Origin of the sequence: Chitinolyticbacter meiyuanensis, assembly GCF_008033135.1 — a bacterium.
Taxonomy (GTDB): Bacteria; Pseudomonadota; Gammaproteobacteria; order Burkholderiales; family Chitinibacteraceae; genus Chitinolyticbacter; species Chitinolyticbacter meiyuanensis.
In genome coordinates, this window is sequence record NZ_CP041335.1 from 1,856,839 (window position 1) to 1,913,674 (window position 56,836).

The following is a 56,836-nucleotide window of genomic DNA, read 5'->3' on the forward strand; positions in this document are numbered from 1 at the left end:
TAATGATTTGGTTTTATATTTCCTTTGTTGGTGTGTGGCGGTATGCTGCGACTTGCCGGTAAACAGCCGGCAACGTTCTCAGGGCGGGGTGCAATTCCCCACCGGCGGTATCCGCGCAAGCGGGAGCCCGCGAGCGCCTGCCACAGGCAGGGTCAGCAGATCTGGTGCGATGCCAGGGCCGACGGTGACAGTCCGGATGAAAGAGATCGTGAATGCCGGCGCGCGCATCGCCGCGTAATGGTATTTCGCGTGCCCTGATTCTGGCTCATCCACCTCCAGGAAAATCCATGAATCAGCCCCTCAACGCGGTACAGACCCTCGCTTTTTCCCACCCGCCGCATCGCATTGCCTTCATCAGCGCCTCGTGGCACCACGACATCGTCTCCCAGGCCAGCCAAGCCGCACAGGCTGCGCTGATCGAACAGGCGCCCGGCAGTGCCATCGCCCAATTCGACGTGCCCGGTGCCTTCGAGATTCCGCTGCATGCCAAGCGGCTGGCGGCATCCGGGCAGTTCGATGCCATCATTGCTTTTGGCCTGGTCGTCAACGGCGGTATCTATCGCCATGAATTCGTCACTGCTGCGGTGATCGACGGCCTGATGCGGGTGCAGCTCGACAGCGACGTGCCGGTGTTCTCGGCAGTGCTCACGCCGCGTGATTTTCACGAGCACGACGAACATCAGGCCTTCTTCCGTAGCCATTTCGTGACGAAGGGGCGGGAAGTGGCGCAGGCCTGCCTTGCCACGCTGCACAGCCTGTCGCACCTTCCCGTCGCGGTCGCGGCCTGACGGTTACTGGTCGAAGCGCACCACCACCTTGCCGAACGGCCCGGCACGCAAGGCCGCCAGCGCACGCGACAGTTCGCGGTAGCCGAACTCGGCCGCGATCACCGGCTGCAGCCGGTGCTGGTCGACGAAGGCAGCCAGCCGTTCCAGCGCGCTGCGCGGACCGACGCCGATGCCCTGGATGGTGGGGCGCCGCAGCAGCAACTGCACGGCGGAGAATGCCAGATCCGGACCATCGAGCACGCCGATCACCGAGAGCCGCCCGCCCTGGCGTAGCGCGGCCAGCGATTGCTGGATGTTGCTGCCGCCGACCAATTCGAGCACATGATCCGCGCCGCGGCCCACGGTGAGCTCGCGCACCTGTTGCGACCACTCCGGGTGGGCGTGGCGATCGATGCCATGCTGCACGCCCAATGCGGCCAGCCGCGCGAGTTTCTCGGTACTGCCCGAAGTGGCGATGACGGTGGCACCGTGCGCCAGCGCGATCTGCGCAGCCCAGAGCGCCACGCCACCCGTGCCCTGGACCACCACGGTGTCGCCGCCCTTGATCCCGCCGTGGTCGACCAGCGCGAACCAGGCGGTGAGGCCGGCGCAGGTCAGCGTGCTCGCTGCTGGATCGTCCAGCGTATCCGGCGCGGCGACCAGATGGTCCGCCTTGATCACCACGTGTTGCGACAGCGTGCCGGTCAGCGGCCCGCCCAACGAGGTGCCCCAGGTATCGCGTGGCGGCACCAGGCCGTCGTGCCAGTCGCCCCAGAAAGTGCTGATCACGCGTTGGCCTACGCGTACCCGATTCACGCCAGGGCCGATGGCGAGCACGGTGCCGGCCATATCCGATCCCGGCACCTGCGGGAAAGCCAACGGCAGGCCCATGCCGTGTTCGATCATCAAGAGATCGCGGTAATTGAGCGCGGCGGCCGCCACCTTCACCAACACCTCACCGGGGCCGGGTTCGGGCAGCGTGGTGGTGACCAGCTCCAGTTGCTGTTCGCCATAGCCGTGCATTTGCCATTGCTGCGTCGTCGTCATCGTTCGCTCCAGGTTGCAGCCCTGAGAGTCAGGGCGATAAGGCCATGGTATTGGCGAATAAGTGGCGCTAGTTGCGGTGTATATTCGATACTGTGGCGATACTATGGAGCCAATTGAATGGCCGTGATCGACAACCTCGGCGGCATTGCCGCCTTCGTCACCGCCGTGGAAAGCGGTGGCTTCAGCGCAGCGGCCGAGCGGCTGCACCTGTCGCGTTCCACGGTTGGCAAGACGGTGGCGCGGCTGGAGGCCCGGCTTGGCGTGAGGCTGTTTCACCGCACCACGCGCAGCCTCAACCTCACCGATGAAGGCCAGGCCTACTACGAGCGCTGCGTGCGGGTGATGCGCGAGCTGGAGCTGGCGGAAGATGAATTGCAGCAGGGCCGCCGCGCGCCGGTGGGGCGGCTGCGCATCAGCGTGCCGGTGCTGTTCGGCCGGCTCTGCGTGGCGCCGGTGTTGCTGGACGTGGCTGCGGCCCATCCGCAGCTGCAACTGGAGATCGGCTTCTCCGACCGGCGGGTGGAGCTGATCGAGGAGGGCATCGACCTCGCGATTCGCGTCGGCCCGTTGGCCGACACCGCCGGCCTCAAGATGCGACCGCTGGGGGAGATGCACATGCTGGTCTGCGCCACGCCCAGCTATCTGGCTGAGCACGGCACCCCGCAGACTGCCGAAGCGCTGGCCGAGCACAATGCCATCCTCTACGGCCGGCTGGGCCGCAACGTGAGCTGGCAGTTCATCGACGAAGCGGGGCAGCAGGTGATGGTACGCCCATGCGCCCGACTGGCGCTGGATGATCTGGAGGCGATGGCCGCTGCGGTGCGCGCCGGGCTCGGCATCAGCCGGCTGCCGCGCTGGCTGGTGGCCGAGCAACTGGCATCGGGTGAACTGGTCGCGGTACTGCCCGGCCTGCATACCGTCGGCTTCCCGGTCCACGCGGTCTGGCCATACACCCGGCAATACTCGGCGCGGCTGCGCGTGGTGCTCGACGCGCTGGCGCAGGCCTTGCCGCCGTTATTGGCCTGAGTGGTACCGGGCGCGTGGGCGGAACCGTTACTGGCGTCTTGCCCGTTCGCCAGCACATAGCGTCGCCTGCGATGCTAGGCCGGTTCCACCTCCGTCTCGGCAGGGATAGCCAGATCATTCAGCGCCAGCTCGCCTTCGCCTTCGATCAGCACCAGACCGGATACTTCGAGCTGCATGCCCGCACTCAGCACGTGATCGAGCGTATCGCCATCGTGGGTCAGCCACAGCGTGCCGGCGTGGCACCGCAGCCGGGTGGGGGCTTCGAGTTCCAGTCGCAGCAGGTTCCGGCCGGTGACCGGGAACAGTTTGCATGTCATCATCGCTCACACTCCTTGTGTAATGACATTGTGGTGGCAAGGATCAGCAAGGTGTTAACGATGAATTTTCCTCTGATGTGTGAAGGAAACTAACAATGGCGCGCCTTCCCCCATTGCCTGCGCTGCGTGCTTTCGAGGCGGTGGCGCGCCTGGGCAGCATGACGCGAGCCGCGGCCGAGCTGCACCTGACCCATAGCGCCATCAGCCACCAGATCCGCGCGATGGAGGACGAACTCGACGTGCTGCTATTCCTGCGCCAGGGCAAGCGGCTGCAGCTGACCGACGCTGGCCGGCTCTATGCCATGCAGGTACGGCATGCACTGGGTGCTATCGCCTCGGCCACCGAGGAGCTGGTCACCCGGCCCAAGCCGCATCAGCTGGCGGTGGGCACGCTGGCGTCGTTCACCAGCCACTGGCTGTTGGCGCGCCTGCCGGGGCTGCACCAGCGGCATGCCACGCTGCAGGTGCAATTGCATACGGCGCCCGGGTTTTCCGATCTCAACCTGGAGCGGCTCGATTGCGCGGTGCGGATGGGGCAGGGGGGCTGGGATGGCGTACATCAGGAGCTGCTGTTTCGCGATCAGCAACTGGTGGTGGCGAGCCCCGGTTTCGCCGGCGGAGCCTTGCCGAGGACGGTGGCCGAGGTCCACGCCGCGCGCCGCATCGCCGGCGGTGGCGTGAGCTGGCGCGTGTGGTTCGACCAGGCCGGCGTATCCGGCCCGGAGCTGCCGTGCAGCCTGTGGATCAACGATGCCAATTCGGTGGTCGAGGCGGTGCTGCAAGGCCAGGGTATCGGGCTGATCCGCCGCTCATTGGCGAATGATCTGCTGCTATCGGGGCGGCTGGTGCCGCTGCCGGGCCCGATGATCGACTACCCGGACCCGTACTGGCTGATCTGGCCACAGCGCAGCGAGGGTGCGGAGAAATTCCTGCTGTGGCGCGACTGGCTACGCGAGGTGGTGGCGGGGTACCTCGCGGGCCTGTCGCCGTACCCGACGGCAGGCTAGGACGCGTGCGCATCCACCCGTGCCATGGCAGGCGGTACACTGCCGCCTTCAAGCCATTGCCCATGCCGTGTTGATCCCGTCGCGCTTCGCTTCCCTGTTGTCCCGATTGCGCCGCTGGCGCGTGCCGCTGCTCGCGTTGCTGGCTGCCGCGCTGCTGCTGTGGGTACTCGATGCGTTGTTTCCGCCGCCGTTGCCGCGTGAGGAGGCCGGGCTCGTCATCGTCGATCGCCATGGCACGCCGCTGCGCAACTATCCGGCGGCGAGCGGCGTGTGGCGCTATCCGGTGCGGCTGTCCGAGGTGTCGCCGCTGTATGTCGAAGCGCTGCTCAATTACGAGGACCGCTGGTTTTACCAGCACGCCGGGGTGAACCCGGTGGCGGTGCTGCGTGCGGCCTGGCAGTGGGGCCGCAGCGGCCACATCGTTTCCGGCGGCTCCACGCTGACCATGCAGGTGGCGCGCATCCTGGAACCGCCCCCGCGTACCGTGTGGGGCAAGGCGCGGCAGATGCTGCGCGCGCTGCAGCTGGAATGGCATCTCTCCAAGGACGAGATCCTCACGCTCTACCTCAACCACGCGCCGATGGGCGGCATCGTCGAAGGCGTGGAGATGGCGAGCCGCGCCTATCTGGGCAAGCCTGCCAAGGCGCTCAGCCATGGTGAGGCGGCCATGCTGGCAGCGCTGCCACAGGCGCCGTCGCGCTTGCGGCCGGATCGCTGGCCCGATCGCGCAACCGCCGCGCGCAACAAGGTACTCGACCGGCTGGCTGGCTTTGGCGTGTGGTCACGGGAGATCGCCGAGGATGCCCGCATCGAGCGGGTGATTGCCCAGCCGCCGCGTGGCGAATGGCTGGCGCCGCTGGCCGCCGAGCGTCTGCGCGCCGCGGCTCGCAGGCAGGTGGCTGGCCAGCCCAAGCAGCCGGTAGCGCAGGGCCGGCGCCGGGTGATCGCCAGCATGCTGGATGCCGACATCCAGGCCAACGTCGAGCGCATGCTGCTCGATCGCCTGCCGCTGCTGCCGCCCAAGGTCTCGATGGCGGTGCTGGTGATGGAGAACGACAGCCTCGCGGTGCGCGGCTACGCCGGCTCCGCCGATTTCGCCGACAACCAGCGCTTTGCCCACGTCGACATGGTGCGCGGCATCCGCTCGCCTGGCTCCACGCTCAAGCCCTTTCTCTATGCGATGGCGCTGGACGAAGGGCTGATCCATGGCGAAAGCTTGCTCACCGACGCGCCGCAATCGTTCGGTGGCTACCAGCCCGGCAATTTCCAGGCTGCGTTCAGCGGGCCGGTCAGCATGTCGGAGGCCTTGCAGCGCTCGCTGAACGTACCGGCGGTCGACGTGCTCGATCGCCTCGGGCCCGAGCACTTCGCCGCCCAGCTCGGCAAGGCCGGCCTCAAGCTGCGCATGCAGCGCGGCGCTGCGCCCAATCTCAGTCTGATCCTCGGCGGCGGCGGCACCACGCTGGAGGAGCTGGTTGGCGCCTACCGCGCGCTGGCGCATGGCGGCGTGGCCGGTAGCCCGCGGCTGAGCGTTGAGGTGCCACGGCGCGAGGCGCGCATCATGAGCGCCGGGGCTGCTTGGATCGTGCGCGACATCCTCGAAACCGGCGGCCGGCCGGACCGGCCATTCGCCGGTGGGCCAGCGCGGCTGGCCTGGAAGACCGGCACCAGCTTCGGCTTTCGCGATGCCTGGGCCGTTGGTGTGACCGATGGCTACACGGTCGGTGTGTGGGTGGGCCGGCCCGACGGCACGCCCAATCCCGGCTTTTTCGGCGCCAACGTGGCAGCGCCGCTGCTGAAGGACATCGTGGCGGCGCTGCCCGGGGTGACTGGCGCCCGCCGCGGCGTGCGCCCCGCCAGCGTGACCGCAGCACAGATCTGCTGGCCGCTGGGCCTGACTCGCGCCGCGACTGAGTCGGCGCAATGCCATGAGCTGCGTACCGCGTGGCTGCTGAATGGCGCGGCACCGCCTACGCTGCCGGACCGCTCGCGCGCCGGTGGCCTGATCGACACCATCTGGCTGGATGCCGCCGGTCGACGGGTCACGCCGGAATGCGATCCGGCCGCGCACGCCGAGCAGGTGGCACGCTGGCCGTTGTGGCTGGAGCCGTGGCTGAGCCCGGCCATCCGCGCCCGCTATGCGCCGGCCTGGTCGCCCGACTGCCCGCAGCATGTCAGCGCCGCCGCGCTGCGTATCGTCGGCATCGAGTCCGGCAGCGTGGTGCGCCCGGCGGCGGGCGCCAGCGAAGCGACCGTTTCCGCTGCGCTGCTGGGCAGCGGCGGCGCGGCGTGGTGGCTGCAGAACGGCGAGCTCGTTGCCAGCAGCGAAGGCGGCGCGGCGGTAAAGCTTACCTTCCGCCACAACGGCCCGGTGCGCCTCACCGCACTGGATGGCAACGGCCGCCACGACAGCGTGGTCTTCACCGTGGCGGGCTTCGGCGCTACGCGCTGATCCGGTCACAGCTCGGCAATGGTAGCCAAGCGGTGGCTGCAACGCAGATCGCGTGGTGTGGTCTATCGGCTTTGTCCGCACAGGAGGCATCGTGTTGCTCAGGCACTTTGCCGCAAGCGATTTTCCGGAATACTGCCGCTGGTTTGGCGATGCGGAGCTCAATGCTCAGCTCGGTCCCATGGATGAGGAATGGCTGGCCTACGTGCTGGCCGATCGCGACGGCACGCAGTACAGCGTGGTGCACGACGGCGCATTGGTCGCTGTATCGGTGTGGTGTGGCTGGATGAGGCCCGTAGCGAGCCATTCATCACCGATCTGGCCGTCCGTCCCGACTTGAAACGCAAGGGGCTTGCCCGCGCCAGCTTGGCGTTGCTGATGGCAAGTGCGCCGTATCACCATGCCATGCTGTGGCGGGCCAGCGTGGCAGGGGACAACTCGGCTGCGCTGGCCTTGTTCGCGCATCTGGGTTGGCAGCGCGCCGATCGCGGCGGCGCGGCGGACGGCATGGTCGACCACCAGTACCTGCGCCCGACGCTATCGCAGGAGGGATCGGACACCTGAGGCCAGTGCCTGCCATGGTGCCGACGAAAACGCCTGAGAGCAGTGCGTCTCAGTCCCGATCAGGCGCACCCAGCGGAAACAGCGGCCGATAAGGACGGGCCTCCTCGACGGCGCGGGCAAACGATGGACGCGCGAGCAGTCGGGCGCGGTAGGCGTGCAACGTCGGATAGTGATCGGCGATGCGATGCGTCCAGTCGGCGTAGAACAGCGAGGGCGCCGCCGCGCAGTCCGCCAGTGTGAACTCGGTACCGGCTGCCCAGGGGCGACCGGCCAGGTGGCCTTCGAGCCAAGCGTAGGCGCGTTCGAGTTGCTCCACCGTGGTGGCGAACGCATCGCTGCGCTTCGTTGCATCACCGGTCAGTGCACCGCTGACCGCATGTTGCACCGGGCTCATCACGTGTAGATCGAAGAAGCGATCGAGAAAACGCACGTCGAGCGCGGCCATCGGATCTGCGGGTAGCAGGCGTACCGGGCCGGAGTGGGCGAGCTGCAGGTATTCGATGATGATGCTGGTCTCGACGATGCTGCGCTCGCCATCGACCAGCAGTGGAAACTTGCGCAGCGGCCAGTGCTGCAGCCAGTCGGCGGCGTGTTGTGGCGTATCCGGGCCCAGGCAGCGAAATTCGAACGGCGTGGCGTTTTCATACAGCGCGATCAGCGCTTTCTGCGTGTACGACGAGAACGGATGACCGTAGAGCACCAGCGGCATGGCGTATCACCTGGGAAGGCATCGAGGCTTGCCAGCGTGCTGATCCTGCCGATGAAAAGCAAGCGCGCGCGGCATGGCTGGAGCGACGATCAATAAATGCACGGGTTCGTGCTTGCCGCAGCGCGGCAATGCGGTGAAAGTGGGCATCTCAATGCATCCATTCCATGCTCAGGAGCTGCCATGCCCAATGCGTCATCGAAGGACAAATCTGCCGCTGAGCTGATCGACCAACGCATCGTCGAGCTCGGCGACTGGCGTGGCGAGACGCTGGCACGGATGCGCCAGCTGATCCATGAGGCGGCGCCGGACGTGGTCGAGACCTGGAAATGGCTGGATACGCCGGTGTGGGAGCACAACGGCATTCTCTGCACGGGCGAATCGTACAAGGCCAAGGTGAAGCTTACCTTCGCCAAGGGCGCTTCGCTGCCGGATCCGGTGGGCCTGTTCAACGCCAGCCTGGAAGGCAATGTGCGCCGCGCCATCGATATCGGTGCGAACGAGACGGTGGACGCCGATGCCTTCAAGGCGCTGGTTCGTGCAGCCGTCGCGCTGAATGCTGCCGCTGGCAAGGCCAAGCGGACCAAGTAGCCGGGGCTGCCACGAGCGGGACGTGGTCCGTAGTGTGCGCCTGCCGGTGTTGCGGCGTACGTTCCAGGCGTGGCGTGTCGTTACCGGTCTGATTGAGCCATCCGTATCCGTGCTGCGCCGCTGTGCGCGGTGTCACGGCGCTTGGGTGGAATGATAACGGCATGCCTGCCATCATCAACCTTCGGGCATGGATGCTCGCGTTTGTCGAAGAGCGCTTTCCTGATCAGGTTCTTTGCGAACATGCGCGGGCGAAGGCTGGCTGTATTCCCACCTTAAACACGAGGAGCGTGAAGATGGTTGAATCGAGAATCGGGCTTTGGTGCCGCATGGGTGGCGTGCTGCTGACTGCCGGGTTGCTGGCACTCTCCGGTACTGCCCTGGCGACCAAGCAATCGCAGCAGCGCCAGCAGGGCAGGCAAGTGAACCAGAATGCCAAGCAGGAGGCTCGGCAGGGAAAGATCGACTGCCGTGCAGCAGACAACCAGAGCAATGCCGAGTGCCGCCAGGACAAGCGCCAAACCAAGCAGGACGGCCGCCAGGAAAAGCGGGATATCAAGTACTGAATCTGAGTGCAGATGCCGGTACCCGCTGACCGTTGTGCCGGAGCCCTACAGTCTGAATTCAGCGACATGGCCCTCGCCGAGTCAGCAGGCGCGCCGGTAGTGCATCGCGACTGCGCCGTTGCGGAGCGGCGTCGCCGAGACCAGCTCAAGTTGTCTTGTGCTGGGCAACCCGCTCTCGTACAGGGTCGGGCCGTGGCCGGCGATCCTGGGATGGACCAGTAACTGGTACTCGTCGATCAGATTCAGCCGGTCTAGTTCGGTTGCGAGCTTGCCGCTACCAAGCAACACGCCGTCTGGCGTCGCGTCTTTGAGCTGCTGTACACCGATGCGCAGATCGCCGGCGATGTGATGGCTATTGGTCCATGGGAAGTCCGTTCGCGTCGAGGACACCACATACTTCGGCTTCGCCTCCAGCTTGGCCGCCCACTCGCGTATCGCCGGCGGCGCCCCCACGTCGCCGCACGCGACCGACGGCCAGTAGCTCTCCATCATCTCGTAGGTAACGCGGCCCCACAGCATCGCGCCGCGCTCGTCCATGAGGCGCGTGAAGAAGGCGTGTGTTTCGTCGTCGGCGATCCCCTCCTGGTGGTCGACGCAGCCGTCGAGGGTAATGTTGATACTAAAGGTCAAGAGTCCCATGGTGTCTTTCGTCCGAGATGCGCTATGAGGCGGCCGTCATCCCGCTCCGAGGGGACAGGTCCAATTTGCGAGGGGCTTACCGCAGACCTCTTCATTCCCGTGCGATGAGGCTGCTAAGCTGAAACGGCGATTTACGAATGGTGGCGAAAATGGCGAGATCCGAATGGCACACCGTGTTTGCATTGGGCTTGACGGTTGTATTGTCCCTGGTTCGGGCCGAAGGAAGTCATGCCGCAGAAGTAGTCGATGACCGCACAATCGCCTATTTAGCCCAGGATATCGTGCCCTGCATCACCAGCTCCTCGCCGCCGCGCGGGGCCTGCATCGACGCCGCCGCACTCTTGGCTGAGCAAACCGGATTACCGATTCGAGTAAAGATCCTGCCTCAGATAAGAGTGGTACGAGAAATACGACTTGCGCAGCGTCAGATCACCATTGCAGTTCCGGAGACCATGATTTCAACCGGCAGCACTTCGGTGCGTGTCATTGCCAAGATTGGTCACCTGAGTACCTATCTGTTACCTGGCCGCCACCTCGATCCCGCTCATATCGCCGAGTCAGCCGCCTGGAAAGGGAAAACGATTGCCGTGATCCGGGGAGGTTGCCCGGCATTGTCAGGACCACTGAAAAACGCCCTCGCGATGCATGTTGCCGAAGCCAGCCAAGCGCTCAAAATGATCCAGCGGAAACGTGTAGATGGGCTGTGTATTAACGGCCAGGCACTTGCCAACGTGATACGTCGCCCCGGTTTTAGTTGGCAGGATTTCGGCCCCCCGGTTGTCGTTGAACAAAGGGAGCTTTGGTTGCTCGCCTCTTCCGGGATCACTCAGAATGTAGAAACACAATTGCATGACGCTTCGGCCAAACTGGTTGCGGATGGTGCGTTTCGTCGGTTACTCGCAAGCTATATGCAGTCTATGCCGACACCGCTCCAGCTACGCTAGTGGATTCATCGCCAAAACAAATTGACTGTCAGCGCCGCGAGCCCCAAGACAGCCAAGAATACCAGCGCGGCCACGGCTGCAAGCCGCAGTGGGCGCAGGATTGGTTGGGCGCGGGCAAGCCGCTGGATGGCCTGCGCATCCAACGTACACGGTCTGAAAAAAAGCCCCGCGATGTGCGGGGCTTTTATTTGTGCAGCACCGTTCAATACGGCGCATGGCAAGACATTAACGTATGAATAGCCCGGCCAGCGGCACATCGCCATTCGTTCCCCATTGCACGACCAAATCTTCTTGGCCAGAGGAGTGGCGGATACGCCAAGTACCGTTGTTCGGATTCCAGATGGCGAGATCGGCCTTGCCATCCACATCGTATTGGCCCGGCACCGGAGCGCCACCGTATTGGCCTCCGAAGTACTCCTGCTTGATCGCGCCCGTGGTACTGAGTCGGATCAACCACAAGCCGGTGCTTGGTTGCCATACCGCCACATCGGTCTTGCCGTCGCCATCGTAATCGGCTGGCGCGAGGATGTCGGAACTGCTGCCCAGCATAAAGGTACTGCTGATGGACGGGGTTCCGCTGCTGTTGCGGATCAGCCATTCGCCGGTACTGGGCCGCCATACCGCGTAGTCCGCCTTGCCGTCGCCATCGAAGTCGCCCATCACCGGCTTGTCGCCAGCGACACCCCAGTAAGGACCGGTCGTGCCACCGTCGCTGCTGCGAATATGGAACCACTGCCCGGTCGTAGAGCGCCATACCGCGTAATCCGCCTTGCCGTCGCCGTCGTAGTCGGCAGGAACCGGCAGGTCGCCTACTGCTTGAGATCCCCAGTTCCGACTCGCCGTCGTGCCGTTGCCGCTGTAGGTCACGTACCAGTTGCCGTTGCTGGGGCGCCAGTAGGCAAGGTCGGCAATGCCATCGCCATCGAAATCAGCCGGTGCAGCAACGTCCCCTGCCTGCGTGGTCCACGCCTGGGCGGTGTAGGGGCCGTAGCGCAGCAGTTGTCCGGTGGAAGGCCGCCAGACCGCGACGTCGGTCATGCGATCCCCGGTGGTATCGAACAGCGCGCCGCCGGGTTGCCGCGGCGTTCGGCTGACCCACATATTGGTTGCTTCCTGCCAGTAACCGGAATAGGCGCCTTGGGTCACCGTATAGAGATGATCGCGCCCGTTGTAGTAGCGGTATAACGGCGCCGTACCTGGCTTCGCGTAGTTGTAGGCATAGGCGACGATGCCTTCGTACCAATAGCTGCCCCGCCCGCCACCCAACTCACTCCAGTCCGTAGTGTAGAAATGGTCGGTGCCGTTGTAGTAGCGGTGGATTGGCACCGTGCCCTGTTGGCTGGAGGTCCAGACATAGGCCTCCAGACCTTCCAGTGAGTATGCGCCGGCACCGGCGCCCAAGTCGTCGAAACTGGCGGTATAGAAATGGTCACCGGAGCCGTAGTAGCGCAGCCACGGTTGCACATTGGTGCCCAGCAGCGGCGAATTGAAGCGGATATCGCCAATCCGCAGGACCGTCGCACCATTATTGGCCGTGATCTTGAACCGGTATTTCACCGCGTACTTGGGAAATGGCACCTTGAATGAAATGGGCTGATTCAACGCCCAGGTGCTCTGGTTGCTGCGCTGGTCGAGCGTGATCCACTTGGTGCCGTCGAAGCCTTCAAGAGTCCAGTCCTTCGGCGACGCGGACAACGTGGGGGATGGGGTGATCTGGTATTCATCCACCAGCTCATAGGTGCTGAAGGAGAGGCCGAGGTAGCCGTTCTTGTCCCAAGTATCGACGTCTTGGCAATAGCTATTGTTATCGCACCATTTAAAGCGTTCTCCCGAGGCCTGCCAGTAGGTATTGCTGTTCTGATCGAATGCCTTGCTGGCATCGGCGGTGGCAGGCGGTGCGAGGTTATGGGTGCAATTGCCTGGCCTGGGTGGGTTGCATGTATTGTTCGCTTGCGGCGAGAACCGCGCGGAAGAGGGGGTGCCGCCGGTGACCGCATAGCCGCCAAACGCTGATCCGGCGGCAAGTAAAGCCAGCGCGGCAAACACTTGCCGCGCCCCGATTGGGTTCCACATTCTGATTCAGCCTCCATCCTTGTTTTGATTGCATACCGCTGCTCATGCCGGGCAGTGTCAGCGGCACTGTGCGCAACATTTAACTTACGTGATCAATGACGATGTCATTGACGTCGGCGATGGTAACCCTGCCGGTCGCTGACGACAATCTGAGATAAGCAACTTGGGAGTGGTGGTGTGGCGGGCCGCACTCGGGTCGCGTGATGTCCGTAGAGGCGTGGGTGATGAAGAGATTGAAATGGCGCTTCGCTGCTGCTTATGGGCGGCTAATTGGCTGATCGGATCTTCGATTATTTGGCAGCTGTTCGGGCCACGGTGGCCATTGCAATGCGTTTCCCCGGGCACGACATCCAACAGCGCGATACCAGTTTCTGCCAAATGCTGCTGAAGCTAGGCCCACGTCCGTTTTCGTGGGTTTTTAGCTACCCGCTTTCTTTAAGCCGTCCGCCCTGGATTTGACCCACGCATCTTTTGCACCGGTCGCTGCAGTTTGCAGTCGGCCCAGGTCACCTTGACGCTGTGTAATGTAGTGTTCGTGCTGCTTGTACGCCAAAGTACCTGGTGTGTGGCTTTTTTGATCAGCGCGCTTGGTTGCTAATTCTTTGGTTGTTGATGCAACGGCTTGTCGCAATGCCTGGGTCTGGCCCACCACATCGCCGCGCTTGGCGAAACCCGCCGCTGCCGCTTCGTGCCGTTTTGCAGAAGATGCTCGTTCGTGTGCGTAATTGCTTGTCGACTGCCTTGGCGCACGCGCTGCTACCGGTGGCATGGGACTCATCTGCGCTTCAAACTCTCGGCGAGCTTGATCGTGGTACTGGCGATAGCTCTTGGGTTTGGGATCGCTAGGGGGCATCCATCTTCTCGCTATACAAGATCGAATCATCACTCTGGTCTGCAGCTCGCGCACAAAGTCCAGCCAAGCGCTGCCTGCCGGGCAACGGTAGCACGGCTTATCTATTGTTGCCGTCCAGCACGCCTTACATGCAAAGCGAAAAACGAACGGCGATTCAGGTGATGCCTGACAGCTTGGTGTTCTAGATTATTTCCGGCTGTTTTATCTGGTTTTTTAGCAATGGCTCGTATTTGCCACGAGAAGTGATGTGTTTTCCGCACACCATTCCGGGCATTGCAAAAACACTGAATATTTCTTCTGTCGAAAGCTAAAAATTAAGTTTGTGTTATGCATTTGTTGTGCAGCTTTCAGTGATGCTATATCGAACTCAGCCATTTTCTGGGTGCGTTCTTCTCACCTTAGCGGAGCGGCCAGCCCAGACCATGGAGATGCTCATGAAGTTCGCCCTCAAAACGACCGCCGCACTGTGCTTGCTGGCATTCACCCTGTCGCCACTGCAGGCCGCCCCGCCCGCGCCGGACAAAGCACTCACCCAGCCCGCAGACGGCATCACGATGCACGCCGGCTACGCCAAGGCAGTGGGCCGCATGGCATATCTGTGGGGCTGGCCGATGGTGAACATGATCAATCGGTACGAGCGCATCACCAAGGCACCACGACCAGGATTGCTGGGGGGCATCCTGCCCGCCGCGCCACGCGGGCAGCTCGGCATGCTGCACGACTACATCACACCGTCCGAGACCTTCGTCACCTGCCCGAATCAGGATGTGGTCTACGGCCTGGGCTTCTTCTCGCTGGACGAGGAGCCGGTGATCATCCAGGTGCCGGACTTTGGCGAGCGTTTCTGGGTATACGCGCTCTACGACCAGCGCACCGACCAGTTCGGCCATCTGGGCAAGCCCTACGGCACCAAGCCCGGCTTCTATCTATTGGTCGGGCCCAACTGGAAAGGCGAGAAACCGGCCGGGGTCGAGGCCATCGTGCGTAGCCCCACCGCGCTTGCCAACGCCATTCCACGCATCTTCATGGACGATTCGATGGAGGATCGCGCCGCCATCCAGGGCAAGATCAACCAGGTCGTCGCTTATCCGCTCAAGGATTTCGACGGCAAGATGAAGACCATCGATTGGAAAAACACGCCCGACATCCCGGTCCCGGATGCCGACAGCGCCAGCGGCGGCGAGACCAAATGGGTGATCCCGGAGAAGTTCTTCGATCAATTCCCGCAGGTGCTGGCCACGGTAGCGCCACAACCCGGCGAAGAGGCGCTGTATGCCCAGTTCCGTCAGCTGATGGACCTTGCAGCCAAAGACCCTGCCATCAAGCAGGCGCTGGTGGAGGTGGCCAAGGAGACCGAAGAGGAAGTGATCAAGCCGTTTTTCCAGTGGCAGCACAACGGCCGGCCCGCCGGCAATGGCTGGAATCGTTCCACCAACAACGCGCAGTTCGGCATCGACTACTTCAACCGGGCAGGCACGTCGAAATCGAACATGTTCGACAACCGACCGAACGAAACCCAGTACTTCTATACCGACTTCGATGAGACGGGCGCACCGCTCAATGGCAGCAACAGCTACACCGTCACCTTCGCCGCCGGCCAGGAGCCGCCAGTACGCGGCTTCTGGTCGCTGACGCTGTACAACAAGCTGCATCTGTTCAGCGCCAACGACCTCAAGCGCTACTCGCTCGGCACCAAGAACAAGAATCTGGTTCGCAACACCGATGGCTCGCTGACGCTCTACGTCGGCCCTGCCTCGCCCGGCAAAGACCAGGAAACCAATTGGCTTCCATCCCCTAAGGAGCCGATCTCCCTCTACTTGCGTGCCTATTGGGGCAAGGAAGGGATTCTTGATGGCAGCTGGAAACCGCCGGTCATCAAGAAGGTGAATTGACCGACGTTCTCCGTTTTGTTCGATGCAAACCATCGTAACGCGGCGGCCAACTGGATTGGCCGCCTCAACCTTGGGAGTAGCAACATGCTGTCGATACGCAATCTGAGCCTGACCGCAACGGTGCTAAGCCTTGCCTTGAGCTTCCCTGCAGCCACCTGGGCGGAAGCCCCAGCCTCGCCGCTGGTCAAGCAGCTGAACAACGGCAACTGGCTCGATGCCAAGGAAGCCGAGAACCTGCGCGACGAGCTGTACTACCAGCGCGCCATCCACGCCTACATCACCATGCTGCCGTTGCTCAACACCATCGGCATGCGCGATGGCTCCGAAAAGGCCTTCGGAGCCGGCTACAACATCCTGCCGATCTGGAAACAGCGCATGGATGCGCGCACCCAGGTGCCCACGCCCAACGCTGACGTCATCTACTCAATGAACTACCTGGACCTCAAGGAGACCGGCCCGTTGGTGGTGAAGGCGCCACCCGATGTGATCGGCATGTTCACCGACTTCTTCCAGCGCACCTTGACCGACGTCGGCGCCATCGGCCCCGACCGTGCACGGGGTGGGCTCTACTTGCTGTTGCCGCCGGACTACAACGGCCCCGTGCCGGGTGGCTACTTCCCGGTCAAATCCTCCACCTACAACGTGTTCCTGTTCTTCCGCACCATCATGGGCAAGGGCGAGGGCAAGCCTGATCCGGCACCTGCCGTGAAGAACGCCGAGACCACACGCATCTATCCGCTGTACGCCGTGGAGAAGGAAGCCAAGCCGATGCAGTTCCCCGATGCCAGCGGCAAGCGCGTGGAGATGATGTACCCCACCGACAAGGCCTACTGGACCAAGCTAAAGGAATTCGTCGACTACGAGCCGGTATCGGCCATCGACATGGAGCTGCGCGGTGTGCTGGCCTCCATCGGCATCATCAAGGGCAAGCCCTTTACGCCGACGGCGCGTCAGCAGGAGCTGCTGCAAAAGGCGGTGACCACCGCGCCGCGCATGATCATGGCAACGCGCCAGCTGGGCCGCGCCGATGGCCGCAATTTCTACTACAAGGATCGCCAGTACGAGAACGTCTGGGGCGGTGCCACTTCGGACTGGATGCAGGAAAGCTACCTGGATGTGGACCAGCGCGCCGGCTTCTTCCAGGTGGCCTACTCGTCGGCGCCGGCCATGGTCATGCACACCACGGGTGCCGGTTCGAAGTACCCCAACACCCTGCGGGACAAGGACGGCAACTTCCTCAATGGCTCGAACACCTACAAGCTGCGGTTGCCCCCGGACATCCCCGCCGGCCTGTTCTGGGCCGTGACGGCCTACAACGTGACCGATGGCACCATGCCGGAAACCAGCCAGCTGCTGCCCTCCACCAACGGCTACTACAACACGCCCAAACAGCCTGACGGCGCCATCGAAATCTGGTTCGGTCCACAAAAGCCCGATGGCATCGCGGACAGTGCCTTCATCCAGACCATTCCTGGCCGCAACTTCCTTGCCACCGTACGGCTGTATGGCACCGGAGATGCATTCTACGACCAGACCTGGAAGCCGGACGACCTGGTGAGGGTGAAGTAATCGCGCTATCAAGCGGCCCTCACGGACACATTGGGGCGCCTTCACATCGCTCCAATGTGCACAGCGGGCCAGCCCCACTTGATCGACCGAACAGCAACGTTGCTGCTGGAGTACGGGCGGCCGTTTGTGGTCGAAAGCAGTGAGTTGCGATTGATTTCGATACTGCTGCTGAACATCTTGGCCCCATTGCCAGCCGGTGCGCCCCACGGACACTACTAGCCACGACGTGCAGCGCGTCTTGTGCCGCTTTTTTTAGCGCCCGTGGCTGGCGACGGGCAGGAAGGAGTCAGCCCGTCGCCAGACCACTACGGCGCTCAAGCGAAGCGCAGCACATTTCAGCACGGAGGTGGCGGCGGGGCCTCTCAGCCCACCGCCACGACCGCCATCAAGCCAGATCGAACAGCAACACTTCCGCTTGCTCGCCGCGCTCCAGCACCAGTTCTGCTTCCTCTTCGATCAACAGCGCATCGCCGGCTGCGAGCTCGAAGCCATTGGCGCGGATACTGCCGCGTGCCACATGCAGGTAAAGGCCGCGACCCGGTGCCGGCACATACTGTGCGCGCTCCTCGCCATCGAACAGGCCGGCGTAAAGCCGCACATCCTGATGTACCGTGACCGCGCCGTTGGCGCCGTCGGGGCTTGCCACCAACCGCAGCCGGCCACGCTTGTCGGCGTCGCTGAACTCGGCCTCCTGGTACGACGGCGCCAAGCCGCGCTCGGCCGGAATGATCCAGATCTGCAGGAAGTGCGCCGGTTCTTCGGGCGAGGGGTTGAACTCCGAGTGCGCCACGCCAGTGCCGGCACTCATCCGCTGCACGCTGCCCGGCCGAATGACGGATCCGTTGCCCATGCTGTCTTTATGCTGCAATTCACCTGACAACACGTAGCTGATAATCTCTATGTCGCGGTGCGGATGCGTGCCGAATCCCCGACCCGGCGCCACGCGATCCTCGTTGATGACCCGTAGTGCGCCGAACTGGGTGTGCTTGGGGTCGTAGTACTCGGCGAAGGAAAAGCTGTGATGCGATTTCAACCAGCCATGATCGGCATGACCACGTTCGTCGGCTTTGCGAATAGAATGCATATTGCCTCCTTCAAGTAATCTGATTGCGATGAGGCAATGATAAGTCTGCATCTTTTCGGTTGATAGCAAAGAGTTCTGAGCTAGCCGTTCCAAATTTTTGAATATATGGCCGCGTGCCAGCGGATATGCCTCCATGCTGCGTCTCAATCTTGAATCGCTGGAAATCCTCGACGCCATTGCCCGCAAGGGCAGCTTCGCCGCGGCAGCGGATGAAGTACATCGGGTGCCCTCGGCGGTGACCTATATGGTGAAAAAACTGGAGGACGAGCTCGACGTTCAGCTGTTCGATCGCTCCGGCCATCGTGCCAAGCTCACCCCGGCCGGTCAGACCTTGCTGGACGAAGGCCGCCACCTGCTGCGCGCCGCCAACGAGCTCGAATGCCGGGTGAAGCGCGTCGCCACCGGCTGGGAAACGGAGCTGTCGATCGCGCTGGACGGCCTGCTGCCGATGGAGCTGCTGCACCCGATGATCCGCGAGTTCGAGCAGTTGGGTTCCGGCACCCGGCTGCGTTTTTCACGCGAAGTGCTGGCGGGCATGTGGGATGCCTTGCTCGATCATCGTGCCGATCTGGCGGTGGGGGTGGCGGTGGAAGGCCCGCACGGCGGTGGGTATGCCACGCATGCACTTGGTGAGATCGATTTCGTGTTTGCGGTGGCGCCGCACCATCCGCTCGCCAGCGCAGCGGAGCCGATCCCGGCCAGCACTGTACTGCGCTATCCGGTGGTCGCGGTGGCGGACAGCTCGCGCACGCTGTTGCCGCGTACTGTCGGCATTCTCAACGGCCAGGAAGTGCTGACCGTGCCGGACATGCGCGACAAGCGCTCGGCGCAGCTCGCCGGCCTCGGCTGTGGCTTTCTGCCGAGCTGCCTGATCGCCGACGATCTGGCGGCGGGCCGGTTGGTGGTCAAGCAGGTGGACGAGCCCAAGGCCGCTGCGCAGATGTATGCGGCCTGGCGCACTGGCGGCATCGGCCGTGCGCTGAAGTGGTGGATCACGCGGCTGGCGGAGGATCGCAGCATCACCGACTGGTTGGTCAAGCATCGCTGACCGCTGCGGGCAAGCGCGATTTGCCGTGCTTGCGGCGGTGTTTTGCCCGATGGCACGTGGTGCGCTGACGCAGGCACACTAGCGGAAACCGCTTTCGTGACCTGCCCATGCTCTCTGCCCGCATTGCCACCATGCTGCTGTTCTTCGCCAGCGGCGCCAGCTACGCCACCTGGGGCGTGCACATTCCCACCATCAAGGCCAAGTTCGGCCTGACCGAGGCCAGCCTGTCGCTGGCGATGTTCGCCATTGCCGGTGGTGCCATCGTCACCATGAAGCCACTGGGGCGCTGGGTGGCGCATAGCGGCAGCGCGCGCGCCTCGGTGCTGGGCGCGCTGGGTTTTGCCCTCTGCACCGCTGCCATCCTGGCGATGCCGAGCTTCGTGCTGTTGCTGCCTGCACTGCTGCTGTTTGGCATCACCAACGCCGCCTACGACGTGGCGATGAATGCGCAGGCCGCTACGGTCGAGGCCCACTGCGGCAAGCCCATCATGTCCGGCTTTCACGGCATGTTCAGCCTGGGTGGCATGATCGGCGCTGCGGTCGGCGGTGCACTGATCGCCGCCGGCGTCGATCCGCTGGCGCACTGCGCCGGCATGGCGGCGATCACCGCCGCAGCGGCACTGTGGTCGCGCACGCGGTTGCTGGCGGACCATCCGGCCGAGCCGGCATCGGCCGGTAAGCGCGGCCGTGCCAACCGGCTGCTGCTCATCCTTGGCGTGCTGGCCTTTTTCGGCTTGGTCGGCGAGGGGGCAATGTACGACTGGACGGCGATCTACATGCAGGACGTGGTCGCGGCCACGCCGTACTGGGTGGGTTGGGGCTATGCGGCGTTCTCCGGTGGCATGGCCGCGGGTCGCTTCGCCGGCGATGCGCTACGCGCCCGGCTCGGCACCGAGCGCCTGCTGGCGGCCTCGGGCTGGATGGGCTTTGCCGGCATCGCGCTGGCCATTGCCTGGCCGAGCACCGCGCCCGCGCTGGCGGGCTTTGCGTTGATGGGGCTGGGCGCGGCCAATCTGGTTCCGATCTTCTTCGTTGCCGCCTCGCGCCTGCCCGGCGTTTCACCGGCCGAGGGCATCGCCGCCGTGGCGCGGCTCGCCTATGTGGGGCTACTGGTCGGGCCGGTGATCATCGGCGGGATCGCCCACGCCAGCAGCCTGCGTTTCGCGCTCGCAGTGGTGGCCGCCAGCGTGGCGCTGATTGCGGTGGCAGGGCCGCGCCAACTGCGGCGAGCGGAAACGCCCGGCTGAGGCGGGCGTTACCGGGGCTTATTTCAGCAGGCTGTCGATTGCAGCTTCGTCGATCTTCATCTTGCTGTTATCAATCAGGCCTTTCACATAGGTCTGCGCCAGCTGCTGCTGGCGTTGTGCCCGCAATGCATCGCGCAGCTGCGGCTTCACTTCATCCAGCGTGAGCGTGCGTGCCGGCTGGCGTTCGATCAGTTTGAGGATGTGCAGGCCGGTGGCGGTCTGGATCGGCGCGCTGATGTCGCCCGGCTTCAGCGCCGCCAGCGCCTGCCTCACTTCCGGCAGCAGCTGCGGCTCCGGCACGAAGCCGGTGTCTCCACCCTTGGCGGCGCCTTCCTTGTCCTGCGAATACTGGCGTACCAGTGCAGCGAAATCGGCGCCCTTGCTGCGGGCCTTGCCCACCACTTCGTCCGCGGTCTTGCGCGCCTTGGTCACGGCATCGGCGTCGATGGCGGGTGCCGCCAGCCAGATCTGTGCGACTCGTGCCTGCGGCTGCTGCTGGAAACTGGCCTTGCCCTGTTCGTACGCTGCCTGCAGTTCGGTATCGCTTGGGTAGGCGTCGGGCACCTTGCTCATCGCGGCGATATAGCTGCGCATCACCACCTCGCGTGTGGCGGCGTCGATCAGCTGCTTCACCTCGGGTTTGTCCGCCCAGTTCTGCTTCTGCGCCTCGGCGGCCAGCGCCTGTGTAGTCAGCCGCTCACGCAACCAGGCGTTGAGGGCGGATTTGTCGCCCTTGAGCTGCGTGCGGGTAGTCGGCGGCAGGGCATTCAGCATGGTTTCGACGTCGGCTCGGGATACCGAATAGCTGCCAGCCTCAGCGACAGGCGCGGCAGCGTGGAGCGGGGCGGTGGCCAGCATGGCCAAAAACAGACAGGTGCGGATCATGGCAGTTCTTCAGTGGTCAGAATATTGAAAGCTATGGCGATGATGGCTGCCGAGCATTACAGCAGTGCTGTACGTAAACAGGGAGCGGCCGAAGCCGCTCCCTGCATTTACTGCGACATCAATTCAAGATCAGTTGGTGATGCACGAGTTGATCTTGGTGGTGATGCTGGCGGTGGCGCCCGAGAGGAACACGAAGCCCTTGCCTGCGCCGATGGTGGTGGTACCGGCCTTGATTGCAGCGTTGAACGGCGAGTTCAACAGCGTGCGCAGGTCGGCGGTCTTGGCGCCGTTGCCCTTGTAGTAGCCAAGGAAGTAGCTGATGGCCTGGATCGGGTAGCCGGTGGTGACGGCAGCGTAGGCATCCGGCTTGACCAGCAGTACGCAACCCGGGACCGGGGCGGCCGGCGACAGGGCGACGACGTTCGGGCGGCCAGTGGTGGCGTTGAAGCCGCTGATCACTTGGTCGACCAGCAGATCGGCAGCGAGCAGGTTGAAGCCGGTGTAGTTGGTCAGCGGGCTTTGGCCGTTCACGCGGGAGATCTTGGCATTGGCTAGGGCGCCCACGTTGGCGGCTTCGGCGTAGCCGATGGTGTTGGCGTTGGTGTCGATGGTGGTCACGACGGCACCGTTGCCGCTGGCGCTGATCGAGCCGGCCGGCGCTGCGGCCAGCACGCCATCGGGCGAGCCGACGAAGTTCTGCGAGGTGTTGAACTTCTTGGTCGGGGTGTTGCACACCTTGGACAGGAAGTTGGAGAAGCCGAAGGTGGTGCCGCTGCCGTCAGCGCGGTACACGATCTTGATCGGGGCTGCAGCGCCGCCCAGCGCGCTCCAGTTGGTGATCGTGCCCGAGAAGATGCCGCAGACCTGGGCGGTGGTCAGGTTGAGGGTGGCGAGGCCCGGCTTGTTGTACACCAGGGCGATGGCACCGCCGATGGCCGGGAACTGCGCCGGCTCAGTTTTGGCGACACCCTTGTTGGTGATGAAGGTGGTGTATTCGCTCTGGCTGATCGGCGAATCGCTGCCGACGAAGTTGGCATCGACCGTGGCGGCGCCGAAGCCGGTCGGGGCCGGGTTGAACGAGCAGGCGGTGTTGGCCGGGTTGGTGCCGTTCAGCACGCGCTTGCCGTTGCCGCTGCCGTTCTGGCAATACGACACGGTCTTGGTCGCGCCTTGGTTGGCGTTGTAGGCATTGAACAGGGGGGTCTGGCCGCCGACCGGGCCCGGCACCGAGGTGCTGAAGCGGGTGCTGCTGGCGTTGTTATTGGTGTAGGCAATACCCGGCAGGGTGGCGCCACCGCCGTCCAGATTGGCGGCAACGGCCGGCGCGGCGATCAGCGCGCACAGCAGGGCATTCGAAAGCTTGAACTGCATGGTCATCTCCTAGGGCGAACGTAGTCTGCATCCGATGCAGCACGGGCAGGTCCATCCTGCCCGGCTGCCGTCACTCTAGGCTTCTTATATTTCACACAAAGAAATTTTATTATAAGTATTGATGACTGCAATGTTTCGCGTAATAAATGTAAGTTTTTGATTTTAAATATATAAATGCTAATTTTCACCGAAGCCCAATATGTCGACGGTGATCAAGGATACGCCTTTATCCTTGGAAGCTGACTGTTGCTGACGCGCTACCTCCTGCGCTGCCTGTGCTGCGGCATTGGCCGCCTTGTCGCCGCTGGTGAGCGCCGCCACGTTCACCGAGGCGATGGTCGGCACGCCGACCTGTTCGCCTTGCACATCGACGTTGAAGGCATTGGCTACGCTTTGCGCCGCGATATACAGATTTCCGGAAACGCGAATGCCGGCGTCGCCCGCATCCACCGTACCGCGCGGCGCCACCAGCAATACATCGCCCGAGGGCGCTCCAGGGATGGTCTGCAGCGTGGCGATGCCGGCACCGGAGACGAGGCCGCGTGCGTCGATGCGGCAGTGCTGATCCAGATTGCACACATAGGTCGATCGCGGCAGCTCGGCCGTGGTGCGGGCACCCTTGCCGGCGTTGATGTCGCCGTTGGAGCTCCAGATCAGCATGTCGCCACCCTGTTCGGTGAATACCCGGCTTTGTGCCAGCAGCAGGCTGCGATCAAGGAAGATGTCGATGCCGCCGCGTTCCAGCGTCAGCACCCCGGTCTGGTTGGGGGTGATGCTGGCGGGCAGCGCGCTGGCGCTGCCGAGCAAGGCCTGGCCGCCCGGCGCCAGGATGCGGATGTCGCCGCCCTGCTGAGTCTGGATGGTGGTGCCGCGCAGGTCCAGATCGCCGGTGTGCGCAAGCTCGGCTGCACCGTTGCTGCCGCCCGCGAGGTTGTTGGCGGTGTAGCCCAGGCTGGCCGGGAACAGCGTGTTGATGGCCTCGTAGCCACGGGCGTACTGGTTGCGGTAAGGGCTGGCAGCATCGTGGTAGTCGCGTGCTGTGGTGCCCAGCACGGTGAACAGCGCCTGATCGACAAACAACTGCTGGGCTTCTGCGGGCAGCGCCTGGAAACCCTGCCAGGCGGCTTCAGCAGTCAATTCGCCCTCTTCAGCACTGCGGCGTTGCATGAACGTGATCAGCGCCGGTGACAGGTCTGGCGCGTCGGTGATGCGGGTATCCGGCGCAATATGGCGGGCGATGAAGTCCTCTGTGGCCAGGCCAGGGCCAACCCCCACCCGGACCACGATGTCGGCACTCTGCCGCGGCAGGAAGCTGTTACCAACGTTACCGATGGTGTTGATGCCGGTGAGGTTGCGCAGTTCCGGCAAGGGTTCGGCAGGTGATATGCCGCCGGTTTGTTGGGCCAGTTCCGTCTGCGACGTAAATGGACCCAGGTGGCGGCCAGCCTGGATTTCCAGCGTCCCGGGTCCACCGAGCGCGATCACCGGGATGATCTTGAGCGCGCCGTAGAAATCCCGCGGGGCGCTGGGGTCCAGCGCATAGGCTACGTCGTAGATATCCCGGCCGGCCTCGATCCGCGTCACGTCGCCGGCGTGGCTGTGCGTGGCGCTTAGGGCCAGGTTGATGATGTCGCCGCCAGCGCGGATCCACACCGGCTTGGGATAGCGCAAGGTGAGCGCGCTCAATAGCGTGCCTTCCACGCCGTTGACCAGATCGCTCAGGGTGTAAAGCCGCACCGGGTCGTGGTCGTCACGATGCAACGAGGCCGCTTCCGCATTGTTGTTGTCGAGCGCGGCGTCTGTGCTTGGATTCCAGGTCGAGGGCAGGCCGGCTTCCGGCGAGGGGAAATCAGCTGCCGTACCGCGGGCAATCCCCAGGTACAACGAAGTGGGGGCAAATCCGTCCGAGCGGAGATTGCTCATCAGGATGTCGCTGGCGGCGATCACTTCCAGCTGATTGTGCTGGGCCGGGAACAGTTGGCCCGCCTGTGCGATGCGGATGCCGCCTTGTGCGGCATGCAGCACCACGTTGGGTGGCAGCAGATCCAGGTAGCGGGCGCCGACGCCTTTAGCGCCGTCCCAATAGCCGTTGGCAAACAACGGATTGCCGAAAATGAGCGTACCCAGCTGAATGTCGCCGCCCGCGCTCGCAAAGGACACGCTTGCAGTCTCGCCATAGCGTTGCAGGTCGCTGCGGATATTGCCGCCCACCGGCGAGGTGAGCAGGGCTGGATTGACCACCGCGCCGATATCGACATGCCGTCCGGCTTGCAGGTCGATATGGCCGTTCTGCAGGGCAAACACGGTGGAGATATCGTTTTCGGCTTGGCTGCCATCCTGATTGAAAAGGTTGGGCGGACGCAATGTGAATGCGGCTTTCACGTCACGCCCCACGGTGAGTGACGCATCACCCTTGCTGACGAACACGCTGCCGCCGATGAGGTCGCGACCGGCCTTGACCGTGATATCGCCGCCGCCATGGAAGCTGGTGACCTCGCTGGAGCCGGTGTAGGTGGTGGGCGCAGACAGCGACAGCTCGCGCACGTCCCCAGCGGCGGTGACCGCAATATCACCACCGACCGACATCACACCCTGGCCGAAGTGGCTGAAATTGATCGACGAGATCACACCGATATCGCCGATCGGCTGCCGTGCCCACAGCCAGGTGGTCCAGTACTGTCCCAAGTAGTTGCCGGAAAAGCCGGTCTTGCTGCCGTCTTCGTCGTAGACCTGTTGGTTGCCAGTGATATCGCCGCCCGCCGTGAGCCGGATATCGCCGGCTGCGGCTGGATGAACCTCCGCATTCGCAAGCAACAGATTGGATAGTTCTGCGTAGGCGGGGTTGCCGTTGGCTGCAAGGTAACTCGACGGAACGAAGGACGTACCTTCTACTGGCAAGCCCGCGGTATAGATCACGCCGGGAGCTGTTTTGTCCCGCAGCAGAATATCGCCGGCAGCGGCAAGCTCGATGCTGCCGGTGCCGGTACGGATCAGGTTGGGCAGGGCGATATCGCGTTCGTACGGGTAATAGAAGGTCGAATCATCGTAGATTTGATGCGTGATGCGATGACTCGCGATCTCGATCTGGCCACCCTGGTTTGAATCAACTGAGACGGGGGCTGCGCTGCCGGCTGTAGCGCCTGCCACCAGCCGATAGCTGCTGCTATCGCCACTGGCAAAAAGCGTGGCGGTGGCAAGTGGTGCCGGATTCGCCAGGGTGGCGATGGGGCTGGGCGTGTTGTCGGTGGCCAGCATCGCATCAGGCAGCTGTTGGATGCGGGCTGGTGGCGCCAGCGGCGCCAGCCGGGGCAGATCGGCTTGGCCGGTGCCTTGCCAGAATGTGACAAGGTCCATCACGTACCACTTGTAGCTTTGCAGGTAGTCGGCATAGCCGTTCAGGTCGGACGGTACAGCGGGGGGTATCGGTTGTCCGGGGTAATCGACCTCGCCGACCAGCTTGCGTTGCGCCAGCAGATAGGCGTAATCGAAGCCGAAGCTGCCCATCAAGTCGATTGGATTGGCGAGGAACTGGATGTAATCGTTGTAGAGGCCGTAGTACCTGGCCAAGGCAAGCGGATCGGCCCCGCTCCATTCACCGAGCAGTGCCGGGGCTTGCACGAAGTCGGCTGCTTCTTCTGCGCTGTAGCCGCTGGAAAGGATGATGCTACGGAACGAGTCGTAGGGCCCGAGGCCTGAATCGTGGGGCGCATATTTGATTGCCGCGCCAAACGGATTTGTGGTGCCCAACGGATTGGCGCGCTGATAGAAGCCATCGGTCAGGCTGGCTTGCAGCACGATGTCACCCTCTGCTCGCAAGGTGATCGCCGGCGCCTGCCCCTGGTAGCGGAATACCAACTGATCTGGTGTTGGTCCGGCACCCAGGTTCCAGTTGGTCAACAGGCGGATGGCACCGTCATTGATCGCGCCATCCGGGTTGCGTAGCTCAATGCCGGGGCGGGCGCGTAGATTGGGCAGGTGGGCGAGGCGGGATTCGAACGCAAAGCCAGGGTTCTGGATGAAGCCCATCAGCGTGCCGGGGCCTTGCGCGGCGTCGCCATTGCGATAGCCGTAGAAGGTCTGGTGATCAGTGTTGGCGGCATCCGGCGTGAAGAAGTAGCGGCTCTGGTACAGCGCTTCCTCTTCCGGTGTCGATGGCGGCATCAGCGGGTTGCCCCAATGATCGATCCAGGTGCCGGCCACGCGCAGGCCGGTGACATCGAACCAGCCGGCCGGGTCGATGATGCCGTCAAAATGCTGGGTTGGATCGACAACGGCATCGGTGGTGCTCCATACCGCATAGGCCTCCACCGTGGTGGCGCGGCTGCCGCGAATCTGGGCGCCTTGCGCCACGTCGATCGCCACCTCGCCGTTGGTGAGCAAGGGCGCCCGCAGTGCGAGCGTGCCACCGGACAAGCCGCCCGCGCTGCCGCCGCTGACATCGATCACTGCACCGCTGCCGATGCTGATGCGCCCCGACGATTCCGGTGTCACGTCCTGGTAGCCAAACGCATTGTTCAGGTTGCCGTTGTGCTTGCCGCTGGTGCCGATCACCACATCCCCACCGCGCTTGTCGGCGCGGCTGCCGCTGGCGAGCAGGCTGCCGTTCACCGCCACGCCGTTCTTGCCCCACAGCGCGATCTGGCCGCCCGCGCTGCCGCGCGCATCGAGCGTACCGTCGATGCGGATATTGCCGTTGGCGGTATCGCGCAACGCGCTGCCATTGTCGCCATCGGCCACCAGCTCGATGCTGCTGCCGCGCAGCGTGCGGCCAGACGACAGCGTGAGGTTGCCGGCCTGGCTGCGGATCGCCAGCTCGCCGGCAACGCCGGCCTGCGTCAGCGTATCGGCGAGGTGGTCAAGATCGATGGCGGCGGCGGTATCGAGCGCGAAATCGCTGCCACGGCCCGCTGCCGTGCCGTGCAACTGGCCGACGAGTTGTGCCTGGCCACGCGGTGCGCGGATCGTCAGCGCACCGCCATCCCCGCCGGCAGCGGCAGCGCCAAAACGCAACGCGGCATTGCCGGCCAGTACCACATTGCCCTGGTCGGCACGCAGTGTGAGCACTCCGCCCGGTGCATACAAGGTGGCGTCGAAAATGGCGCGGGCCAGGCCGGAGACATCGATATCGCTGCCGTCGTCGAGCAGCAGATCGCCCTGGGTGGCGTGCAGCGTCAGCCTGCCGGCATTGGCACGCATCCCGGTGTTGCTGCGGATTGCCGCAGCTTGCAGCGTCAGGCTGCCGCCGGCGGGGCGTGCGGCCGATGCAGCCTGCCCGTTGGCCTGCAGCGTTGCATTGCCGCTGGTGATGAGGGTCTGGCTGCTGCCTTGCCCGGCCTGCAGCACGGGGGTGGCGAGCTGCAGGGTGGCGGTGCCCAGATCGGTACTGCCGGTGTCTTCGCCCACCACCGCGCGGCTCAGCGTGCCGTTGAGCGCGCCAAAGCCGACGAGCCGCTTGTCGCCTGCGCCAAGGCGCAGCTCGCTGGCATTGACCATGAGCGTCGCCGTGCCGGTTGCCGCATCGGGCATGGGCGCGGCCAGCGTATTGGCAAGTGTCAGCGTATCGGCCTGGATCGCGACGGCGTTGTCGTGGCTGACGAAACCGCCGGCACTCAGCGTGAGCGCGCCGGGCAGCTCGATGGACACGGCGGGATCGAGGAAATCGATATCGCCGTAGCTGCGCAGAACCACGGTCTGGGCGCTGGCCAGCTGCTGCAGGGTGGCCGTACCGACCGTCATGCCGCTGGCGGCCGATTGCCCGCTGCTGAAGGTGATGCGGCTGCTGTTCACCTCGATCTGCCGGCCGGCGAGTATCGCAGCGGCGGCGATGCGGGTATCACCGCTGGCATCGACCAACAGCGTATTGCCGCCATTGAGCCGGGCACCGTCCTGGATGTCGACGAGTGCCGTCGGGGTGTCGGGCAGGTTGTGGCGCTGCAATTTGACCGGCCAGGCAGTGGAAACACGCAGCAGTGCGCCATCACCGCTGGTACCTGGGTCCATGCCGGCAGCATCGCGGCCGATCACCAGCGGGCGCTGCACGCTGCCGCCATGCTCACCGCGGGCGAGCACCACGGCACCGGATTGCACGGCGAGGCTGCCGCTTTCGCCGGCGGCGATCTCATCTGTGGTCAACGCGCGGGTGGCCAACAGGATTTCGCTGCCCTCTAGCGGGTGCGCCGCATCGTTGGCCACCTGGATATCGGTGGCGAGCGGGGTGATGACGACGCCTTCCTTGCCCGCGCTGCGTGTACCACCCAGCAGCAGGCTGCCGCCTGCCAGCGTGCTGAGCTGGTCCGCGGGCAACTGCAGGTAGCCGGCCTGTTGCGCCGCGGGCGTACCGACGATCTGCAGCTGGCGTGCGGCGATGTCGATCTGTGCGGCGCTGCCCCCCTGATCCGCGGCGGCCTTTACTTGGGCACCCAGGCTCAGGCTGTCGCGTGCGCCGATCACCAGCTGGCCGCCGTCACGCGGCAGCATCGGTGCACTCTGGTCGCGCCGGGCGGCCTGGTCGGCGAAGAAGCGGTTGGCGCCGGTGAAGGTGTATTCGGAATAGCGGGTCCAGGTGTCGCGATCCTGCAGCTCGAAGGTGCTGCTGCGCGCGTCGCGCACGCCGGAGAAGCCGTCGACGTAGTAGCCAGCAGCCACGATGGTGCCATCCGCCAGTCGGCGGTTTTCCGCCGGCACACTGTCGCGCTGGCCGCTGCGCTCCACCAGCCGGTAGGCGCCCGGCAAGGTGGCGTAGCGCGCCGGCAGCAGCGTATAGGTCCCGTCCGCAAGACCGGGCACGCCAGCGAGATAGACCGAACGCCCGGCTTCGATCGGGGCCTGGCCAGGTTCCAGCACCGGATCGACCGGTGCGACGGCGCCGGTATAGCCGGGCAGGATGGCATAGACGCCGCGTTGGTCCGGATACAGCGGCACCTGGGTGCCGGCCGAACTCTGGGCGTAACTGACGTTGTAGCGCGCCAGTACATCGCGCGTGCCGCCGGTGCCCGGCACCCACTCCAGGCCCAGCAGATCGCCACCACCGCTGAGATCGACCGTGGCGCCGTCCTGCAGCGCGATGTTGCCGGCGTTGATCAGGATCTGCTTTTCCGGCGGGGCGTTGATTTCCCGCGGCTGTGGCGTGTAGGGGCTGTATTGCCAGTTGGTGCCGTCCACCGTGATGCCGTAGGGCACGGTCAGCCCAGCGAGCGAGACGGAGGTGGTGCTGCCGGGGGACAGCGTGACCATGTCGGTGCGCGGCGGCGGCATCCCATTGAGGGCGTTGCTCAGCGGCGCGAAATTGCCGTCCTGATCGCCGATGCTGCCGAGCACGATGTGGCCGGACGGTGCACGCAGCGTGCCACCTTGCTCGATGGTGGTTGCGGCGATCAGCAAGGCGCCGCCGGCGGAGAGTGGCGGTGCTCCCGCTTGCCCACGCTGCGTGATGCGGATCGCAGTGGGCAGCGGCTCACCGAGATCGTCAAGCAGTCCACCGGAGCTCGCGATCAGGCCGAACGTCGATCCGGTGGTCGGATAGATCTGCGCGGCGGCCAGTTCCAGATCGCCTGCGGTGTAGAGCAGTCCAGGGTTCCATCCGGTTGTGCCGAGCTGTCCGGACAAGCGGATGTCGCCGTCGCTTTGCAGCTGGGTCACGCCTGTGCCCTGAATACTGACTGAGCCGGCGAGATCGATGTGTTGCCCCGCCAGCGTCAATGTTGCAGCGCCACGCACGCTGGCCGGATCCACCTGTGCGCGCGTTGGATCTCCACGCAGCTGGATCAGCGGTGCCGTGATCGACACCTGCCCGTGAGTGGCCTCTGTTCCGGTCTGCGCGAGCGTGGGCTGAGGTAGGCTGCCATCCTCAGGCAGGTCGATGGTGCGCAGCGTCGGTACCATGGCGGTGAAGGCACGGCCCAGCTGCAGATCGATATCGCCGGCCAGCACCAGGCTTTGCCGGCCGAATTCGCTCTCGCCATCGGCCGGGTAACGATAGGCGCGCGGCGCATCGATATGCAGGCCGGCAATGCCGGAGCCGTCCAGCCGATCCAGCGCAAAGTACTTCACGTTGGCCGGCGCCTGCGGCAGATCACCCGGTAGGGCCAGCCCGGCACGGCCGGTGGTCAGGCCATGTTGCATCAGGACCAGCTCGCCATTCAGCGTGCCCTGGTCGTTGACCTTCAGATTGGGGGAAATCGGCAGCAGGTAGAGGCTACCGCCCACGGCGCCCTGTCCACCGGCTGCGGCCAATGTACCGTCGAAGTAAAGGCCGGTGGCGCCCGCCAGCACGATGCTGCCGCCATTGCTGCCGATGGTTTGCCGCCGGTACTGAGCACCTTGCTGCGCCAGCCCGGTGCTGACCGGTGCGGGTGCGAGCACATCCAGCTGCCCCTGTGTGCCCGATACGTCGATCCGGGCACCGGGAAGCGCGGCGATGAAGCCGGTGTCGGTCGACAGCGTGACGCTGCCGCCAGCCAGCACCTGCCCGGTCCCTGCGTGGGTGGCTGGGCTGCGCCCGGCCAATGGGGCGATGTCCAGGTCGGGCAGCACGATGCCGCTGGCGTCGAGCACGCTGTGTTGACCCAGCCAGATGGACTTGCCGGTATCGAAGTTGTCGATGGGTTTGTCCAGCTCCGGATGGAGCAGACCGGAACGGGTCAATGCCGACCGACGCAGGTCGCCACTCAGCGTGATGGCCCCGCCGCGCGCTTCGATGTGGCCGTCCACCGTGATGCGGTTGAACGATTGCAGGGTGACCTGTGCGCCTGGATCGGCGTGCAGCAGGGCACCCTCACCGAGGGTCACCGAGCCCTGGTTGGCAATGCCCGCGTAGTCCTGCCGGGTCCAGGTCCAGCCGCCGAGATCCTGCACCGCACCCCAGTTCCAGTGGTTGCCGGCGCTGAGGCTGAAATGGGTGGCGGGCTGCAGTGCCGGCTGTACCCGCGCGCTGCCGAGCAGATCGAGCGTGCTGTCGCTCGGCAGGGCTGCCAGTTGGGCATCGCTAGGCGCCTGGCGCAGTAACTGGCTGACCTGGACATTGGCCCCCGGCAGGATGCCTGCGTCGTACTCGGCATAGAGCCGGTATGCGCCGAAACCTTGCCGGGCGAAGAAGCCATCGTCCAGCTGCAGCGTGGCATACGGTTTTTCTTCTTGGGCCGCGAGCGTGGCCGATGTGCCGATGGTGATGCCGAGCGCGTGTAGCTCCAGCGTGCCGCCGCCAGCAAAGCCGCTAGACTTGAGCGTGCCGTCCAGCTGCAGCCGGCCTGCGGACGGGCGTTCCGGCACGATGCCGAAGTTGGTCTTGTCGCCGCCGTCGTAGACCGCGAGTTTGATGTTGCCTCCCTTGCCGACGGGCAGGCCACCCGCTGTCTTGAGCTTGCCATTGGCTGCGACATAACCGCCGCTACCGACATCAAGCAAGCTGCCTGCCTGCAGGGTCAATGACCCGCTGACATCGACATAGTCACCGCCCTGGGTGCCGGCATCCCACGATCCGTCCGTCAGCGGTTGGGACGCCTGTTTGTCGACCGCAAGCGAGATGGCGCCACCGTCGACGTACTGGCTGCCCAGCAAGTGGCTGCCATCCTGTCCGGCATCGTTGACCCACAGCCCGCTGGCATCGAGCACGGTCCCGCTGGCCACCTGGATGCCACCGGGCGTGGGCAGGGCTGCGGTGCGATCCGGCTGCAGATAGGGATGGAGCAGGTCGTTGCTGCCGATGCTATGCACATCGATGTGGCCCGCTTGGGCGGTGATATGGCCGGCAAGGCCGACGCGGATCGCGGTCAGATCAATTTCGCCACCGGGAACCACTTGCAGCTGGGCCTCGGGCGTCAGCTCGATGGCGCCGGCCTTGCTGCTGAGGGCGATGCGGGCGAGCCCACTGTCGGTGAGACGATCCGTTTCGAGTGGCAGCCAGTTCAGCAGGTTGTTGCGATCATCCGCTGCGCCCGCGATCGCTTCGGGCGTGCGCAGCACGGTATCGGCGCCGAACCCCGGCAGGCGTTCGCCCAGATCGGGCAGGGTATCGGTCACCAGGATGTTGGGACCGAAGCTGTATCTGCGTCCGCTTTCGCTGATTTCGGCCGTTTGGCTGGTCACCACCAGTGCGCCGCCGCTCGGGCGTTGGTTGCCGGCCACTTGACGGATGCCCGCATAGGCGTGGGCGGCCACTTCGCCCTGGAGCACGGCACTGCCGGCGACTTCGATTTTCAGCTTGCCGGCCGCGGCCCCTTCGACGTAGCCCGCCCGGTACTGGGCAACAGTACCGGCGAGTAGTGGGTTCACATAGGTACGATCCACGCCCCAGCGCGCGTGTGCTTGCGTGTATTGGCCGGCGAAGCCGACATACAGCAGGTCCGGGTCCAGCCGGGATGGATCGTAGCTGCGTCCGTCTGCGCCGAGCAGCCGGGTCGGGCCGTTGCTGCGGCCGCCTTCATAGTTGAGGAAGCCCCCCTCCATGCGCAGCTGCGAACCGCTGCGGCTGATGACCTCGGTGCCAGACAGGTTGATCGTGCCGCCGTTGACCAGCAACTCGCGCACACCGCGCGGCACGTTGTCGAGATAGGGCACGACATTGATGCCGGGGCTGCCCACCCAGGGCAGGCCATCGCCCCGCACGCCGCTCAGGGTGGTGTCGACGTAGACCGTGCTGCCGTAAAGAAAGCCCTGGCGTAGCAACGGTGAATCGGCAAGGTCGTTGCGTGTCATCGGCCCCACCTTGAGGACGGTATCGGCAACCGACTTGTGGACATCCGGCAGACCGGAGACATCGATCAATGCCCCTTCCGCGAGATAAACGCGACCGGCCACTGCGCCGGGCTCGATCCCGTTCGGATGGGCGGTGAGGCCATCACTACGGCGTGCGGCCAGCTGCACTTGCCCACCTGGCGCGACGATGCGCGCGTTCTGCTGCAGGGTGACGGCGCCACCGACGAGGTCCACCTTGCCCGGGGTGAACACCGCCGTCGCCTTGGCGCTGGAGGTGGTGGTTTCGCCATCGTCGCTCGGCAGCATGGCGATCAGCGCTGTCTTACCCAGCGTGATGGCACCGAAGTCGGCGGCGCGCAGGCTGCTGTCGAGTGCAGTGCCAGGAGCCCATTCCGGATCGGTGACGAGCCCGATGTAGCCGGGTCGGGCGATGCCCGATATCGCGGCGAGCACACCATCGTGCCGGACGCTGCCTGCGGCGAGCACGATGTCGCCGTGGTCGGCGAGCAGCAGGCCGCTGTTTCGCACCGACTGGCTGGCATCGTCGTGCTTCACCGTCGGGCTGATCCGGTTGGTATCGACCGCGGCACCCGCAACGGTGTTGCCTGCCACGTTCAGCTGGACCGAAGTGCCGCCAGCCAGGATCAGTGAGCCGCCGCGTGTCGTGATAGCACCGTCGTTGCTGAGCTGTGGTGCGGCGGCGATCACGAAGCCGGTATCGCCGGTGGCGATCTGCGCCCCGCGTTCGACGGTGAGCTCGCCACGCTGGCGAGCGACGCCATCTTCGATCCAGGCGCCGTTGACGAGGTGATGCTGGCTGCCGTCGCCTTCGCTGGATTCGAGTGCAGCGGTGATCCCTTTCTTCAGGAACAGCCGGTTGCTCTCGTTTACATCGGCTGTGAACAGATCCAGCGACGAGGCCAGCAGCGAATGCGTGTTCACCTGGCTGCCGGCACCGAACAGGATGCCGTTGCGGTTCAGCAGGTAGACGCTGCCTTCGGCCTTGATCTGGCCGCGGATCTCGCTGGGATGGCCGGCAGGGTCGTTGATGCGGTTGAGCGCGATCCATTCGTTGCTGCCGTCGAGCTGGGTGCCGGCGCGCTGGTCGAAGTGCACGGTGGTACGGCCGCCGACGTTGAAGGTCTCCCAGTTGAGGATGGCCTTGGCACCGGTCTGCACGATGCTGACGGTGGTGTTGCCACTGCTGCTGGTCTGGGTGGGCAGCTGGGCGTTCTGCCACAGCGCAGCATCCAGCAACCGGGCGGGCGCGAGCGGATCGTCCGCCACGCCGGCGGCGAGCTTCAGCCCCGCTTCGGCCAAGCCATCGGGCACCCCCCAGTTGCGGCTACGGGCGAACTGCGCCGCATCGCGCTGCGCCTGCTGCGCGGCGACGATGGCGGCGGCAGCGGCGTTGAGGTTGGCAATGCTTTGCTGCACGGTGCGCTGCTGCAGCAAGGCGGCCGCCGTGTAGCCGCCGGCCAGCGGGCCGGCCGTGGCGGGGGCCGTGCTGTTGCGTTGGGTACGCACCTCCTGTTTGCCTGACAGCCAGCCGGGTGACAACGGCGTCGGCGCCGCCCAGGCCATGCCGCTGCCCAGCAGCAGCGACGCGATGGCCCAGGCGATGGGCCGGGGCGTGAAGCGGCGGCGGGTGCGGGTATGGGCGGTGCGGCGGGTCATGGTGGCAGGTCCTGCAACAGGTGGGGGCGATCAGGCGGCTTGGGCTTCGGTGGCGAGCGGGGCGCGGCTGCGCAGGAACAGGAAGAACTCCTGCATCAGCTGGTCCCACAGCTGCAGCGTGGCGACGAGTTGCGCCCGCCCCACCGCGATGGTGAGCACATCCCAGCGCAGCGCGAGGTAGGGGCCGTCATTCCCCTGCAGCACCGCCAGCCGGGCAAAGCGGCGTTCGATGTTCCAGCCGGCAACAGCGGCTTCCAGCCACGCCGGCAAGGCACTGCCGGGATCGATCCCGTCGATGCGCGGCGCGTAGACCAGCGACAGGTCGCCGTATTGCGCCTCCTGCGGCGAACCGGGCTGCGGGTTGCCAAAATGCACGGTGAAGACCGCGCCGTGCAGCGCACTGCCGATCATGGGCTGGCCGTTGGCGCTGCCGATTTCGGCGCGGCAGCCGAGATCGGCCAGCAATTGGGCGACAACGGCGGGGGTGACGCTGGCAATCTGGGAGGGGGCGTGTTCGGTCATGGCGATCATCACGGGCTGGGTAGGGGAGTGGTTGCACTGGCGGCGGCCGGTGCCTGACGGGGATCGAAGCGGGCTTCGTACAACTGGTCGCCAAAGGCCTGCGCGGCTTCTTCCAGCCGCACCCGCGAGCGGTCGGCAAACGGTTGGCGCGCGGCCAGCACGGTGTCGAAGTCGATGCGCTCATAGGCGGCGAGGATGTCCTTGCCCACCGCGTAGAGCCGGGCATTGCGCGCGGTGCAGGCATCAAGCTGGGCAACACGCTGCGTGACTTCGCCCTGCAGCCGTGCCTGTTCCTGCCGACCCGCCTGGCTGTCCTGTTGCTGGCGGCCGGCTTCGGCCTTGAGGGTGTCGCGCTCGCTGCGCACGCGTTCCAGTTCGGCCTGCGCGTCGCGCGCGGCCGCCTGGGCTTGGCGCGCCGCGGCGCGATCGGCCTGGTTCGCCGGCGCGGCAGAGCGCTTGGCCAGCTCGGCCCGGGCTGCATCGCGTGCCTGTTCGGCGGCGGCCTTGTCGGCGAGCAGCCGGGCCTGTTCGGCCTGCAGCTGGGCCAGCTGGGCGGAGGTGGCGCGCAATTGGGCACGCAGCCGCTCCTCCATGCTGTCGGCGTGGCAGGGGTTCGCCAGCAACAGGGCGAGCAGTGGGATTGCTAGGGGCAGGGCGGCACGCATGATCAGAACTGCCCGTTCAGTTCGAGCTGCAGCACATCGATCGACAGCGGCGGGCCGTATACCTCCTGCGCCGACAGCCAGCGGCCCTGCAGCCATACCGATTTGTCGATGGCGTAGGCGCCGCCCAGGTAGTAGCCCTTGGCATTGGTGCCGCCTAGATGGAAGTCCGGATCGTTGTAGCCGTCCGGCATCGCATCGGGCTCGATATAGCGGTAGCCGACGACAATGTTCCACTCGCGCGGTTGCTGCAGCACCGGCTTGCCCAGCGTGGCCTGCAGCTGGATCGCGTCGGCGCCGCTCTTGATGTTGCCGTCGCCATCGAGGTTGTTGACGATGCCGCCTTGCGCCTGGCTTGCCATCCGGTCGGCGTCGTAGTCCAGGTTGTGCACGTACTCGCCTTCGAGCTTGAGCCCGGTGCCGCCGAACACCTGCGTTTCCCACTGCAGATTCAGGTCCAGCAGGTTGAAGTCCGAGGCCAGCCCCACGTATTGCGGCTGTGGCGTGCCGAGCGGATCGGCCGGGTTGAGCACGACATTGCGCAACAGCATCAGCGTGTTGCCCTTCTGCATGAAGGCCGGGCGCGACCAGTCGGTGCTGCATTCGGTCTGGCCCAGGTACAGCGGGCACGGGTCCGACAACTGGCCGCGCACGTTGTTGAAGTCGTACCACGCCAGCGCGCCGCGCAGCCGGTTGCGGTTGTCCAGCTTCCATTCGCCGCCGATCTGCGCGCCATACAGCCATTTGTCGTGGCTGGAGGATTTGTCCTGGCTGCTGCTGGGGAAGCTGTCGCTGCTGTATTCGAGCGGCATCACACCCAGCGTGCCGAACAGCGTGAAATTCGGATTCAGCGGGTAACGGCCCTGCGCGGCCAGGCCGTCGAAGGCCAAGTCGCTGGCGAACAGCAGCGGCGTGGAAAGGTAGGGGTTGGCCATGCGGCCGGCGGTGAAAGCGAACTTGTCGTTGGGGCGGTAGGTGATCCAGCCCTGGTCCAGCCACAGGTCCTTCTTGCTCATGCCGCCGCCCAGCAGCTGGCTGGTCGACACCGGGTTGTTGTCGTTGCCGGTGGCCAGCCGCAAGCCGGCCTGGAACTGCTCGGAGATCTGCGCGTTCACGCCAAGGCGGGCGCGCAGCTTGAGCTGGTTGTCGCGATCCTCGCGGGTGTTGAGGAACGGCGGGTTGCGCGGATTGGTGCTGACATTCACGTCGTACGGCCCGTTGCGGTTCAGCGCGGCGAAATCGATTTCCTGGTTGCTGTTGCCGTTCGAATAGAACTGGAACTGGTCACGCACCCGGATATCGCCATAGAAGGTAAATCGGTTCACCCAGTTCGGCAGCGGATCGGGCTTGGCCCAGCCGTCGGCCTTGGCCTGGGCCAGCACCTGGTCGCGTGCGTTGGCGGCGATGTCGTCCTGCACTGCCTGCGGCACGTAGCGCACGTGTACGTCGCCCTTGGCGGCTCCTGCGCCTGCGGCGGCGGCACCGGCCACTGCGCCAGCGGCTGCCGGTGCCGCTGCGGCGCTGCGGGCGGCACCCGCTTCGGCTTCGGCCTGGGCGATCAGTGTGTCGGCCTCGGCCTGGGTGATCAGGCCGCGCTGCACCATCAGCCGGATCAGGTTCATCACCGCGTTCTCGCTGGGCGCCGGCGCGGCATGGGCGGGCAGGGCGATGGCGGCGGCCAGCAAGGCGGCTGCGACGGGGCGGATGCGCCACCGGGCGGTCGTCGTGGCGGATGAGGACATCATTGCGAGCTCCCTGGTTGTGATCTTGTGTTCATGGGTCATCCCGGTCGCCGGCCACTGATGGCCACGCGGGCGGGGAAGTGCTGGCTGGCCGAGGGCCGCTCGTCCAGCTGGCCGATGTCGCGCAGCGTCGCCAGCACCGCGGCGTCGGTATCCGGATTGCCGCTGGAGCTGACCAGTCGCGCATCGGTGAGGCGGCCCTGGGCGTCGAGCCAGATATCCACCTGCAGGCGGAACACCAGCCGGCGGGTGCGTTCGTCCGACTGCAGGCGGCGCTGCAGCGCATAGCTCAGGTACTGGCCGTAGGTGGCATTGCCTCCGGTGCCGCCGTTGCCAGTACCGCCCATGCCGCCACCGCTGCCCGCACCGATGTTGAAGCCGTCGTTGCCGGCCTGGCCGGCGGCATCCATCGTCATCGGCTGCGCTGCATCGTTGGCGGGCTTGGGGGCGTCGTCTGGCTTGGGGGCATCGAGCGGCTTGGGGGCCACCTCGGGGACCTCCTGCTCCGGCTGCGTCTCCTCGGGCGGCTGTTCCTCCGGCGGTGGTGGCGTCGGTTGCGGTGGCAGCGGCACGATGGTGGAGAGCGTCGGCGCCTCGCGGCGCATGCCGCTCTGGTCGTGGGCGAAATGCCAGACCAGCCAGCCCAGCAGTGCCAGCACCAGCACGCCGAGCAACGGCCCGAACCAGCGCGGCAGGCCGGTGCGGGTGAGCGCCATCGCCGCTGCGCTCATCACTGTGCTCCTGCCTGAGCGGTGGTGGGCTTGCCGGTGACAAGGCCCACCTGGCTCAGCTCCAGCTTGCGCAACAGGTCGAGCACCTCGATCACCTTGCGGTACTGCACGCTGGCATCGCCGCGCACGATCACCGGGAAATCGGGCTTGACCGCTTTCTCGGTACGCAGCCGGCTCTCCAGCTCGTCAAGCGTGACCGGGTAGGCGTCGAGGAACAGCTGGCCGGCATCGTTGATCGAGATCGATTTGGTCTGCGATTCGGACAGCGCCACGCTGGCGCTCGCCTTGGGCAGGTCGACGCGGATGCCGGCGATCTGCGCGGTGGCGGTGAGGATGAACATCACCAGTACCACCATCAGCACATCGACCAGCGGGGTGATGTTGATGCTGTCGACGGCGGCGTCTTCGTCGTCGTCATGGGTCGAGGTCGTCAGGGCCATGGCGTGCTCACATCACCGGCTGCGGGCGCGATTTGGGCATGGGCGAGCCCACGGCAGCGCCGGCACCATGCTGTGCTGGCGGCGGTGCATAGGCCGGGCCGTCGTCGCCATGCAGCTCGGCCAGCCGGCTGACGAACTCGTCGACGAACACCCGCATGTCGGCGATGGCGCCCTTGTTGCGGTTGACGAGGTGGTTGTAGCCGAACAGCGCCGGGATCGCGACGAACAGGCCCATGGCGGTGGCGAGCAGCGCCGCCGCCATGCCGGGCGCCACGGCATTGATGTTCACGTCGCCGGCCATGGCGGCTTGGGCGAACACCAGCATGATGCCGATCACGGTACCCAACAGGCCGATGTAGGGGCCGCCAGCAATGGCATTGGACAGCCCGCCGAGGTTGCTGCCGAGCTTGAGGTTCTCACGGGTGCGCGCGGCATCCATCGACACCCGGATCGCCTCGATGGTCGCGGTCGAGATGACGCGGGTATCGGCGCCCTGGTTGCGGCGGGCGCGGATCTCCTTGATCGCCACCTCGTAGAGCCGCCACAGCGAGGCCTCGCCATGGGTGGCGGCGGCGCCGGCCTCGTCGGCCAAGAGTTCCAGCCGGGTGCCGATCTGGGCGAAGCGCTCGCGGAACGCCAGGTTGGCGCGGTTCAGCCGGCCGACATAGCGATTCTTCTGCACCATCACGTACCACGAGTGCACGGCCATCAGCGCGAGGATGGCGATGATGATCCAGGCATCGACCGGCACCGACTTGAAGATGAAGCCGAACGGGCCGAAGCCGACGCCGGAGGCTTGCTCGTCCACGCCATAGCTGACGAACTTGCTCTCGGCACCCTGGGCCAGCGCATCGGCCTGGATGGCGAGCGCAGGGCGGGTGACGCGTGACAGCCGCACCTCGTCGAGCGCACCGCGGAAATTGGCGCCGGCTTCGTCGATATCGCCGCCGAGCGCCGCCGGGCCGTTGAGCGCGGGCAGCGCGGCGGCGAGCTGCGCTGCCGGCTTGCCAGCCACGTAGAGCGTGAGCTGGCCATTGCCGGCGGTGACGGCCAGGTGCTGCCACTGGCCGGCCGCCAGCGGCTGGCCGGCGCTGGCCTCGCTGCCATTCACCGACACGTAGGGCTTGCCTTCGCGCAGGCCGATCAGCAGCGACTGGTTGGCGGCCCGGCGCGCGTAGATCAGCTGGTTGCCGCTGGCTTCCTCCCTGCGCACCCAGCTGCTGAAGCTGAAGCTGCCGCCAGCGCTGGTGGCCAGGGCCGCAGTGGCTGGCACGGTGACGCGCTGACCGCCGAACAGCGCGGCCTTGGCGATCACGCCGTCGATGCGGCCCGCCGGCACGCCCTGGCCGGCATGACCGTAGCCGGTGGCATCGCGCGGTGCGCCGTCGGCCTCGTCGAAGTGATAGACCAGCGTGTAGTCGGCATCGAACACCTGCTTGCCGCTGCTGGTGGCCGGTGCCTTCGGGTTGCCGTAGTAGAGCCAGAGGTCCCGGCGCTGGCCACCAGCCACGTCCGGCAGGTCCACCCACAGGTAGGCCACGCCGAGCAGCGGATCGAAATGCTCGATCTGGTAGTTGAGCACCGTCTTGTCGTCGGCAGCGACGAGGCGGATGTCGCGGCCATCGTCGGCGATGCCGTCGAAATTGAAATTGCCGGTATGCAGACGTAGCAGCACCGGGGTGCGGCCCAGCGCCTGGGGCAGGTTGGCGCCTTGTAGCGTGGTGTCGATGGCCACCGCCTTGCGGTAGCTCCAGTCGGCGTTCCACCAGGCGGCTGCCTGGCTGCTTAGCAGCGCGCCCGCCAGGGCCAGCAGGCCGATCAGGGATTTGTTCACGTCAGACCTCGTTGGGAAGGCATCGTTAGAAACTGGCGCGCACGTCGATATGCAGTCGACTGTCGTGCCGCTCGGTGTTGGGGCCGTCGCGCAGTGCCCAGGCCCAGTCCACGTTGCCGGTCAGGTAGCGGAACAACTGGAAGCGCGTGCCGATGCCGACGCTGGCGAGGCTGAAGTCGTCCTGTTGCTCGGGCAGCGGATCGATCAGGTAGACGGCGCCGATATCGGCGAAGCCGTAGAAGCGCAGCTCGTCGACCGCTTCGCCGAGCCGGGCCGACAGCGTTGGCGTGCGGGCTTCGAAGCTGGCACGACCGCCGTAGTCGCCGGTGGCCTCGGCCGAGAGATAGCCACGCACGCTGCTGGCGCCGCCGATGGCGAACTGCTCGTTGCTGACGAGTGGGCCGGACGCGGCCTGCAGATTGACCCTGGTGCCGAGCTCCCAGCCGCCGGCGAAGGTGTCGGTGCGGCTGAAGTCGGCCTTGAAGACAAGGAAATTGGGCGATGCGTTGTAGCGCTGGGCATCGAACTCGTCCCAGCCGCTACCGTAGCCGAACAGTTCCTTCGCGCCGGCAGTCAGGCCGAGGCCAAGCGTGGTCTGTGCCGCCTCGCCCCAGTGCATGCCGTTGTACGACAGCACCAGCGGGGCATAGCGGATCGGCACCTGGTTGGCCTCGTCGCCGAAGTAGAGCCGCTGCTGGTAATCCTTGAAATCGATGCCGGCCGACAGCGTGTGGATCCAGCCATCGCTGCCCGGTGGGCGATAGAGGCCGGCGAAGCCGACGGTATGGCCGCGCCCGAGCACGTTGGTGCCGCCGAGCGTGGCCACCTCGCTGTCGGACTTGTAGCCGGACAGTTGCAGACTCCAGCGGCTATCCGGCAACGGTGCCAGATAGTTGCCGGACCAGACGCGTACCTGATCGTTGTCCTGCGGCGCCGAGTAATAGGTGAGCGAGAACGCGTGGCCGGCTTGCCACAGGTTGTCGTGCCCGACCGTGACCGAGGCGCGCCAGTGCTCGGTGTCGGCACTGTAATCGTTGTTCACGCCCACGCTGCCGCGCCACGGCGACTGGTCTTCCACCTTGAGTTCCAGGTCCAGCGTGCCCGGCAGTACGCCCGGCCGCAGCAACGGCACCACCTGCCGCCCCGCGGTCTGGTTGAGGGCCGTCAGTTGCTGCTGCGCGGCGTTGAAGTCCGGCACCTTGCCTTCGGCCAGTGCCGGCACCTGGTCGCGGATCAACAGCGGCGCCGTGTACTGCGCACCGGTGACGCGCACCCGGCCGATGGTCGATTCGCTCACTTCGAGCCGCACCACGCCGTCGACCACCCGTTGTGCGGGCACGTCGACCACCACTGACTGGAAGCCGCGTTCCTGGTAGACCTTGAGCAGCGCATCGCGTGCCGCATACACATCCTGCAGCGAGCGATCCGGCCCCATGTGTGGGTAGACCGCACGCTCGATCTCTTCGCTGCCGAGCACGGTGTTGCCGGATACCACGTACTCCAACACCTCGAAGCGATCCGGTACCGGCACTTCCGCCATGGCGGTGGTCGCGAGCAGTGCCAGCAGCATGCCGGAATACCACGATTTCAATTCAAATCCGATTTTTCTTACATAATCGATGCTGGAAAGCGCATTCCGCTGCGATGAATTGGAGTGGGCGGGAAAATGAGTAAGAATCGGCAACGGCCGAAAGGGATGCTGGCGTTGCCTGCTACAAATCGAATCGGTAATACGCATTTTGCTGATATTGTCCGGTGAACGCATCGGCGCGCATGTCGCTCTTGAAAATCTGCCGGATGGTGCATCAGCAAAATGACGTCTTTTTGACAAAACAAATGCAGACGTATATCGATCTAAACGGGTGCATCAGATTAAGCTGAATAATTCAGAATATTTGAATTTCAATGCCACAAGATATAGTGGAAACATGAAATATGGGCTGTTCATTGCAGAATCGGATTGCCCATCGCTACCTTGATGGAGCCGCCATGCCACCCGGTCTTACAAAGCTGCGCCGCGTTGTGCCTGCCATGCTGCTGGCGGCTTGCCACAGTCTTGCCTGGGCGGGCGACGGCTGCATCGACGTGGAGGTGGATGGCTACCGCGCGCTTTCGCTCGATTGCCTGAATGTGCTGCTGCAGCCGCCGCAAGCGCCGCTGCCGAACTTGTCCGACGCTTCGCCCGCCGTTCCGCCGCCCAATCGCCTCGGCTTGTATACCCGCGCCGCCACTGCGATTCAGCTTGGGCGCAATTTCGGAAAATCGGCATTCCCTGAAAGACCGCCACGCAACACTGGCTATTCCCCATTGCTGCAGAACCGTTGATCGCTGCCCGAAGGCAGGGGGGTGTCGCCATATCCCGGTGGGTGGCGTATTCATTGCCTTTGATTGCCGTGATCAACGCAATTCGATGAAGCCCGCGTTTCATTTGCATGCCATTCCGGTGAAATGACACTCGCTACGATGCTGGCATAGAAGAATTGTCATTATTCGCCGCAACAATCCGCTCGCCCGGCATAGACGGCGATCACCCCGGCTGGGCTATTTCCCGATCCCGATTCGATACAGCGAAAGGAAATCACCATGCTCAGCAAACATCTCGCCAGCGTGCTCGCAGTGCTCGCGCTGGCCAGCTCCTATTCCCAGGCGGCCCTGATCGATGCGCCGCTGCCTGGCAATGCCTACATCGTGCATAACGGCCTCAAGTGGGCCTGGGCCAGCCCGCTGCCCGCCGTGAGCGGCTGGGGAGAGGACTACGACCTCGACCTGTCGTATCAGGGTCAGTTCGGCTGGCGCCTGCCCACTGCCGCCGAGCTCGCACTGGCGCCGACCGCCCAGCAGTTCCTGTTCCGTGGCGCCAACGTGCCGCTGAACGACGCCGACCCGGTGAGCGGTGCCTATTTCACCAATGTGGACGAGAGCCTGACCGGTGCTGCGGCTTGCGCGGCACCTTACTTCACCAAGGCGCTGGCCAACTGCGATTGGCTTGATGGCGCTGGCCAGCCGGGCGGTGCCTGGGCCGGCCAGCTGGGGTCGAGCGACGTTGCCGACCAACTGGTGGTGCAGGCCGTGCCGGAACCGGAAACCTATGCATTGATGGGCCTGGGTGTGGTCGGGCTGATTGCTTCGCGTCGCCGTCGCCGCACACGCTGATCGGTGCAGCAGGCGTCACAACGCCCGCCAAATTGGCGGGCGTTGTATTTGATGTGATGACGGAATCAGCCTTCGACGAATTCGAGCAGCTCGGAGAAGAAGCGGATGATGCGGTCGGCCCCCAGCGTTTCGATGCCGTCGCCGTAGCCGTAATGCACCACCACGTTGGGGCAGCCGGCGGCCTTGGCCGCAAGGATGTCGTTCTTGGAGTCGCCCACCATCAGCATGTCGCCGACAGCCACGCCGAGGCGCTCGGCCACGTGCTGTAGCGGCAGTGGCGACGGCTTCTTCTCGGCCAGCGTGTCGCCCCCCACGATCACCTCGAAGCGCTCGGATACCCCCAGCTCGCGCAGCAGCGGCAGCGTGTAGCGCTCGGGCTTGTTGGTGACGACGGCGAGCGGAAAGCCCAGTTCGTGCAGCGCATGCAGCGTTTCCTGCACTTCCGGGTAGAAGCGGGTGGCTATGGTCAGGCCGGCCTTGTAGTGCTCGTCGAAGCGCGCCATGCCGGCTTGCTCCAGCTCGCTGCCAGTCCAGACCGCATCCGGGTCGCCATGCACGGTGCGGGCCACCAGGCTCATCGAGCCGTCGCCCACATAGCTTTTCACCACGTCTTCCGGCAGCGCCGGCAGCTTGAGATCGGCGCGCGCGGCATTGGCGGCGCGGGCGAGATCAGCGATGGAATCGACAAGGGTGCCGTCGAGATCGAAGGCGAAGGCGCGGATGGTCATGGGCTGGCGGGATGGGGATGGATCAGCCTGCATGATACGGGAGAAGCGCGGCGGCTGGCCGTGCCTGGCGGCAGGTCAGTACCAGATCGCCGCCAACAACGCTGCCAACCACAGCGTGAGCTGCAGCGCCAGAGCGACGGCGAACTGCCGGATCAGCCGCTGCGTGCCTTGCCAGCGCGAGGCCAGGCTGCGCACCGCTTCAGGTTCGGGTCCACCAAACAGCCGGGCCATCGCCGCATCGAACACCCGTGCGTCGGCCTCAGGGCGATAGAGCGTACGAAACAGCGCGGCGTCGAGCGCCAGCCGCGCCACGAAATACTGCACGGCGAGGCCCAGCAGCAGCACGCAAGCCATGGCGCCTTGCAGCCAGCCGTTGGCCAACGCCAGCAGCAACGCTGCGTGCAGCAGGATCGCCAGCGCCAGCCAGCCGAGTCGGCCGCAGCTTTCCAGCAGGGCGATCAGTGTGCCGCCGGCGGTGGGGTGGGCGAGGTCTGCATCGTTTAGCGGCATGCGGCGCTCCAGTTGAGTAGCGCCGCCTGGTGGCCCGGCTGCAGCACCACACCGGGATGGGCTTCGCGCAGGCGCTGCATGGCGCGTTCGACGTTCGGTTCCCCGCCATGTGCCGCCAGCCAGGCTGCGACGACGGCTGCGCTGCGCGACAAGCCCAGGGCGCAATGCACCAGCACCGGGCCATGCTGGCGCAATTCTTCCAGCGCGGCGACGGCACGGGTGAGTTCGTCGACGGTGGGCGGCAGCAGATCGAGCAAGGGCACGGCGCGATAGGCGAGCGACCAGGTGGCGCGGCTGCGCGGCAGCTCGGCGGCGAGATCGAGCACTGCGGCGTAGCCCTGCAGCGAGGCCTGGTCCGGCCAGCAACCCAGCGCCACGCCAGGGGCCACCTGGCTGCAGGCGGTGATGCGGCGCCGGTAGCACTGGAACGAAATCCAGGCGCCGAGCAGTTGCGGTGCTAGCAGCCACGCCGCCGCCAACGTGCTGCGGCCATCGCCGGTTTTCTGGAACACCGCAGGCCCCAGCCGGGCATAACCGAGCGCCACTAGCACCAGTGCCAAGGCCGGCCACACCGCCAGCCAGGCCCAGCCACCCCACGCCAGGGCAATGGCAGCGAACAACAGCCCACCTGCCAGATAGCGCAACGCCAGCGTGCGCGCCCGTGCAGGATCAGCCGGGCGCCAGCGCGGCCAGCCACGTGGCGGCATCGGCAGCACGTAACAGACCGCAACGCCCAGCGCGAGGCCGGTCGGGATGTCGAGCAAATGGTGTTGCCAGGTAGTCAGCACCGAAATACCGATCAGCACGCACCAGCCATGGATCAGCACATGCCAGCGTGGCGCCGCATGCGCGATCAGCCGCAGCCAGATCACATAGAGCAGCGCGATATGCAGCGACGGCGCCTGGTTGAACGGCTTGTCGAACATACCTAGCGCCGTGAACATCTGGCCGAACACGCCGGCGACTTCCGGCCTGTCCCAACCGAAGCGCAGCGGCCACAACACGAAGCAGAGCGACGCCAGTGCCGTGGTCAGCAAGAGCCTGCAGGCCTGAGTTCGCACCTCGGCCCGGCTGCTGCCGATCACGATGGAGATCGCATACATCACGTCGATCGACCAGTAGGGAACGATGGTCCACGGCCAGAACGGTATGCTGCCGCGCTCCCAGCCGAATGCCACGTTCCCAACCAGATGCGTCGGCATGCGCGCCGCGTACTCGTTGGCCTGGCCGTAGAGCAGGAAGAAGGTCGGACCGGCCAGGATCAGCCACAGCAGCCGGTAGCGCCAGCTCGGGCTGGTGGTGGCGTCAATGTTGTTTGAGGAAGTCATGACGGGATTCGGGGCGTAGGAAGGGCTGCATGCTGGCGTAGGGGATGGTGATGTCCATGTCGCCGGCTTGTGCCACATGCGGATATCTCAGGCCGACAACAACGCCGTCTGCATCGATGCCATTCAGGCTCAACCAGGGCATTGATTCGTTTTCGAGTTCCCCGAGAGGGCTCGTGCCGTAGCCTGTTTCCGCCGAGTGTTCCGTCGCAGCGAGGTGGCTGGCGACCAGTTTGCGAAACTCGGCTTGCTTGGCGCCATCGATCTGATAGACCTCGGTTCCCAGGTCGACTGATCGGCCGCTACGGCGATCGTAAACCTGCGCTGTCGATCCCGAGTTCGGATAGGCTCCGCCGCAGAAATAATCTTGCAGCGTTGTCACCGACAAATAACGGAGGCTGGCGTAGCGCAGGGTGTCGTGCTGTGCGTAGTCTGAGAGCCCAGATGGGGCACCGGCTTCGCATTGTTCGGCATCGCCAATCGCCTGCTGCAACTGCAGTCGCAGCAGGTCGTTGATCCGGGCGTCACCCGGCTGCTCCGGCTTGGCGAGCACAAAGCCTTCGATGCGCAACTTGCCGCGCTGCCAGTGTTGCGGTGCCACTATGGTGCCGGCCTTCCGCTGCATCTTGCTGGTGTGCAGTTTGCGAGCAGGACTCGTCGCAAGCAGCAGATCGAAGTCGGAGTGGATCTGCCCCCCGTCCTGCCGCCGTAATAGCGCTTTGATGTTTTTCGGCAAGCGCGCCGGTTCCAGCGTAATGGGTAGCCCCTGCTCGCCGGGCTGTTTCATCCAACGCCCCTGCCAGCCATTGCCTTGGCGTTGCAGTTGCCAGTACCCACTGATTGCGGCTTCCTCCGAGCTGGCCGGACCCCGGTATTCGGTCAGCAACACAGACTCACCCCCGCTCTTCAGCAATAGCACCTGGCCATGCGCGAGATAAGCGTATTGCCCCTCGCGGGGCTGCCCGTTGTCCTGCTCGAAGAGCTCCACCACGACCGCCTGCTTGCCAATAAGGCCACGATAGGTGGCGGCCTGTACGGCGGTAGACAGCGCAAAACCCAGCGCCAGGATGCAGAGCCAGAAGAGCGGGCGACTACGCATCGACTACGGGGCCAAGATCAGCACGCTTCGGCATGCAGTTGCAGCGCGCTGCAGACCGTCAGGTAGGCGGTGATTTCGCTGCGGCGTACCAGCACGCACTGCCAGGGTTCGTCTGCGTTGAGCGGCTGCCCGAGGCGGGCCAGCATGAATTGAGGGCCGAGATCCTGCTGGATCAACTGGATGGCCTTGTCTGCCTTCAGCCCGGTCAGTTCGTCTGGCTCCAGCGCCAGCCCGTCGTCGAAGCTCTCGCTGATCTGGGCGTAGAGCTCGTCGGGTTGTGGGGCGCAAAACAGCAAATCGGGCGGCAGCAGGTGCAGCAGCACCCATTGCCACAACGGCATGCCGGATTGTGCGGTGTAGCCGTACACGTCGTATTTGGCCTGGTAGTCGGCCGGGTTTTCGCGGGCAGCTTCGACGGCGGCGACGATGGGGCGTGCATCGTCGGCCTCCATGAAGCCAGCGGAAATCAGCGTGATCAGTTCGGAAATCGTTGCACTCATGAATTGCTCGTTGCGTAGGAATCAATCAAGCCCCGACAGCGCCGCTATCTTCGGCGCGCTGCGAGGAATGGTGCGCGTCAGACCACGGCGCTGGCAGTCAGCCCCAATGCGCTGCAGAGCTCGGTAAAGCGTTCCAGCCGGGTGCTGCGCACCAGCACGATCTGGCGGCGCGCATCGCTGCGCTGGGCGAAGTCGGCCGGGGTATAGGCCGGAGCCAGTGCACTACGCACCTGATGCCACGCGCCGGCGTCATCCAGCTCGGCCAGGGTGGCAGGAGACAGGTCGAGCTCGTCCTCGCCGAAGGCGTCGACGATGCTGGCGTAGAGCTCGGCTACCGTGCTGCCGCGGAACACCAGGCCGCCTTCCAGTTGCTCGAGCAGCACCCAATGCCACAGCGGCATGGCGTTGTCGCCATGCTGGGCCTTGAAGGTTGGATAGCCGCTGGTGGTGTCGACGGCGAGGTAGGCCTCGGCATCCGTCGCAGCCTTGCCGACTTCAGCGGTCATGGCGTCGAGGTCGGCGGTGTCCAGCCCGCCGTCGGCGAGGATTTCAAACAGTTCGTGGATCTGCTGTTGCTGCTGTTGCATTTGGGGGCTCCGGGTGAGCGGTGGTTCAGGCCGCCACGGTGCTGGGTATTGCCGTGCTTGGCAAGGCATCGTTGTGCTTGCGCCGCGCCAGCGATACCGTGAACACGCCCCATTCGTCGATACGCTGCACCAGCTTCTCGAAGCCGGCGGCTTCCACCAGCTGGTCCATTTCCTGTTGGGTACGGCGGCGCATCACCCAGGGCTGATGGCCGCGATGGCTGGTCAGCGAGCGGGCGATCAGTTCCAGCTGAGGATGCCACGGCTGGTTGGTGTAAACGAGATAGCCGCCGGCCGGTACCGCGTCCGCCAGTCCCTTGAGCGAGGCGAGGATGGGCGGGTTGTCCGGGAACAGCTCGTAGAGCCCGGAAACGATGGCGAGCGTGGGGCGCGGCGACAGGCTCGCGAGGCTGTCTCGATCGAACGCGTCGCCCTGCACGAAGCGCGCCTTGCCATCGAGGCCGCGCTCGGCGATCAGCCGGCCACCGGCCTCGACATTGATCGGGCTGTAGTCGCGCAGCAGGATGTGCTCGGCATCGGGAATGCGAGCGAGCGCATCGAGCACGTAGCGGCCGTGGCCGGCGGCGATGTCGACCACGCGAATCGCCGTGCCGGCCTCACGCAATGCGTCGGCCGCGGCGGTAATCAACTGTTCCAAGTGCTGTTTGCGCACGCGGATACCGCGCCAGCCCACGCTGTCTAGGTAGATCTTGTCGGCGAGCTTGCCCAGCGGCGTGGTGCCCTCGATCCGGTTGCGATACACGTAATCGAGCGTGCTGCCCGAATCGAAGCCGGTGTCGAAACCGAGCTTGATGCCGCGCGACAGACTGCCCAGCGTGCGCATGTTGAGGCGGGTGACGCCGTAGTACAGTGCCTTGGGCGACAAGGGGGAGAGCGGTTGCTGCAGGCCACGGTATTCGCTGGCGGTGTAGCCCTGGCGGTCGGCGGCGAGCAGGTCGGGCGCGGTCGGCGCGGCGGCGTAGAGCCGGTCGAGGAAGGCGCGGATCTGGTCGAAGGCGAGGTGTCTATCCTTCTCGCCCAGCGTGTCGTGGTAGAAGCCATCGAGCACGTGCTTTTCCTTCACCGTGCTGCCCAGCCGGTCGAAGAATTCGTGCTGCGGGCCATGGTGCACCACCCAGTCCGCGCCGGAGATCAACAGCTGCGTTGGCACGGTGATGGCGCCGGCATCAGCCACTACTCGGTCGGCGGCCTCGTACAGTGCCAGCAGGATGTGCGAGGCGATGGGCCGGGTGATCAGCGGGTCGCTCTCGTAGGAGGCGATGCGTTCCGGATCGTGGGTGAGGAACTTGGCCTTGACGTAGCTGTTGACGAAGAAGTTGCCGCGCAGCTTTTCCATCAGGCGCAAGCCGGGGCGCGCCAGCGGCACATAGAGCTTGACCTTGAACGCCGGCGAGGCGAGCACCATGCCGCGGATCTTGGGGGCGTAGTCGTGCACCCAGGTGGAGACCAGTACGGCGCCAACGCTCTGCGCGATCACTGTCACCGCATCCAGCGGCACGCCGGCAACGTCGGCGGCGTGGCGGACGAACTCGTCGACATCGCGCACCGAAGTGGCGAGGCTGGGGCTGAAGCCGCGCTCGCCCGGCGAGCGGCCGTGGCCGCGCGCATCCCAGGCGAACATCGGCACATCGGGCAGGTTCAGTTCATCGACCACATGCTGCAGCCGGCCCGAATGCTCGTGGCCGCGATGGAATAGCACGATGGCACGGGTCGGCTTGCTGCCTTCGGCGGCGGGCCAGTGGCGGTAGAACAGCGATTGTTGGTCGAAGGTCTGGAATTGGCGTTCTTCAGCGTGGCGCATGGGGAGTTCCTTTGGGTTCTTCAGCCAGCACGGCGGCCTTGCGCTGCAGGGCGGTGAAGCGGGCTTGCAATTCGGCCTTGAAGGCCGACTTGTCGTCCTGCCAGGGCAGGGGGCGGTCGACGTGGACATCGACGAAAAACGGCACCGGGATACGCGCGCCCTTGGCCATGGCACGGCCGAGGCCATGCATGAACACCGGCACGATGGGAATGTCGGGAAAGCGCCTTCCCAGGTACCACAGGCCGGATTTCAGCTCGGACATCTGCTCGGGCTCGCCGCGCGTACCCTCGGGGAATAACACCAGCACGCGGCCTGCTTCCAATGCGGCGTAGCAGTCTTCCAGCGGGTCGTTGCGCTTGCTGGCACCGCCGCGTACCACCGGGATGATGCCGATCACCCGGGTGGCGAACCACGCGAGCAGCCTGTGGCGCAGGAAATAATCGGCGGCGGCGGCCGGCTGCACGTTCAGCACCTTGGAGAGCGGGAACAGCGTGTACAGCGTGAGGATGTCGAGGTGGCTGTTGTGATTGGCCACCACGATGGCGGGGCCTTGGATCGGCAGCCGCTCGCGATGGCGCAACGTCAGCCCCAGCCACACCAGTACCACCGGCCAGGCCACGCCGACGATGAAGGTGAGCCGCAAGGCGTTGTGCCACAGGCGCGCAAGGGGCGAATTGGGGGTAGCCACGATCAGTAATACAGGTAGCGCAGGAAGTGGAAGAACAGCGGCGCGGTGTAGGTCAGCGAATCGAGCCGGTCGAGAATGCCGCCGTGGCCCGGCAGCAGATCGCCGCTGTCCTTTACGCCCAGATCGCGCTTCACCGCCGACATCACCACGTCGCCGACAAAGCCGGTCAGGCCGATCAGGAGGCCAGCCATGGCTGAGTGCTCGACGCTCATCGGCGTCAGGATCGGGCCCAGCATCAGGCCGAGCAGCGTGGTGGTAAGCGCGCCGCCCAGCATGCCGGCCACTGTCTTGTTCGGGCTGACTTTGGGAATGATCTTGGCGCGGCCCAGCGATTTGCCCCACAGATACTGTGCCACATCGTTGAACTGGGTGAGTACCACCAGGAACAACACCAGCAGTGCGCCGTCACCCTTCATGCTGCCGGTCACGTCGGTGGGCAGCACCAGCAGATACGCCATGTGCGACAGGCTGAACACTGTGGTCATCAGCCCCCAGTGCAGCGTGGAGGCAGCGCGCAGAAAGCCTTGCGTGTCGCCGATCAGCACCATGCGCATCGGCAGGAACAGGAAGGCATAGACCGGAATGAAGATGATGAACATGCCGTACCAGCCATCCCAGATCCAGAAATACTGGATGGGGATCGCGAGGTAGGCCCACAGCAGCGGCAGATGGTCGGCACGGCGCGTGGGCACCAGTGTCAGGTACTCCTTGAAGGCAAGGAAGCTGACGAAGCCCATCACCAGCAGCGATACCGCGCGGTTGACCGAGATCGCCAGCACGAACACCGCGACGATCCACCACCAGGTGCGCACCCGCTGGCGCAGTTCCAGCCAGTCCTTCTGTGGAAAGCGCCAGCCCAGCACGGCAATGGTGCCGCTGGCGAACACCAGCACGGCAAAGATCACGCATAGCGCGTAGAACAGCACATCGGAAATCGGGAACGGGTTCATGCGGCCTCCTGCAGCGCGCGGCGCGCCCGGTTCAGGCAGGTGAGCGCACACAGTGCCGCCAGCGCCCAGAACAGCCACGGGCTCCATGCCAGCGCCGGGGCATACAGGCCCACCAGCAAGGCATAGGCGCCGAGGGCAAACGCGCGATCGCTCTTGCCGAGCGGGCCATCGTAGCGTCGCGCAGCGCCCACAGTCTGCGCGATCACGCCGACGAATTCGGTCAGGTTGGCCAGCAGCACCATCACCACCACGGCAATGGGATCGGCACCCGGCAGCAAGGCGAAAGGCAGGTAGAGCGCAGCATCGGAGAGCACGTCGCCGGCTTCGTTGAGCACCGCGCCCAGCTTGGATTGCTGGTTGAATTCACGCGCCAGCATGCCGTCGATGGCGTTGAGTGCCATGCGCACCAGCAGGAAGCCCGGTAGCAGCAGGAACAGCGCTGGCGCAGGGTGCAAGGTCAGCAGCAGCCCCAGTGCCAGGGAGGCCAGCAGCGCCAGCAATGTGACTTGGTTGGCGGTGATGCCCGCCCGATGCAGGCTGCGCAACAGCGGGCGCAGCAGGGTTTGGAAGGCCGGTTTCAGGTCGTAGAGCGTCATGACAAGGCGGTATGCGTGGTAGCGCGCATAGTGCTGTGCCCGGCTTGCTTTCGCAATACTTTCTACGCTTCCCGTCACAAAAGCGACAAAAAAGCCGGCATTGCCGGCTGGATGTCGCTCGCTCGTCAGCGAGGGCAGTGCTTGGCTACTTCGGCGCGCATCGCATCGATGACGGCCTTGTAGTCCGGCTGGCCGAAGATGGCCGAGCCCGCGACGAAAGTGTCGACGCCACAGGCGGCGATCTCGCCGATGTTGTCCACCTTCACGCCGCCGTCGATCTCCAGGTGGATATGGCGGCCAGTCTTCTCCTCGTAGGCATCGAGCTTGGCGCGCGCAGCGCGGGCTTTCTTCAGCATCTCGGGAATGAAGGCTTGGCCGCCGAAGCCGGGGTTCACCGACATCAGCAGCACCATGTCCACCTTGTCGAGCACGTAGTCGAGGTGATCGAGCGAGGTGGCGGGGTTGAATACCAAACCAGCCTGGCAGCCGTGGTCCCGGATCAGGCTCAGCGTACGGTCCACATGGTCCGACGCTTCCGGGTGAAAGGTGATGATGCTGGCGCCGGCCTTGGCGAACATGCTGGCAAGTGCATCGACCGGGCGCACCATCAGATGCACATCGATCGGCACGGTGGCATAGGGCTTGATCGCTTCGCACACCATCGGGCCAATGGTGAGATTGGGCACGTAATGGTTGTCCATCACGTCGAAGTGGATCAGGTCGGCGCCGGCGGCGATCACGTTCTTCACTTCCTCGCCAAGCTGGGCGAAATCGGCCGAGAGGATGCTGGGGGCGATGCGGACAGTCATGCTGGGACTCCAAAGCGATTTGGCCGGATTGTAACCCGTGCCGAGCACCTGACCGCAGTGGCTGTTAACATTACACCGTTGCCAAGGTGGAAGTTGAGCATGGATCAGGATGATGACAAGTATCGCGTGAAGGTCGAACCCCAGGCGAGCTACCTCGTCGAGCAATCGAGCGCGGAGGACAACCGCTACGTCTTCGCTTACCAGATCGTCATTACCAATCACGGCAGCGTGACGGTGCAACTGGTGTCGCGCTACTGGCTGATCCGCGACATGGAAGGGCGCGAACAGGAAGTGCGCGGCCTCGGCGTGATCGGCGAGCAGCCGGTGCTCGAACCGGGCCAGTCCTTCGAATACATGAGCGGTGCCACGCTGGAAGCGCCGGTGGGCACCATGCAGGGCCGCTACCAGATGCGCGCCGCCGACGGCACCGAGTTCGAGGCCGACATTCCGGAATTCCTGCTGTCGATCCCGCGCACGTTGCATTGAGCCATCGCCGTGCACGCTTGCAATGCGGCCCTTGTGGCCGCATTTGCTTTGGATTCCCTTTCCCGACCAAGAGCCCGCCATGGCCGATGCCAAGCCGCGCAACGACTGGAACACGCTGACCACGCTGTTCCCCTACCTGTGGCGCTACAAGAACCGGGTGCTATTGGCGCTGTCGCTACTGATCGCGGCCAAGTTCGCCAACGTGGCGGTGCCGCTGGTGCTCAAGGACATCGTCGATGCGCTGGATGGCAGCAAGGGCGCGCTGGTGCTGCCGATCGCGCTGGTAGGGGCCTACGGCGCGCTGCGCATGGCATCGGCGGTATTCGGTGAATTGCGTGATGCGGTGTTCGCCAAGGTGGCGCAAGGGGCGATCCGCAAGGTGGCGCTGGAGGTGTTCGAGCATCTGCACGCACTGAGCCTGCGCTTCCACCTGGAGCGGCAGACCGGCGGCATGAGCCGCGACATCGATCGCGGCACCAAGGGCATCTCCTTCCTGCTCAACTTCATGCTGTTCAACATCCTGCCGACGCTGGTGGAAATCCTGCTGGTGGCGATCATCCTGCTGCAGCGCTACGACTGGTATTTCGCCGCCATCACCTTCGGCACCATCGTGATCTACATCGGCTTCACGCTGGGCGTGACCGAGTGGCGCATGGCGTTCCGCCGCCAGATGAACGACATGGATTCCAAGGCCAATACCAAGGCCATCGACAGCCTGCTCAACTACGAGACGGTGAAGTACTTCGGCAACGAGCGCTGGGAAGCGCAACGCTTCGATGCCAGCATGCAGCAGTACGAGACGGCCGCGGTGAAGAACCAGGTCTCGCTGTCGCTGCTCAACGCCGGGCAGGCGGTGATCATCGCGCTGGGCGTCACCGCGCTGGTGTGGCTGGCGGCGAGCGAAGTGGTTGCCGGCACCATGACGCTGGGCGACCTGGTGTTGGTGAATGCCTTTTTGCTGCAGCTCTACGCACCGCTCAACTTCCTCGGCTTCGTCTACCGAGAGATCAAGCACTCGCTCGCCGACATGGAGCGCATGTTCACGCTGCTGGGCCAGAATTCGGAGGTGCAGGACGAGGCGAGTGCCGCCGCTCTGCATACCGACAGCGCCAGCATTGCTTTCGAGCAGGTCGACTTTGGCTACGAGCGCAACCGGCAGATCCTGTTCGATGCGAGCTTCGCCATCCCAGCCGGGCAGACGCTGGCAGTGGTCGGCGCCAGCGGCGCCGGCAAGTCCACGCTGTCGCGCTTGCTGTTCCGCTTCTACGATGTCTGGGCCGGCCACGTCACCATCAACGGCGCCGATATCCGCACGCTGAGCCAGGACAGCCTGCGCGCGCACATTGGTATCGTTCCGCAAGATACGGTGCTGTTCAACGACAGCATCTTCTACAACATCGCCTACGGCCGGCCCGGTGCGACGCACGACGAAGTGATCGAGGCGGCGAAGTCGGCGCATATCCATGACTTCGTGATGCGCCTGCCCGACGGTTACGACACGCTGGTCGGCGAACGTGGCCTCAAGCTATCCGGCGGCGAGAAACAGCGCGTGGCGATCGCCCGTACCATCCTCAAGAACCCGCCGATCCTGATCTTCGACGAGGCGACCAGCGCGCTGGATTCCAAGACCGAGAAAGCCATCCAGGCCGAGCTGCGGGAAATCTCCGCCAACCGCACCACGCTGATCATCGCCCACCGGCTTTCCACCATCGCCGATGCCGACCAGATCATCGTGCTGGAAGGGGGACGGGTAGTGGAGCGCGGCCATCATCGTGCGTTGCTGGCTGCAAACGGTGCCTATGCGCGGCTGTGGGCGCTGCAGCAGCACGAGGACGAAGTACGCGACGACGAGGGAGCGGCGGCCGGCTGATCACGCCACTATTGCCATGGTTGGAAATTTCAATTTCCGCAAGCTAACGGTATGGCTCACACTGGAGTTGATCCCACACGCTATGGAGGTTCAGTCATGGAAATTCATACCGGCATTGCCCAGGAACAGCGCAAGGACATCGCCCACGGCCTGTCGCGCCTGTTGGCCGACACCTACACGCTCTACCTGCAGACGCACAACTTCCACTGGAACGTCACCGGTCCAATGTTCAACTCGCTGCACCTGATGTTCGAGCAGCAGTACAACGAGCTGGCCTTGGCGGTTGACGCAATCGCTGAGCGTATCCGCGCGCTGGGTTTTCCGGCGCCGGGCACTTACGCCGAGTTCGTGAAGCTCTCCAGCGTGAAGGAAGTGCAGGGCGTTCCTTCCGCCAATGAAATGATCCGCATCCTGGTCGAAGGCCAGGAAGCGGTGGTACGCACCGCCCGCAGCCTTTTCCCGGTGGCGGACGAGGTCAACGACGAGGCCACCGCCGATCTGCTGACCCAGCGGCTGCAGGTGCACGAGAAGACTGCGTGGATGCTGCGCAGCCTGCTCGAATAACCTGTTCGATCGTTCCCAAGATAACGGCCCGCATCAGCGGGCCGTTTTGATTGGACGCGCCAGCTAGACTGCGCCGTCGTAGCCGAACTGGCGCCAGGCCTCGAATACGGTCACGGCGACGGCGTTCGACAGATTGAGGCTGCGCTGGCCGGCGCGCATCGGCAGGCGGATGCGCTGGGCCGGATCGAACTCGGCCAGTACCTCGTCGGG

Annotated in this window: 47 protein-coding genes and 1 riboswitch (1 of these 48 cut by a window edge); of the genes, 18 read left to right on the plus strand and 29 right to left on the minus strand. The window is 65.0% G+C overall.

Going from position 1 to position 56,836, the window contains the following annotated elements:
• Positions 1–70: 70 nt before the first annotated feature.
• Positions 71–212, plus strand: a riboswitch (FMN riboswitch).
• A gap of 75 nt (positions 213–287) precedes the next feature.
• Positions 288–788, plus strand: a complete 501-nt coding sequence (locus FLM21_RS09040; protein ID WP_148715256.1) for a 6,7-dimethyl-8-ribityllumazine synthase — start codon at positions 288–290, stop codon at positions 786–788.
• Between the two features lie 3 nt (positions 789–791).
• Here the strand turns inward: FLM21_RS09040 and FLM21_RS09045 are convergent, their stop codons facing one another.
• A complete protein-coding gene (locus tag FLM21_RS09045) occupies positions 792–1,814 on the minus strand; it encodes a zinc-dependent alcohol dehydrogenase family protein (RefSeq protein ID WP_148715257.1) in 1,023 nt (340 codons plus the stop codon).
• A gap of 117 nt (positions 1,815–1,931) precedes the next feature.
• Here FLM21_RS09045 and FLM21_RS09050 point away from each other — a divergent pair, with 117 nt between their 5' ends.
• Positions 1,932–2,840 (plus strand): LysR family transcriptional regulator, encoded by a 909-nt coding sequence (locus tag FLM21_RS09050; protein WP_246120857.1) that lies wholly within the window; start codon positions 1,932–1,934, stop codon positions 2,838–2,840.
• A gap of 74 nt (positions 2,841–2,914) precedes the next feature.
• Here FLM21_RS09050 and FLM21_RS09055 read toward each other — a convergent pair whose 3' ends face one another.
• A complete protein-coding gene (locus tag FLM21_RS09055; protein WP_148715258.1) occupies positions 2,915–3,160 on the minus strand; it encodes a DUF2917 domain-containing protein in 246 nt (81 codons plus the stop codon).
• A 92-nt stretch (positions 3,161–3,252) separates the two neighbouring features.
• Between FLM21_RS09055 and FLM21_RS09060 the strand changes: the two genes are divergently transcribed.
• The 4 genes from FLM21_RS09060 (at position 3,253) to FLM21_RS09070 (ending at position 7,177) form a co-directional block, all read left to right on the plus strand.
• Positions 3,253–4,164: a LysR substrate-binding domain-containing protein gene (locus FLM21_RS09060; RefSeq protein WP_148715259.1), complete on the plus strand. Its 912-nt coding sequence runs from the start codon at positions 3,253–3,255 to the stop codon at positions 4,162–4,164.
• Positions 4,165–4,231: 67 nt separating this feature from the next.
• Positions 4,232–6,616 (plus strand): penicillin-binding protein 1C, encoded by a 2,385-nt coding sequence (gene pbpC, locus FLM21_RS09065; RefSeq protein ID WP_246120858.1) that lies wholly within the window; start codon positions 4,232–4,234, stop codon positions 6,614–6,616.
• A gap of 91 nt (positions 6,617–6,707) precedes the next feature.
• Positions 6,708–6,953 (plus strand): hypothetical protein, encoded by a 246-nt coding sequence (locus tag FLM21_RS20810; RefSeq protein ID WP_187360162.1) that lies wholly within the window; start codon positions 6,708–6,710, stop codon positions 6,951–6,953.
• Positions 6,890–7,177 carry a GNAT family N-acetyltransferase gene (locus FLM21_RS09070; protein ID WP_187360163.1) on the plus strand — a complete coding sequence of 96 codons (288 nt, stop codon included), beginning with the start codon at positions 6,890–6,892 and terminating at the stop codon, positions 7,175–7,177. The genes FLM21_RS20810 and FLM21_RS09070 overlap by 64 nt, the downstream gene beginning before the upstream one ends.
• Positions 7,178–7,226: 49 nt before the next feature.
• Here the strand turns inward: FLM21_RS09070 and FLM21_RS09075 are convergent, their stop codons facing one another.
• The gene (locus FLM21_RS09075; protein WP_148715261.1) at positions 7,227–7,886 is read right to left on the minus strand and encodes a glutathione S-transferase family protein; all 660 of its coding nucleotides are present in this window, start codon (positions 7,884–7,886) and stop codon (positions 7,227–7,229) included.
• A gap of 180 nt (positions 7,887–8,066) precedes the next feature.
• Between FLM21_RS09075 and FLM21_RS09080 the strand changes: the two genes are divergently transcribed.
• Together FLM21_RS09080 and FLM21_RS09085 are read left to right on the plus strand one after the other, a co-directional pair.
• On the plus strand, positions 8,067–8,474 hold the full coding sequence (locus FLM21_RS09080) for a DUF1801 domain-containing protein (protein WP_148715262.1): 408 nt from the start codon (positions 8,067–8,069) through the stop codon (positions 8,472–8,474).
• A 161-nt stretch (positions 8,475–8,635) separates the two neighbouring features.
• A complete protein-coding gene (locus FLM21_RS09085; protein ID WP_222846800.1) occupies positions 8,636–9,037 on the plus strand; it encodes a hypothetical protein in 402 nt (133 codons plus the stop codon).
• An 81-nt stretch (positions 9,038–9,118) separates the two neighbouring features.
• On the opposite strand, the gene FLM21_RS09090 is transcribed toward FLM21_RS09085, so the two are convergent.
• Positions 9,119–9,676 (minus strand): dihydrofolate reductase family protein, encoded by a 558-nt coding sequence (locus FLM21_RS09090; RefSeq protein ID WP_148715263.1) that lies wholly within the window; start codon positions 9,674–9,676, stop codon positions 9,119–9,121.
• Positions 9,677–9,825: 149 nt separating this feature from the next.
• Between FLM21_RS09090 and FLM21_RS09095 the strand changes: the two genes are divergently transcribed.
• Complete coding sequence (locus FLM21_RS09095; RefSeq protein ID WP_148715264.1) at positions 9,826–10,620, plus strand: type 2 periplasmic-binding domain-containing protein; 795 nt, start codon at positions 9,826–9,828, stop codon at positions 10,618–10,620.
• A 225-nt stretch (positions 10,621–10,845) separates the two neighbouring features.
• Here FLM21_RS09095 and FLM21_RS09100 read toward each other — a convergent pair whose 3' ends face one another.
• Together FLM21_RS09100 and FLM21_RS09105 are read right to left on the minus strand one after the other, a co-directional pair.
• On the minus strand, positions 10,846–12,693 hold the full coding sequence (locus FLM21_RS09100) for an FG-GAP-like repeat-containing protein (protein ID WP_148715265.1): 1,848 nt from the start codon (positions 12,691–12,693) through the stop codon (positions 10,846–10,848).
• A gap of 418 nt (positions 12,694–13,111) precedes the next feature.
• Positions 13,112–13,546, minus strand: a complete 435-nt coding sequence (locus tag FLM21_RS09105; RefSeq protein ID WP_148715266.1) for a hypothetical protein — start codon at positions 13,544–13,546, stop codon at positions 13,112–13,114.
• A 434-nt stretch (positions 13,547–13,980) separates the two neighbouring features.
• Between FLM21_RS09105 and FLM21_RS09110 the strand changes: the two genes are divergently transcribed.
• Positions 13,981–15,438 carry a DUF1254 domain-containing protein gene (locus tag FLM21_RS09110; RefSeq protein ID WP_148715267.1) on the plus strand — a complete coding sequence of 486 codons (1,458 nt, stop codon included), beginning with the start codon at positions 13,981–13,983 and terminating at the stop codon, positions 15,436–15,438.
• Positions 15,439–15,522: 84 nt separating this feature from the next.
• Positions 15,523–17,007 (plus strand): DUF1254 domain-containing protein, encoded by a 1,485-nt coding sequence (locus tag FLM21_RS09115; protein WP_148715268.1) that lies wholly within the window; start codon positions 15,523–15,525, stop codon positions 17,005–17,007.
• Between the two features lie 385 nt (positions 17,008–17,392).
• On the opposite strand, the gene FLM21_RS09120 is transcribed toward FLM21_RS09115, so the two are convergent.
• On the minus strand, positions 17,393–18,091 hold the full coding sequence (locus FLM21_RS09120) for a pirin family protein (RefSeq protein WP_148715269.1): 699 nt from the start codon (positions 18,089–18,091) through the stop codon (positions 17,393–17,395).
• Between the two features lie 133 nt (positions 18,092–18,224).
• Between FLM21_RS09120 and FLM21_RS09125 the strand changes: the two genes are divergently transcribed.
• Positions 18,225–19,139 carry a LysR family transcriptional regulator gene (locus tag FLM21_RS09125; protein ID WP_148715270.1) on the plus strand — a complete coding sequence of 305 codons (915 nt, stop codon included), beginning with the start codon at positions 18,225–18,227 and terminating at the stop codon, positions 19,137–19,139.
• Between the two features lie 107 nt (positions 19,140–19,246).
• Positions 19,247–20,386 (plus strand): MFS transporter, encoded by a 1,140-nt coding sequence (locus FLM21_RS09130; protein WP_222846801.1) that lies wholly within the window; start codon positions 19,247–19,249, stop codon positions 20,384–20,386.
• A gap of 18 nt (positions 20,387–20,404) precedes the next feature.
• On the opposite strand, the gene FLM21_RS09135 is transcribed toward FLM21_RS09130, so the two are convergent.
• The 10 genes from FLM21_RS09135 to FLM21_RS09180 all read right to left on the minus strand — a co-directional run bounded on the left by FLM21_RS09135 (position 20,405) and on the right by FLM21_RS09180 (position 42,512).
• Complete coding sequence (locus tag FLM21_RS09135; RefSeq protein ID WP_187360164.1) at positions 20,405–21,244, minus strand: peptidylprolyl isomerase; 840 nt, start codon at positions 21,242–21,244, stop codon at positions 20,405–20,407.
• A 156-nt stretch (positions 21,245–21,400) separates the two neighbouring features.
• Complete coding sequence (locus FLM21_RS09140) at positions 21,401–22,642, minus strand: PstS family phosphate ABC transporter substrate-binding protein (protein WP_187360165.1); 1,242 nt, start codon at positions 22,640–22,642, stop codon at positions 21,401–21,403.
• 177 nt (positions 22,643–22,819) lie between these two features.
• Entirely contained in the window at positions 22,820–35,011 is a 12,192-nt protein-coding gene (locus FLM21_RS09145) for a filamentous hemagglutinin family protein (protein ID WP_148715273.1), read from the minus strand.
• Between the two features lie 30 nt (positions 35,012–35,041).
• The gene (locus FLM21_RS09150; RefSeq protein ID WP_148715274.1) at positions 35,042–35,533 is read right to left on the minus strand and encodes a YbjN domain-containing protein; all 492 of its coding nucleotides are present in this window, start codon (positions 35,531–35,533) and stop codon (positions 35,042–35,044) included.
• An 8-nt stretch (positions 35,534–35,541) separates the two neighbouring features.
• Positions 35,542–36,198, minus strand: a complete 657-nt coding sequence (locus FLM21_RS09155; RefSeq protein WP_148715275.1) for a DNA repair protein — start codon at positions 36,196–36,198, stop codon at positions 35,542–35,544.
• A 2-nt stretch (positions 36,199–36,200) separates the two neighbouring features.
• Entirely contained in the window at positions 36,201–37,940 is a 1,740-nt protein-coding gene (locus FLM21_RS09160; RefSeq protein ID WP_222846802.1) for a putative porin, read from the minus strand.
• Between the two features lie 35 nt (positions 37,941–37,975).
• Complete coding sequence (locus tag FLM21_RS09165; protein ID WP_222846803.1) at positions 37,976–38,668, minus strand: energy transducer TonB family protein; 693 nt, start codon at positions 38,666–38,668, stop codon at positions 37,976–37,978.
• The gene (locus FLM21_RS09170; RefSeq protein WP_148715276.1) at positions 38,668–39,108 is read right to left on the minus strand and encodes an ExbD/TolR family protein; all 441 of its coding nucleotides are present in this window, start codon (positions 39,106–39,108) and stop codon (positions 38,668–38,670) included. Before FLM21_RS09170 ends, FLM21_RS09165 begins: the two co-directional genes overlap by 1 nt.
• 7 nt (positions 39,109–39,115) lie before the next feature.
• Positions 39,116–40,942, minus strand: coding sequence for a DUF2341 domain-containing protein (locus tag FLM21_RS09175; protein ID WP_148715277.1), 1,827 nt, complete (start codon positions 40,940–40,942; stop codon positions 39,116–39,118).
• Positions 40,943–40,967: 25 nt separating this feature from the next.
• A complete protein-coding gene (locus FLM21_RS09180) occupies positions 40,968–42,512 on the minus strand; it encodes a ShlB/FhaC/HecB family hemolysin secretion/activation protein (RefSeq protein WP_222846804.1) in 1,545 nt (514 codons plus the stop codon).
• A gap of 365 nt (positions 42,513–42,877) precedes the next feature.
• On the opposite strand from FLM21_RS09180, the gene FLM21_RS09185 reads away from it, so the two are divergent.
• Both FLM21_RS09185 and FLM21_RS09190 read left to right on the plus strand, forming a co-directional pair.
• The gene (locus FLM21_RS09185) at positions 42,878–43,267 is read left to right on the plus strand and encodes a hypothetical protein (RefSeq protein WP_148715279.1); all 390 of its coding nucleotides are present in this window, start codon (positions 42,878–42,880) and stop codon (positions 43,265–43,267) included.
• 258 nt (positions 43,268–43,525) lie between these two features.
• Complete coding sequence (locus FLM21_RS09190; RefSeq protein WP_148715280.1) at positions 43,526–44,095, plus strand: PEP-CTERM sorting domain-containing protein; 570 nt, start codon at positions 43,526–43,528, stop codon at positions 44,093–44,095.
• 65 nt (positions 44,096–44,160) lie between these two features.
• On the opposite strand, the gene FLM21_RS09195 is transcribed toward FLM21_RS09190, so the two are convergent.
• From FLM21_RS09195 to rpe, 11 genes are all read right to left on the minus strand, one after another.
• Positions 44,161–44,823 (minus strand): phosphoglycolate phosphatase, encoded by a 663-nt coding sequence (locus FLM21_RS09195; RefSeq protein ID WP_222846805.1) that lies wholly within the window; start codon positions 44,821–44,823, stop codon positions 44,161–44,163.
• A 75-nt stretch (positions 44,824–44,898) separates the two neighbouring features.
• Positions 44,899–45,333, minus strand: coding sequence for a hypothetical protein (locus FLM21_RS09200; protein ID WP_148715282.1), 435 nt, complete (start codon positions 45,331–45,333; stop codon positions 44,899–44,901).
• Positions 45,324–46,661 (minus strand): phosphatase PAP2/dual specificity phosphatase family protein, encoded by a 1,338-nt coding sequence (locus tag FLM21_RS09205; protein WP_148715283.1) that lies wholly within the window; start codon positions 46,659–46,661, stop codon positions 45,324–45,326. The genes FLM21_RS09200 and FLM21_RS09205 overlap by 10 nt, the downstream gene beginning before the upstream one ends.
• Positions 46,639–47,757: a hypothetical protein gene (locus FLM21_RS09210; RefSeq protein ID WP_148715284.1), complete on the minus strand. Its 1,119-nt coding sequence runs from the start codon at positions 47,755–47,757 to the stop codon at positions 46,639–46,641. Before FLM21_RS09210 ends, FLM21_RS09205 begins: the two co-directional genes overlap by 23 nt.
• Positions 47,758–47,774: 17 nt before the next feature.
• On the minus strand, positions 47,775–48,257 hold the full coding sequence (locus FLM21_RS09215) for a hypothetical protein (RefSeq protein ID WP_148715285.1): 483 nt from the start codon (positions 48,255–48,257) through the stop codon (positions 47,775–47,777).
• A 77-nt stretch (positions 48,258–48,334) separates the two neighbouring features.
• Positions 48,335–48,844, minus strand: coding sequence for a hypothetical protein (locus FLM21_RS09220; RefSeq protein WP_148715286.1), 510 nt, complete (start codon positions 48,842–48,844; stop codon positions 48,335–48,337).
• A 25-nt stretch (positions 48,845–48,869) separates the two neighbouring features.
• Positions 48,870–50,663 (minus strand): bifunctional alpha/beta hydrolase/class I SAM-dependent methyltransferase, encoded by a 1,794-nt coding sequence (locus FLM21_RS09225; protein ID WP_148715287.1) that lies wholly within the window; start codon positions 50,661–50,663, stop codon positions 48,870–48,872.
• Positions 50,650–51,351 (minus strand): lysophospholipid acyltransferase family protein, encoded by a 702-nt coding sequence (locus tag FLM21_RS09230; protein ID WP_148715288.1) that lies wholly within the window; start codon positions 51,349–51,351, stop codon positions 50,650–50,652. Before FLM21_RS09230 ends, FLM21_RS09225 begins: the two co-directional genes overlap by 14 nt.
• A 2-nt stretch (positions 51,352–51,353) precedes the next feature.
• Entirely contained in the window at positions 51,354–52,301 is a 948-nt protein-coding gene (locus tag FLM21_RS09235) for a phosphatidate cytidylyltransferase (RefSeq protein ID WP_148715289.1), read from the minus strand.
• The gene (locus FLM21_RS09240) at positions 52,298–52,897 is read right to left on the minus strand and encodes a CDP-alcohol phosphatidyltransferase family protein (RefSeq protein WP_148715290.1); all 600 of its coding nucleotides are present in this window, start codon (positions 52,895–52,897) and stop codon (positions 52,298–52,300) included. The genes FLM21_RS09235 and FLM21_RS09240 overlap by 4 nt, the downstream gene beginning before the upstream one ends.
• Positions 52,898–53,022: 125 nt before the next feature.
• On the minus strand, positions 53,023–53,706 hold the full coding sequence (gene rpe / locus FLM21_RS09245) for a ribulose-phosphate 3-epimerase (RefSeq protein ID WP_148715291.1): 684 nt from the start codon (positions 53,704–53,706) through the stop codon (positions 53,023–53,025).
• A gap of 99 nt (positions 53,707–53,805) precedes the next feature.
• On the opposite strand from rpe, the gene apaG reads away from it, so the two are divergent.
• From apaG to FLM21_RS09260, 3 genes are all read left to right on the plus strand, one after another.
• On the plus strand, positions 53,806–54,192 hold the full coding sequence (apaG, locus tag FLM21_RS09250; RefSeq protein WP_148715292.1) for a Co2+/Mg2+ efflux facilitator ApaG/CorD: 387 nt from the start codon (positions 53,806–53,808) through the stop codon (positions 54,190–54,192).
• Between the two features lie 79 nt (positions 54,193–54,271).
• Positions 54,272–56,062, plus strand: a complete 1,791-nt coding sequence (locus FLM21_RS09255; protein WP_148715293.1) for an ABCB family ABC transporter ATP-binding protein/permease — start codon at positions 54,272–54,274, stop codon at positions 56,060–56,062.
• 96 nt (positions 56,063–56,158) lie between these two features.
• On the plus strand, positions 56,159–56,626 hold the full coding sequence (locus tag FLM21_RS09260) for a Dps family protein (RefSeq protein ID WP_148715294.1): 468 nt from the start codon (positions 56,159–56,161) through the stop codon (positions 56,624–56,626).
• A 63-nt stretch (positions 56,627–56,689) separates the two neighbouring features.
• Here the strand turns inward: FLM21_RS09260 and FLM21_RS09265 are convergent, their stop codons facing one another.
• Positions 56,690–56,836 carry the end of a tRNA (cytidine(34)-2'-O)-methyltransferase gene (locus tag FLM21_RS09265; RefSeq protein ID WP_148715295.1) on the minus strand. 318 nt of this gene lie beyond the right edge of the window, so the window shows 147 of its 465 coding nt (coding positions 319–465); its start codon lies beyond the right edge, outside the window; it ends in the stop codon at positions 56,690–56,692.

What these genes read in the sequence shown, in the direction of transcription:
- FLM21_RS09200 (WP_148715282.1), bottom strand. Translation starts at nt 45,333, where the DNA reads ATGCCGCTAAACGATGCAGACCTCGCCCACCCCACCGCCGGCGGCACA.
- FLM21_RS09240 (WP_148715290.1), bottom strand. Translation starts at nt 52,897, where the DNA reads ATGACGCTCTACGACCTGAAACCGGCCTTCCAAACCCTGCTGCGCCCG.
- FLM21_RS09100 (WP_148715265.1), bottom strand. Translation starts at nt 12,693, where the DNA reads ATGTGGAACCCAATCGGGGCGCGGCAAGTGTTTGCCGCGCTGGCTTTA.
- FLM21_RS09235 (WP_148715289.1), bottom strand. Translation starts at nt 52,301, where the DNA reads ATGAACCCGTTCCCGATTTCCGATGTGCTGTTCTACGCGCTATGCGTG.
- FLM21_RS09185 (WP_148715279.1), top strand. Translation starts at nt 42,878, where the DNA reads ATGGGCTGTTCATTGCAGAATCGGATTGCCCATCGCTACCTTGATGGA.
- FLM21_RS09130 (WP_222846801.1), top strand. Translation starts at nt 19,247, where the DNA reads ATGCTCTCTGCCCGCATTGCCACCATGCTGCTGTTCTTCGCCAGCGGC.
- FLM21_RS09165 (WP_222846803.1), bottom strand. Translation starts at nt 38,668, where the DNA reads ATGAGCGCAGCGGCGATGGCGCTCACCCGCACCGGCCTGCCGCGCTGG.
- FLM21_RS09120 (WP_148715269.1), bottom strand. Translation starts at nt 18,091, where the DNA reads ATGCATTCTATTCGCAAAGCCGACGAACGTGGTCATGCCGATCATGGC.
- FLM21_RS09170 (WP_148715276.1), bottom strand. Translation starts at nt 39,108, where the DNA reads ATGGCCCTGACGACCTCGACCCATGACGACGACGAAGACGCCGCCGTC.
- FLM21_RS09260 (WP_148715294.1), top strand. Translation starts at nt 56,159, where the DNA reads ATGGAAATTCATACCGGCATTGCCCAGGAACAGCGCAAGGACATCGCC.
- FLM21_RS09210 (WP_148715284.1), bottom strand. Translation starts at nt 47,757, where the DNA reads ATGCGTAGTCGCCCGCTCTTCTGGCTCTGCATCCTGGCGCTGGGTTTT.
- FLM21_RS09125 (WP_148715270.1), top strand. Translation starts at nt 18,225, where the DNA reads ATGCTGCGTCTCAATCTTGAATCGCTGGAAATCCTCGACGCCATTGCC.
- FLM21_RS09060 (WP_148715259.1), top strand. Translation starts at nt 3,253, where the DNA reads ATGGCGCGCCTTCCCCCATTGCCTGCGCTGCGTGCTTTCGAGGCGGTG.
- FLM21_RS09040 (WP_148715256.1), top strand. Translation starts at nt 288, where the DNA reads ATGAATCAGCCCCTCAACGCGGTACAGACCCTCGCTTTTTCCCACCCG.
- FLM21_RS09190 (WP_148715280.1), top strand. Translation starts at nt 43,526, where the DNA reads ATGCTCAGCAAACATCTCGCCAGCGTGCTCGCAGTGCTCGCGCTGGCC.
- FLM21_RS09080 (WP_148715262.1), top strand. Translation starts at nt 8,067, where the DNA reads ATGCCCAATGCGTCATCGAAGGACAAATCTGCCGCTGAGCTGATCGAC.
- FLM21_RS09205 (WP_148715283.1), bottom strand. Translation starts at nt 46,661, where the DNA reads ATGACTTCCTCAAACAACATTGACGCCACCACCAGCCCGAGCTGGCGC.
- FLM21_RS09145 (WP_148715273.1), bottom strand. Translation starts at nt 35,011, where the DNA reads ATGACCCGCCGCACCGCCCATACCCGCACCCGCCGCCGCTTCACGCCC.
- FLM21_RS09045 (WP_148715257.1), bottom strand. Translation starts at nt 1,814, where the DNA reads ATGACGACGACGCAGCAATGGCAAATGCACGGCTATGGCGAACAGCAA.
- FLM21_RS09090 (WP_148715263.1), bottom strand. Translation starts at nt 9,676, where the DNA reads ATGGGACTCTTGACCTTTAGTATCAACATTACCCTCGACGGCTGCGTC.
- FLM21_RS09105 (WP_148715266.1), bottom strand. Translation starts at nt 13,546, where the DNA reads ATGCCCCCTAGCGATCCCAAACCCAAGAGCTATCGCCAGTACCACGAT.
- FLM21_RS09115 (WP_148715268.1), top strand. Translation starts at nt 15,523, where the DNA reads ATGCTGTCGATACGCAATCTGAGCCTGACCGCAACGGTGCTAAGCCTT.
- FLM21_RS09195 (WP_222846805.1), bottom strand. Translation starts at nt 44,823, where the DNA reads ATGACCATCCGCGCCTTCGCCTTCGATCTCGACGGCACCCTTGTCGAT.
- FLM21_RS09085 (WP_222846800.1), top strand. Translation starts at nt 8,636, where the DNA reads ATGCCTGCCATCATCAACCTTCGGGCATGGATGCTCGCGTTTGTCGAA.
- FLM21_RS09255 (WP_148715293.1), top strand. Translation starts at nt 54,272, where the DNA reads ATGGCCGATGCCAAGCCGCGCAACGACTGGAACACGCTGACCACGCTG.
- FLM21_RS09055 (WP_148715258.1), bottom strand. Translation starts at nt 3,160, where the DNA reads ATGATGACATGCAAACTGTTCCCGGTCACCGGCCGGAACCTGCTGCGA.
- FLM21_RS09180 (WP_222846804.1), bottom strand. Translation starts at nt 42,512, where the DNA reads ATGCTGCTGGCACTGCTCGCGACCACCGCCATGGCGGAAGTGCCGGTA.
- FLM21_RS09225 (WP_148715287.1), bottom strand. Translation starts at nt 50,663, where the DNA reads ATGCGCCACGCTGAAGAACGCCAATTCCAGACCTTCGACCAACAATCG.
- apaG (WP_148715292.1), top strand. Translation starts at nt 53,806, where the DNA reads ATGGATCAGGATGATGACAAGTATCGCGTGAAGGTCGAACCCCAGGCG.
- FLM21_RS09140 (WP_187360165.1), bottom strand. Translation starts at nt 22,642, where the DNA reads ATGCAGTTCAAGCTTTCGAATGCCCTGCTGTGCGCGCTGATCGCCGCG.
- rpe (WP_148715291.1), bottom strand. Translation starts at nt 53,706, where the DNA reads ATGACTGTCCGCATCGCCCCCAGCATCCTCTCGGCCGATTTCGCCCAG.
- FLM21_RS09155 (WP_148715275.1), bottom strand. Translation starts at nt 36,198, where the DNA reads ATGCGTGCCGCCCTGCCCCTAGCAATCCCACTGCTCGCCCTGTTGCTG.
- FLM21_RS09135 (WP_187360164.1), bottom strand. Translation starts at nt 21,244, where the DNA reads ATGCTGGCCACCGCCCCGCTCCACGCTGCCGCGCCTGTCGCTGAGGCT.
- FLM21_RS09095 (WP_148715264.1), top strand. Translation starts at nt 9,826, where the DNA reads ATGGCGAGATCCGAATGGCACACCGTGTTTGCATTGGGCTTGACGGTT.
- FLM21_RS09220 (WP_148715286.1), bottom strand. Translation starts at nt 48,844, where the DNA reads ATGCAACAGCAGCAACAGCAGATCCACGAACTGTTTGAAATCCTCGCC.
- FLM21_RS09160 (WP_222846802.1), bottom strand. Translation starts at nt 37,940, where the DNA reads ATGATGTCCTCATCCGCCACGACGACCGCCCGGTGGCGCATCCGCCCC.
- FLM21_RS09075 (WP_148715261.1), bottom strand. Translation starts at nt 7,886, where the DNA reads ATGCCGCTGGTGCTCTACGGTCATCCGTTCTCGTCGTACACGCAGAAA.
- FLM21_RS09215 (WP_148715285.1), bottom strand. Translation starts at nt 48,257, where the DNA reads ATGAGTGCAACGATTTCCGAACTGATCACGCTGATTTCCGCTGGCTTC.
- FLM21_RS09150 (WP_148715274.1), bottom strand. Translation starts at nt 35,533, where the DNA reads ATGACCGAACACGCCCCCTCCCAGATTGCCAGCGTCACCCCCGCCGTT.
- FLM21_RS09050 (WP_246120857.1), top strand. Translation starts at nt 1,932, where the DNA reads ATGGCCGTGATCGACAACCTCGGCGGCATTGCCGCCTTCGTCACCGCC.
- FLM21_RS09110 (WP_148715267.1), top strand. Translation starts at nt 13,981, where the DNA reads ATGAAGTTCGCCCTCAAAACGACCGCCGCACTGTGCTTGCTGGCATTC.